Origin of the sequence: Gilliamella sp. B3023 (assembly GCF_026536845.1) — a bacterium.
Lineage (GTDB): Bacteria > Pseudomonadota > Gammaproteobacteria > Enterobacterales > Orbaceae > Gilliamella > Gilliamella apicola_E.
On sequence record NZ_JAFNNH010000001.1, the window covers coordinates 230,686 to 288,356 of the forward strand.

General features: G+C 33.7%; 56 protein-coding genes and 1 pseudogene (2 of these 57 only partly in view). 36 read left to right on the top strand and 21 right to left on the bottom strand.

Annotated features, from left to right (window positions below):
* The 5 genes in view from J3U16_RS01145 to flgJ are tightly spaced (at most 18 nt apart) and all read left to right on the top strand, a layout consistent with a single transcriptional unit that may run on beyond the window.
* Positions 1 to 386, top strand: partial view of a flagellar basal body rod protein FlgF gene (locus tag J3U16_RS01145; protein WP_267342390.1) — the 3' portion only. 364 nt of this gene lie to the left of the window's left edge; the window shows 386 of its 750 coding nt (coding positions 365–750); its start codon lies off the left edge, out of view; it ends in the stop codon at positions 384 to 386.
* An 18-nt stretch (positions 387 to 404) separates the two neighbouring features.
* Entirely contained in the window at positions 405 to 1,187 is a 783-nt protein-coding gene (gene flgG, locus J3U16_RS01150; RefSeq protein WP_065562527.1) for a flagellar basal-body rod protein FlgG, read from the top strand.
* Between the two features lie 4 nt (positions 1,188 to 1,191).
* The gene (locus tag J3U16_RS01155; RefSeq protein WP_267342391.1) at positions 1,192 to 1,875 is read left to right on the top strand and encodes a flagellar basal body L-ring protein FlgH; all 684 of its coding nucleotides are present in this window, start codon (positions 1,192 to 1,194) and stop codon (positions 1,873 to 1,875) included.
* Between the two features lie 11 nt (positions 1,876 to 1,886).
* Entirely contained in the window at positions 1,887 to 2,990 is a 1,104-nt protein-coding gene (locus tag J3U16_RS01160; protein WP_267342392.1) for a flagellar basal body P-ring protein FlgI, read from the top strand.
* Between the two features lie 12 nt (positions 2,991 to 3,002).
* A complete protein-coding gene (gene flgJ / locus J3U16_RS01165; protein ID WP_267342393.1) occupies positions 3,003 to 3,992 on the top strand; it encodes a flagellar assembly peptidoglycan hydrolase FlgJ in 990 nt (329 codons plus the stop codon).
* Between the two features lie 94 nt (positions 3,993 to 4,086).
* Here the strand turns inward: flgJ and flgL are convergent, their stop codons facing one another.
* The 8 genes from flgL to J3U16_RS01205 form a co-directional block, all read right to left on the bottom strand.
* On the bottom strand, positions 4,087 to 5,025 hold the full coding sequence (gene flgL / locus J3U16_RS01170; protein WP_220225467.1) for a flagellar hook-associated protein FlgL: 939 nt from the start codon (positions 5,023 to 5,025) through the stop codon (positions 4,087 to 4,089).
* A gap of 15 nt (positions 5,026 to 5,040) precedes the next feature.
* Positions 5,041 to 6,684, bottom strand: a complete 1,644-nt coding sequence (gene flgK / locus J3U16_RS01175; RefSeq protein WP_267342394.1) for a flagellar hook-associated protein FlgK — start codon at positions 6,682 to 6,684, stop codon at positions 5,041 to 5,043.
* A 148-nt stretch (positions 6,685 to 6,832) separates the two neighbouring features.
* The gene (motB, locus tag J3U16_RS01180; RefSeq protein WP_267330843.1) at positions 6,833 to 7,720 is read right to left on the bottom strand and encodes a flagellar motor protein MotB; all 888 of its coding nucleotides are present in this window, start codon (positions 7,718 to 7,720) and stop codon (positions 6,833 to 6,835) included.
* On the bottom strand, positions 7,720 to 8,607 hold the full coding sequence (motA, locus tag J3U16_RS01185; RefSeq protein WP_065733614.1) for a flagellar motor stator protein MotA: 888 nt from the start codon (positions 8,605 to 8,607) through the stop codon (positions 7,720 to 7,722). Before motA ends, motB begins: the two co-directional genes overlap by 1 nt.
* 55 nt (positions 8,608 to 8,662) lie before the next feature.
* Positions 8,663 to 9,268 carry a flagellar transcriptional regulator FlhC gene (gene flhC, locus J3U16_RS01190; protein WP_081299485.1) on the bottom strand — a complete coding sequence of 202 codons (606 nt, stop codon included), beginning with the start codon at positions 9,266 to 9,268 and terminating at the stop codon, positions 8,663 to 8,665.
* A 13-nt stretch (positions 9,269 to 9,281) separates the two neighbouring features.
* Positions 9,282 to 9,602, bottom strand: a complete 321-nt coding sequence (flhD, locus tag J3U16_RS01195; RefSeq protein WP_141673924.1) for a flagellar transcriptional regulator FlhD — start codon at positions 9,600 to 9,602, stop codon at positions 9,282 to 9,284.
* Between the two features lie 185 nt (positions 9,603 to 9,787).
* Positions 9,788 to 10,504: an RNA polymerase sigma factor FliA gene (locus J3U16_RS01200; RefSeq protein WP_267330844.1), complete on the bottom strand. Its 717-nt coding sequence runs from the start codon at positions 10,502 to 10,504 to the stop codon at positions 9,788 to 9,790.
* Between the two features lie 172 nt (positions 10,505 to 10,676).
* On the bottom strand, positions 10,677 to 11,489 hold the full coding sequence (locus J3U16_RS01205; protein ID WP_065562537.1) for a flagellin: 813 nt from the start codon (positions 11,487 to 11,489) through the stop codon (positions 10,677 to 10,679).
* Between the two features lie 660 nt (positions 11,490 to 12,149).
* Here J3U16_RS01205 and fliD point away from each other — a divergent pair.
* Genes fliD through fliT form a run of 3 tightly spaced genes read left to right on the top strand, consistent with a single transcriptional unit; the run spans position 12,150 to position 14,316 of the window.
* Positions 12,150 to 13,583 carry a flagellar filament capping protein FliD gene (fliD, locus tag J3U16_RS01210; protein WP_065733613.1) on the top strand — a complete coding sequence of 478 codons (1,434 nt, stop codon included), beginning with the start codon at positions 12,150 to 12,152 and terminating at the stop codon, positions 13,581 to 13,583.
* Between the two features lie 11 nt (positions 13,584 to 13,594).
* Entirely contained in the window at positions 13,595 to 13,963 is a 369-nt protein-coding gene (gene fliS / locus J3U16_RS01215) for a flagellar export chaperone FliS (RefSeq protein WP_065561862.1), read from the top strand.
* A gap of 2 nt (positions 13,964 to 13,965) precedes the next feature.
* Positions 13,966 to 14,316, top strand: a complete 351-nt coding sequence (fliT, locus tag J3U16_RS01220) for a flagellar protein FliT (protein WP_267337172.1) — start codon at positions 13,966 to 13,968, stop codon at positions 14,314 to 14,316.
* A 235-nt stretch (positions 14,317 to 14,551) separates the two neighbouring features.
* Here the strand turns inward: fliT and fliE are convergent, their stop codons facing one another.
* Entirely contained in the window at positions 14,552 to 14,863 is a 312-nt protein-coding gene (fliE, locus tag J3U16_RS01225; protein ID WP_065561864.1) for a flagellar hook-basal body complex protein FliE, read from the bottom strand.
* A gap of 153 nt (positions 14,864 to 15,016) precedes the next feature.
* On the opposite strand from fliE, the gene fliF reads away from it, so the two are divergent.
* The 13 genes from fliF to fliR all read left to right on the top strand — a co-directional run bounded on the left by fliF (position 15,017) and on the right by fliR (position 25,625).
* A complete protein-coding gene (fliF, locus tag J3U16_RS01230) occupies positions 15,017 to 16,711 on the top strand; it encodes a flagellar basal-body MS-ring/collar protein FliF (protein ID WP_267342395.1) in 1,695 nt (564 codons plus the stop codon).
* Positions 16,711 to 17,709 (top strand): flagellar motor switch protein FliG, encoded by a 999-nt coding sequence (fliG, locus tag J3U16_RS01235; RefSeq protein ID WP_065561866.1) that lies wholly within the window; start codon positions 16,711 to 16,713, stop codon positions 17,707 to 17,709. Before fliF ends, fliG begins: the two co-directional genes overlap by 1 nt.
* Positions 17,693 to 18,457 carry a FliH/SctL family protein gene (locus J3U16_RS01240; protein WP_267342396.1) on the top strand — a complete coding sequence of 255 codons (765 nt, stop codon included), beginning with the start codon at positions 17,693 to 17,695 and terminating at the stop codon, positions 18,455 to 18,457. The genes fliG and J3U16_RS01240 overlap by 17 nt, the downstream gene beginning before the upstream one ends.
* Positions 18,447 to 19,844 carry a flagellar protein export ATPase FliI gene (gene fliI / locus J3U16_RS01245; RefSeq protein WP_416380736.1) on the top strand — a complete coding sequence of 466 codons (1,398 nt, stop codon included), beginning with the start codon at positions 18,447 to 18,449 and terminating at the stop codon, positions 19,842 to 19,844. The genes J3U16_RS01240 and fliI overlap by 11 nt, the downstream gene beginning before the upstream one ends.
* Positions 19,828 to 20,292, top strand: a complete 465-nt coding sequence (fliJ, locus tag J3U16_RS01250) for a flagellar export protein FliJ (protein WP_065561869.1) — start codon at positions 19,828 to 19,830, stop codon at positions 20,290 to 20,292. Before fliI ends, fliJ begins: the two co-directional genes overlap by 17 nt.
* Complete coding sequence (locus J3U16_RS01255) at positions 20,282 to 21,367, top strand: flagellar hook-length control protein FliK (RefSeq protein ID WP_267342398.1); 1,086 nt, start codon at positions 20,282 to 20,284, stop codon at positions 21,365 to 21,367. Before fliJ ends, J3U16_RS01255 begins: the two co-directional genes overlap by 11 nt.
* A 175-nt stretch (positions 21,368 to 21,542) precedes the next feature.
* Complete coding sequence (locus tag J3U16_RS01260; RefSeq protein ID WP_065561871.1) at positions 21,543 to 22,004, top strand: flagellar basal body-associated FliL family protein; 462 nt, start codon at positions 21,543 to 21,545, stop codon at positions 22,002 to 22,004.
* Between the two features lie 5 nt (positions 22,005 to 22,009).
* A complete protein-coding gene (gene fliM, locus J3U16_RS01265; RefSeq protein ID WP_267342399.1) occupies positions 22,010 to 23,041 on the top strand; it encodes a flagellar motor switch protein FliM in 1,032 nt (343 codons plus the stop codon).
* 46 nt (positions 23,042 to 23,087) lie between these two features.
* Positions 23,088 to 23,402, top strand: coding sequence for a flagellar motor switch protein FliN (fliN, locus tag J3U16_RS01270; RefSeq protein ID WP_370632649.1), 315 nt, complete (start codon positions 23,088 to 23,090; stop codon positions 23,400 to 23,402).
* A gap of 13 nt (positions 23,403 to 23,415) precedes the next feature.
* Positions 23,416 to 23,787, top strand: a complete 372-nt coding sequence (fliO, locus tag J3U16_RS01275; protein ID WP_267342400.1) for a flagellar biosynthetic protein FliO — start codon at positions 23,416 to 23,418, stop codon at positions 23,785 to 23,787.
* Position 23,788: 1 nt separating this feature from the next.
* Positions 23,789 to 24,532, top strand: coding sequence for a flagellar type III secretion system pore protein FliP (fliP, locus tag J3U16_RS01280; protein WP_267332238.1), 744 nt, complete (start codon positions 23,789 to 23,791; stop codon positions 24,530 to 24,532).
* A 14-nt stretch (positions 24,533 to 24,546) separates the two neighbouring features.
* Entirely contained in the window at positions 24,547 to 24,816 is a 270-nt protein-coding gene (gene fliQ, locus J3U16_RS01285; RefSeq protein WP_065561876.1) for a flagellar biosynthesis protein FliQ, read from the top strand.
* A gap of 5 nt (positions 24,817 to 24,821) precedes the next feature.
* Entirely contained in the window at positions 24,822 to 25,625 is an 804-nt protein-coding gene (gene fliR / locus J3U16_RS01290; protein WP_267342401.1) for a flagellar biosynthetic protein FliR, read from the top strand.
* Positions 25,626 to 25,757: 132 nt separating this feature from the next.
* On the opposite strand, the gene J3U16_RS01295 is transcribed toward fliR, so the two are convergent.
* From J3U16_RS01295 to miaB, 5 genes are all read right to left on the bottom strand, one after another.
* On the bottom strand, positions 25,758 to 26,939 hold the full coding sequence (locus J3U16_RS01295; RefSeq protein WP_065733601.1) for a serine hydrolase: 1,182 nt from the start codon (positions 26,937 to 26,939) through the stop codon (positions 25,758 to 25,760).
* Between the two features lie 14 nt (positions 26,940 to 26,953).
* Entirely contained in the window at positions 26,954 to 28,060 is a 1,107-nt protein-coding gene (gene mrdB / locus J3U16_RS01300; RefSeq protein ID WP_267332171.1) for a peptidoglycan glycosyltransferase MrdB, read from the bottom strand.
* 2 nt (positions 28,061 to 28,062) lie between these two features.
* Positions 28,063 to 30,000 (bottom strand): penicillin-binding protein 2, encoded by a 1,938-nt coding sequence (mrdA, locus tag J3U16_RS01305; protein WP_370632650.1) that lies wholly within the window; start codon positions 29,998 to 30,000, stop codon positions 28,063 to 28,065.
* A gap of 29 nt (positions 30,001 to 30,029) precedes the next feature.
* The gene (locus tag J3U16_RS01310) at positions 30,030 to 31,031 is read right to left on the bottom strand and encodes a PhoH family protein (protein ID WP_267330854.1); all 1,002 of its coding nucleotides are present in this window, start codon (positions 31,029 to 31,031) and stop codon (positions 30,030 to 30,032) included.
* Positions 31,032 to 31,121: 90 nt separating this feature from the next.
* Entirely contained in the window at positions 31,122 to 32,549 is a 1,428-nt protein-coding gene (miaB, locus tag J3U16_RS01315) for a tRNA (N6-isopentenyl adenosine(37)-C2)-methylthiotransferase MiaB (protein ID WP_220225482.1), read from the bottom strand.
* Positions 32,550 to 32,815: 266 nt separating this feature from the next.
* On the opposite strand from miaB, the gene J3U16_RS01320 reads away from it, so the two are divergent.
* Positions 32,816 to 34,048 carry an N-acetylmuramoyl-L-alanine amidase gene (locus J3U16_RS01320; protein ID WP_065561883.1) on the top strand — a complete coding sequence of 411 codons (1,233 nt, stop codon included), beginning with the start codon at positions 32,816 to 32,818 and terminating at the stop codon, positions 34,046 to 34,048.
* Positions 34,049 to 34,077: 29 nt separating this feature from the next.
* Here J3U16_RS01320 and rsmG read toward each other — a convergent pair whose 3' ends face one another.
* Together rsmG and mnmG are read right to left on the bottom strand one after the other, a co-directional pair.
* The gene (gene rsmG / locus J3U16_RS01325) at positions 34,078 to 34,677 is read right to left on the bottom strand and encodes a 16S rRNA (guanine(527)-N(7))-methyltransferase RsmG (RefSeq protein WP_267337165.1); all 600 of its coding nucleotides are present in this window, start codon (positions 34,675 to 34,677) and stop codon (positions 34,078 to 34,080) included.
* Positions 34,655 to 36,547: a tRNA uridine-5-carboxymethylaminomethyl(34) synthesis enzyme MnmG gene (gene mnmG / locus J3U16_RS01330; RefSeq protein WP_065561885.1), complete on the bottom strand. Its 1,893-nt coding sequence runs from the start codon at positions 36,545 to 36,547 to the stop codon at positions 34,655 to 34,657. The genes rsmG and mnmG overlap by 23 nt, the downstream gene beginning before the upstream one ends.
* A gap of 1,028 nt (positions 36,548 to 37,575) precedes the next feature.
* Here mnmG and hda point away from each other — a divergent pair.
* Together hda and J3U16_RS01340 are read left to right on the top strand one after the other, a co-directional pair.
* Positions 37,576 to 38,259, top strand: a complete 684-nt coding sequence (gene hda, locus J3U16_RS01335) for a DnaA inactivator Hda (protein ID WP_416380739.1) — start codon at positions 37,576 to 37,578, stop codon at positions 38,257 to 38,259.
* Between the two features lies 1 nt (position 38,260).
* Positions 38,261 to 39,040, top strand: a complete 780-nt coding sequence (locus J3U16_RS01340; RefSeq protein WP_065561887.1) for a Cof-type HAD-IIB family hydrolase — start codon at positions 38,261 to 38,263, stop codon at positions 39,038 to 39,040.
* A gap of 63 nt (positions 39,041 to 39,103) precedes the next feature.
* Here J3U16_RS01340 and J3U16_RS01345 read toward each other — a convergent pair whose 3' ends face one another.
* A complete protein-coding gene (locus tag J3U16_RS01345) occupies positions 39,104 to 40,609 on the bottom strand; it encodes an MFS transporter (RefSeq protein ID WP_065561888.1) in 1,506 nt (501 codons plus the stop codon).
* A gap of 302 nt (positions 40,610 to 40,911) precedes the next feature.
* Between J3U16_RS01345 and J3U16_RS01350 the strand changes: the two genes are divergently transcribed.
* Genes J3U16_RS01350 through J3U16_RS01365 form a run of 4 tightly spaced genes read left to right on the top strand, consistent with a single transcriptional unit; the run spans position 40,912 to position 47,532 of the window.
* Positions 40,912 to 42,474, top strand: coding sequence for an oligogalacturonate-specific porin KdgM family protein (locus tag J3U16_RS01350; protein WP_267342403.1), 1,563 nt, complete (start codon positions 40,912 to 40,914; stop codon positions 42,472 to 42,474).
* Between the two features lie 39 nt (positions 42,475 to 42,513).
* Positions 42,514 to 44,070: an SGNH/GDSL hydrolase family protein gene (locus tag J3U16_RS01355; protein ID WP_267342404.1), complete on the top strand. Its 1,557-nt coding sequence runs from the start codon at positions 42,514 to 42,516 to the stop codon at positions 44,068 to 44,070.
* 17 nt (positions 44,071 to 44,087) lie between these two features.
* Positions 44,088 to 45,254: a pectate lyase family protein gene (locus tag J3U16_RS01360; RefSeq protein WP_065735265.1), complete on the top strand. Its 1,167-nt coding sequence runs from the start codon at positions 44,088 to 44,090 to the stop codon at positions 45,252 to 45,254.
* A 34-nt stretch (positions 45,255 to 45,288) separates the two neighbouring features.
* Positions 45,289 to 47,532 carry a right-handed parallel beta-helix repeat-containing protein gene (locus tag J3U16_RS01365; RefSeq protein WP_267342405.1) on the top strand — a complete coding sequence of 748 codons (2,244 nt, stop codon included), beginning with the start codon at positions 45,289 to 45,291 and terminating at the stop codon, positions 47,530 to 47,532.
* Between the two features lie 224 nt (positions 47,533 to 47,756).
* On the opposite strand, the gene J3U16_RS01370 is transcribed toward J3U16_RS01365, so the two are convergent.
* Complete coding sequence (locus tag J3U16_RS01370; protein ID WP_267330862.1) at positions 47,757 to 48,392, bottom strand: RpiB/LacA/LacB family sugar-phosphate isomerase; 636 nt, start codon at positions 48,390 to 48,392, stop codon at positions 47,757 to 47,759.
* 232 nt (positions 48,393 to 48,624) lie between these two features.
* Between J3U16_RS01370 and J3U16_RS01375 the strand changes: the two genes are divergently transcribed.
* From J3U16_RS01375 to kdgR, 4 genes are all read left to right on the top strand, one after another.
* Positions 48,625 to 49,797, top strand: coding sequence for an oligogalacturonate lyase family protein (locus J3U16_RS01375; RefSeq protein ID WP_065561894.1), 1,173 nt, complete (start codon positions 48,625 to 48,627; stop codon positions 49,795 to 49,797).
* Positions 49,798 to 49,845: 48 nt separating this feature from the next.
* Entirely contained in the window at positions 49,846 to 50,640 is a 795-nt protein-coding gene (locus J3U16_RS01380; protein WP_065735277.1) for a gluconate 5-dehydrogenase, read from the top strand.
* A gap of 95 nt (positions 50,641 to 50,735) precedes the next feature.
* The gene (locus J3U16_RS01385; protein WP_065561895.1) at positions 50,736 to 51,056 is read left to right on the top strand and encodes a cupin domain-containing protein; all 321 of its coding nucleotides are present in this window, start codon (positions 50,736 to 50,738) and stop codon (positions 51,054 to 51,056) included.
* 111 nt (positions 51,057 to 51,167) lie between these two features.
* Positions 51,168 to 51,962: a DNA-binding transcriptional regulator KdgR gene (gene kdgR / locus J3U16_RS01390; protein WP_081299433.1), complete on the top strand. Its 795-nt coding sequence runs from the start codon at positions 51,168 to 51,170 to the stop codon at positions 51,960 to 51,962.
* Between the two features lie 6 nt (positions 51,963 to 51,968).
* On the opposite strand, the gene J3U16_RS01395 is transcribed toward kdgR, so the two are convergent.
* The 3 genes from J3U16_RS01395 to tusB all read right to left on the bottom strand — a co-directional run bounded on the left by J3U16_RS01395 (position 51,969) and on the right by tusB (position 54,047).
* The gene (locus J3U16_RS01395; protein ID WP_267330863.1) at positions 51,969 to 53,075 is read right to left on the bottom strand and encodes an anhydro-N-acetylmuramic acid kinase; all 1,107 of its coding nucleotides are present in this window, start codon (positions 53,073 to 53,075) and stop codon (positions 51,969 to 51,971) included.
* A gap of 4 nt (positions 53,076 to 53,079) precedes the next feature.
* Positions 53,080 to 53,643 carry a Sua5/YciO/YrdC/YwlC family protein gene (locus J3U16_RS01400; RefSeq protein ID WP_267337159.1) on the bottom strand — a complete coding sequence of 188 codons (564 nt, stop codon included), beginning with the start codon at positions 53,641 to 53,643 and terminating at the stop codon, positions 53,080 to 53,082.
* A 122-nt stretch (positions 53,644 to 53,765) separates the two neighbouring features.
* On the bottom strand, positions 53,766 to 54,047 hold the full coding sequence (gene tusB, locus J3U16_RS01405; RefSeq protein WP_065561899.1) for a sulfurtransferase complex subunit TusB: 282 nt from the start codon (positions 54,045 to 54,047) through the stop codon (positions 53,766 to 53,768).
* Between the two features lie 135 nt (positions 54,048 to 54,182).
* On the opposite strand from tusB, the gene tsaE reads away from it, so the two are divergent.
* From tsaE to miaA, 4 genes and pseudogenes are all read left to right on the top strand, one after another.
* Positions 54,183 to 54,650, top strand: a complete 468-nt coding sequence (gene tsaE / locus J3U16_RS01410; RefSeq protein ID WP_267342407.1) for a tRNA (adenosine(37)-N6)-threonylcarbamoyltransferase complex ATPase subunit type 1 TsaE — start codon at positions 54,183 to 54,185, stop codon at positions 54,648 to 54,650.
* 68 nt (positions 54,651 to 54,718) lie between these two features.
* A pseudogene (locus J3U16_RS01415) lies at positions 54,719 to 55,411 on the top strand (N-acetylmuramoyl-L-alanine amidase); the annotation flags it as partial.
* A 20-nt stretch (positions 55,412 to 55,431) separates the two neighbouring features.
* Positions 55,432 to 57,285: a DNA mismatch repair endonuclease MutL gene (gene mutL, locus J3U16_RS01420; RefSeq protein ID WP_267342408.1), complete on the top strand. Its 1,854-nt coding sequence runs from the start codon at positions 55,432 to 55,434 to the stop codon at positions 57,283 to 57,285.
* Positions 57,282 to 57,671, top strand: partial view of a tRNA (adenosine(37)-N6)-dimethylallyltransferase MiaA gene (miaA, locus tag J3U16_RS01425; protein ID WP_220225496.1) — the beginning only. Its footprint extends 522 nt past the window's final position; only the first 390 of its 912 coding nucleotides appear in the window; it begins with the start codon at positions 57,282 to 57,284; its stop codon lies beyond the right edge, outside the window. Before mutL ends, miaA begins: the two co-directional genes overlap by 4 nt.

Here is a 57,671-nt window from a genome sequence, read left to right on the forward strand (position 1 = left end):
GTGATAATGGCGTATTAACAGTTCCTCAGCGTTCACAAGTTAGTATCAGTGCCGACGGAACTTTATCAGCGTTAGGTGCAGGTGATAAACGCACAACCATTGCTCAAGTTGGAAAAATAAAGAAAGTTCACCTTGAACCTAATGAGTTGGTACGTGGCGATGACGGTTTTTTTCATGCAACACCTGTTAACAATCGTGGTGCAATATTACAAGATAATCCTAACGCAAAACTAATGTCTGGAGTATTAGAAGGCAGTAATGTTAATCCTGTTACTGCAATGGTGAATTTGATTAGCCATTCTCGTCAATTTGAAATGCAGATGAAGCAAATTACTACAGCTGATGAAAATGCACAAAGAGCCAATCAAATATTATCGTTAACATAATTAAAATAGGAAAAAGCAATGATTAAATCATTATGGATTGCAAAAACTGGGCTAACTGCACAACAAATGAATATGGATATAATTTCCAATAACTTAGCCAACGTTAGTACTGGTGGCTTTAAACGCCAACGTGCTGTTTTTGAAGATCTGTTATATCAAACTATTCGTCAACCTGGTGCTCAATCATCTGAACAAACAACACTACCCTCTGGATTACAAATTGGTACCGGTGTTAGGCCTGTAGCTACCGAACGAATCCATAGCCAAGGAAATTTAGAATTAACTGATAATAGCAGTGATATCGCTATTAATGGACAAGGTTTTTTCCAAGTTCTGATGCCTGATGGAACGCTAGCTTATACTCGAAGTGGTGCTTTTCAAGTTAACCAAAATGGTCAATTAGTTACCGCTGCTGGTTACGAAATTCAACCAACCATCAACATTCCATCAAATGCGATAAAAATGACCGTGGCACGGGATGGTATTGTTAGTGTGACCTTAGCCAATCAATCAACTCAAGTGCAAGTTGGTCAATTAACATTACATACTTTTATTAATGACACTGGATTAGAAAGTGTCGGTGAAAATCTCTATTTAGAAACCGAAAGCTCTGGTGCTCCAACTGAAAATACACCGGGATTAAATGGTGCTGGATTGCTGTATCAAGGTTATATCGAAACCTCTAACGTAAATGTTGCAGAAGAGTTAGTTAATATGATTCAAGTACAACGTGCTTACGAAATTAACAGTAAAGCAATATCAGCGTCTGACCAAATGTTGCAACGTTTAAATCAGTTATAAATCTATGATAATGAGATATCTTTATATTTTAGTAATGATGTTATTAGTTGGTTGTAGCCAATTACCTAAAAAAGCATTAGTTGAAGGGCAAACCAGTATTGTTCCTCAAATACCAGAAATTGTTAATTCAAGTGGCTCAATATATCAAGCATCACAACCAAGTAGTTTTGGCTATCAACCAATGTTTGAAGATCGTAGACCTCGCAATATTGGTGATGTATTAACTATTGTATTACAAGAAAATGTGAGTGCGAGCAAAAGTTCATCTATTAATGCTGGCCGTAATGGTGGGGTAAATTTAGGTGTAAAAACTGTTCCTCACTTTTTAGATGGGCTAGTTGGTCGAGGCAAAGTAGATACTGATATCTCAGGCAGTAACGATTTTAAAGGTTCTGGTGGCGCTAATGCAAAAAATACATTTAGTGGAACCATCACCGTCACCGTTCAAGATGTCATGATTAATGGCAATTTAAAAGTAATTGGTGAAAAACAAATTGCAATAAATCAGGGAACAGAATTTATTCGATTTTCAGGCGTTGTTAACCCAAGGACAATAAGTGGTAACAATACCGTTATTTCAACTCAAGTTGCCGATGCTCGCATTGAATATGTAGGTAATGGCTACATTGATGAAGCTCAAACTATGGGTTGGTTACAACGCCTGTTTTTTAATCTTTCACCATTTTAATGAATCTGATTATGCTTAATATATTACGAACTTTTATTATTTTAATAATGATAGTGGGCACACCCTATAGTTATGCCGAACGAATAAGGGATTTAGTAACTATTCAAGGCGTGCGTGAAAACGCCTTAGTAGGCTATGGAATTGTTGTTGGGCTAGATGGTACTGGAGACCAAACTTCACAAACACCATTTACCATTCAAAGTATAACCAACATGCTTTCACAATTAGGTATTACCGTACCATCAGGTAGTAACATGCAATTAAAAAATGTTGCTGCGGTAATGGTTACGGCTAAATTACCATCTTATGCACGAGTTGGGCAACAAATTGATGTGGTTGTCTCTTCATTAGGTAATGCCAAAAGCCTTCGCGGTGGCACATTGATTATGACGCCATTGAAAGGTGCCGACAATCAAGTTTATGCCATTGCTCAAGGTAATCTTTTTGTTGGTGGTATGGGCGCAAGCAGCAAAGGCAGTAGTGTAACAGTTAATCAAATGGCTGGTGCAACTATTCCGAGTGGAGCGACAATTGAGAGGGAATTAACAACCCGCTTAGATGAAAAAAGTACCATTCATTTACACCTTAACCATTTTGACTTTACCATGGCATCAAAAATCGCTGAAGCAATTAACAAGGTACAAAAAAATATCGCAGTTGCTTTAGATGGTATGACGGTTAAATTGAACATGCCACAAGATAGCCAGGCAAGAGTTAAATTATTATCAAAGATTCAAAACCTACAAATTAGTGCTTCACCAATTTCAGCAAAAGTAGTCATTAATACGCGCACTGGCGTGGTGGTGATGAATCAAAAAGTTCAATTAGACAATTGTGCCGTTGCTCATGGTAATTTGTCTGTGGTGGTCAATAACAAATTAAAAGTTAGTCAGCCTAATACTCCGTTAGCCGGAGGACAAACCGTAGTTGTTCCTGATGATGAAGTCAGCATCGAACAAGATGGCGGAGCATTACATAATTTAGCTTCTGGCGCTGATTTAAACCGAGTAATTAGCTCACTTAATTTATTAGGCGCAAATCCAACAGAATTAATGTCGATACTTGAGGCATTAAAAACCGCAGGTTGTTTGCACGCTGCATTAGAAACGATTTAAAGCATAATTATTATGAAAAACCTAGTTAATCAGTCTATTAATCGCTTTGCTTATGATTTTTCGAGCATTGGCCAATTAAGGCGTAACGCTGTTAGTGGATCAAGCGAAAGTGTCAAGCAAGTTGCCGATCAGTTTGAAACACTATTCGTCAATATGATGATGCAATCTATGCGAAAAGCCGTTCCTAATGGTGGATTATTTAATCAATCTGCAATGCAGTTATTTACTTCAATGTTTGATCAGCAAATTGCTCAACAGGCTGCCGGTAAAGGATTAGGTCTTGCCAATATTATTGCCAAACAATTAAATAATCAGCCAAATAGATCTATTACCCCACAATCTCAGGCTAATAATATAGAATTAGCACAATCTTTATTTAGTGATTCAAATTCATCGCCTGCGGCATTAGGTCAAATGCTTTACCAGCAAACGAATAAATTAACGAATACTAACGTCAAACCATTACCGCCAGCAGTTAATGATTTTGATAAAGACCATATCACGCAATTTATAGTCGAGTGGTTTGAACCCGCTAAAAAGGCATCCAAAATGTCAGGTATTCCTTATGAGGTTATCATTGCACAAGCGGCCTTAGAAACAGGTTGGGGTAAAAAGCAGATAAAAACAGCCGACAATCAACCAAGTCACAACTATTTTGGCATAAAAGCGACATCATCATGGAAAGGCAATTCAACTCGGTTAACAACACGAGAATTTTTAAATAACAATATGGTTAAGATTCAAGATGAATTTAGAGTTTATAAAAGTAAACAACATGCATTAACAGATTATCTTGATTTACTTACCAAAAGCCCGCGTTATCGTGCCGTTGTTAACGCACCTGATGCAAGAACCGCAGCCAAAGCACTGCAAGATGCACACTATGCAACCGATCCTAACTATAGCGAAAAGTTAATTCAAATTATTAGTCGAATTGAAGAAATTGCTAGAAATACACCGCAAAAATCAATATCAGGTTTTAGACAAATTGCCTTTAAATAATAACTAAATAAATTAACTAAATTTTAATGAAGTTAATAAATAGGAGGCATAAGCCTCCTGTTTATTAACGATTTAAATAAGTGATGACAGAAAGTTATTTCATTTGAAATAAGGACATATTTTGCATATTCATAAAAGTATATTGAGCTGCTTGTAAATTCGCCTGTAACATCACATAATCTGCAATGGCTTCATACCAATCAACATCTTCAATTTGGCTAATTTGTGTTTGAAAATCAATGTCCAAGGTTTTACCTAGTGCTGTTAATCGTTCAACTTCCGCTAACACATTACCCCCTGCAGCCCTAACTGTTGAGATATTTTCAAACGAATTATCAACGCCTTGACTAGCTTTCGATAAACCTTCTCTGAATTGCGTAATCGCATCAGGGTCATTATCATCTAAACCGATTTGCAGTACTTCTAATGCATAGTCAATGCTAGCAAAAACATCACTTTCCACAGAACTATTGGCGCCTGACATAAAAATCTGATCACCAGTAAAACTTAATGACACTTCACGCGTATCATCAATAAAAATATTAATCGTTGTAGAACCACCGACATAATTAACTTTACCTGATTCATCCACAACAAAAGGAGGTGTATCATTTTTATTTCCAGCAAAGATATAATTGCCATTAGTGTCTTTAGCATTAGCTAACGAAATTAATTGATCTTTTAGTCCTTGTAATTTATTGGCTAAGTCACGTCTATTTTCATCGTTTAATGTCTCATTACCCGCATAAACTAGTGTCTCTTGAATTGATTGGATAACAGTATTAGCTTCTTTTAGTACTGTATCTTGGCGACTTAACGAGTTATTAACACTTTCACGAGCTGATTGATACTGAGTATTTCTTGATTGAGCCTGTTTTAAAATTAATGCTTGCGATGACCCCATAGGATCATCAGAAGGTGATAAGATTTTTTTACCGGTTGCTAAATGCAATCCTGATTTTTGCCATTTACTATTGGTATTTAAAATACTCGTTAAATTTTTTTGATACATTGCATTAGTACTAACACGCATATTTAAACCCTTCTATTATTTAGCTAAACCTAAAATGGTATCGAATATTGTGGTTGCCGCATCAATAATCTTTGCATTAGCTTGGTAATACTGCATATAAACCTGCATAGAGATATATTCTTCTTCAATATTAACGCCTGATATTGATTGATTTTGCTCATAAATTTCTTGAGTAATATTATGACTAGATTGCGCTGAAATTTTAGCTGTTTGCGTTTCACTTCCCACATAACTAACTAAGGCGTTATAAGCACTATTTAACGTTTTAGTGCCATTAATTAATTTTTCATTTTGTATATCAAGCAATTTAGCTACATTACGATTATCGCCATTACCATTTTCATCATCATTAATACCTGTTGCTAGTTTATTAACATCCTTAACTAGTAGCTGGAGTGATGATGCTACATCTGCAACAGGTTTAAGTAAGATACTATCACCCGCTACTGGATCACCATTTATTTCAATAGATAATCCATCAAACAATAATTTACCATCTTCAACTTGTGGGGTAATTTGCTTGTTATCAGATAATCTGGTTACGACCCAATCGTTACCATTAAACTCAATTTTATAATCAGATGCTTTGACGTCTGTCACTGAGTTATAGTTAATTTTAGCAGTGGCATTACCTTGATTTTGGGCGTTAGCAATACTAGTTGGGCTATGATAATCAAATAATTTCTGACCTGGATCGCCATTAATATCAACCCCTGACATATGTACTTCATTAAATCGTTCCGCTAGATTTAACGCAATCAAACCTAATTGATTGCGAGCTTCTAGGAGTGGTCCATCACGAAAAGCTAATAATCCATTTAATCGGCCTGATGCGATATTTTGACTTGATAGTTCTTGAGTCGCACCAGAATTATGGGTGTAAATAATTGTATTTAAAGCAGGATCATCTTTAGAAGGCTGTACAGATAACTGAGTTGCCGATGACCCTTGCACTAAACTTAAACCATTAGGTAGTGAAATATTGTATTGTCCATTTTGCTCAGTAACAGTGATGCCTATCATCTCGCTTAATTCATTAACCAGTTGATCGCGCTCATCAAGCAATGCATTCGGCTCATGCCCACCACTTACTGCCTGTAATCTTGCTATTTTTTGGTTAAGATCAGCAATTTGTTGGGTATAAGAGTTAATAGTATCAACATTATTAACAATTTCAGTATTGATATTGGCAATCTGATTTTTTAAATTCAATTCCGTTTTATTAAACTGGCTGACTAACGAGCTAAGATCATTTATGACTGTTTGCTTGGAAGCAGCATCACCCGCATTTGAAGAAAGTTTATTTAAACTTGCAAACAGATTATTTAGTTGCGAGGAAATACTATTATCATTCTCTGCTAATAAATTATCGACTTTTGACAATTCATTATAATAAGCCTTTATAGAGCCATTTTGTGATTGAGATTGACGTAATTGGCCAACCACAAAACTATTATATGCCCGATTAACTGATGATACAGATACACCGTTACCAACAAAACCATAATTATATTTAGTGCCATTTGCTTGTTGCAAAATTTGTTGTTGACGATTGTAACCAACGGTATGCGCATTACTGATATTATTGCTTATAACATTAAGCATATTTTGCGCAGCATTTAATCCACTAATACCGGTATTCATCAATGAATTTGACATAAAAGCTCCTAAATATATTTAGTCAATAATCAAATTATTAACTTAAAGGGTTATTCTTATATCGGATAAAAAAGATAAAACTTTAGTTATTTTTAGAAAATAATTGAAATTTAGTTTTTTAACAGGCTTAACCTGTGTAATTCCAATGCTATTGTTCAGATTTAGTTGCTTGTTTTAAAAAATCTATTCCAGTCATTGTATTTTCATCTTCAATATATTTTTGAGCTGACTTATTCAAAATTAAAATACTAATACGACGATTAGCATCTTTACTATAATTAGGATTGTTTAAACCAACCGTATCAGCTAAACCAATAATTCGAATAATTTTGCTTGAATCTAATCCAGCAGCGATAAGTTCTCGTCTTGATGAATTTGCTCTATCAGCAGATAATTCCCAGTTACTATAACCTCTATCACCTGTTATATACTGGCGCTCATCAGTATGCCCAGATAAGGTCATCTTATTGGGTAAATCGTTTATTATTGGTGCTAGAGCGTGAAGAATTTCTTGCATATTAGGATGAATAACTGCACTACCAACATCAAACATTGGTTTATCATCAGTTGCTAAAATCTGAATTCTTAACCCCATTTCAGTTAGTTCAACAATAAGATTAGCCGCTAATTTTTGCAGTCGAGGATCAAGTTCAAACGCCTCATAAATTTTACGAGCAGTTTCGATCAATTGATTTCTTTCAACTACATTGGGATCTATTGGTTGTTCATTTATTATGCTCTGTTGCTCTTCGCCCAAACTTTTACTGACATCATCGCCACCACCAGGAATAGGGCTTTCGCTATCGCTAATATTTTTACCACCATTTTGACCTAGTATTAATGGCGTTCTGAAATATTCGGCAATTCCTTGTAATTCTTGTGGGCTGGATTTGGCTATCAACCACATGACTAAAAAAAGTGCCATCATAGCAGTCATGAAATCTGCATAAGCAATCTTCCACGAACCACCATGATGGCCACCGCCATGCCCTGACTTTTTTTTAGAAATAATTATTCTTACTGGCTTATCTTTCATTATTCATTATTTTCTGTTGGGTTAGCATTTTTATCTTTCACTTCTTGAATATATTTTTCTAATTCAAAGAAAGATGGTCGCTCATGCGAAAAAATAGTTTTTCGACCAAATTCAATACAAATCTGTGGAGCATAATCATGCATACTGGCAATAAGAATAACTTTAGTACATTCTAAAATTTTTACTGTATCAGCATTCTTCTGTCTTAATAAAGCAGCTAGTGGCGAAACAAACCCATAAGCCAGTAAAATTCCTAAAAAGGTTCCAACCATAGCATGTGCAATAAGTTCACCCAACTCGCTAGCAGGCCTATCTGCTTGTGCTAATGTGTTAATCACTCCCATAACCGCAGCCACAATCCCAAAAGCAGGTAACCCATCGCCCACACTAGAAATCGCATCTGCAGGTTTTTCTAACTCATGGGTATACGTCTCAATTTCTTCATTCATTAATGCTTCAATTTCATAAACTTCCATATTTCCGCTAATCATTAAACGTAAATAATCAGTGATAAAATCGCATATTTGTGGATTGGCAAGAATAAGTGGATACTTTTTAAATAACTCACTCTCTTTTGGATTATCAATATCTTCTTCAATAGATAACCCCCCATTTTGACGTATCTTAGTTAAAATGGTGTACATTAAATTAATTAATGTTAAATATAGAGTTTTATTATATTTTGATGTTTTAAATAAACTACCTAACGATTTAAGTGTAGCAATTATTGCTTTCTTTTCATTACTTACAATGAAAGCACCAATAGCTGTACCACCAATTATCAGAAACTCTAATGGTTGAAAAAGTACTGCCAAATACCCTCCACTTAGCACATAACCAACTAAAGCAGAAGCGATAACAACAATATATCCTATAATTATTAGCATTGGCTTTCCTTTATCTCTATAAAATGTAACTAAACTTTTTTAATTAATTGCTTATCTAAACCGTTACCTGATTTGCGGTGACTAAGTTGAATGCACTAGGTATTGATAAAACTTGTAAGCATTTTGCTTGGCTTTCTTTATGCGTTTTATTATTTTTTTCGGCCCTTGATGGCGGTTGGCATAAACTGCAAACAAAACTATTATGTGGCTGGTAAGCGTGTGTAATAAATCGCCCTTTACACTCTTTGCAACACGATTGCTGCATAACATTACTTTCAACAAATTTAACTAAAATCCATGCACGAGTTAAGCCTAAAACCGGCTCTTCATCGTGATGAAGGGAACATTGCTCTAAATAAAGTTGATAAGCTTTAACAATTGCATGAACTCCAGATTTAGTACCATGCTTGACTAAAAATCGGTAAGCATTATAAAACATGCTTGAATGAATATTAGGCTCCCAAGTCATAAACCACGTGGTAGAAAAAGGAAGTAAACCTTTAGGTGGTGGGCATCCTTGGATTTCTTTATATAATTTAATCAGCTTTCCACGGCTTAAATTGGTTTCACTTTCCAACATTTGAATTCTAGCGCCGAGTGTAATTAATCGAATAGCTAATTGGACTTCTTTATATTTTTGGATAATGCTTTTGCTACTCATTTTTATCATTTACCTACTTATTAATAGAATCTAAAAGTAAGCTTGATAGAAGGATCCCTGTATGCATCTGCTTTATATCACTAACGCGAGACTCTTCAGTTAATTTTTCCATCATTGCTGAATTTTTAAATCGAAATTGAAACGTTAATTGATTGGTTTCAGATAAAACCAACATTTGAGAAGCACTTAAATTACTCAAAATATCAGCGGTTTTTTCATCAATTCCTAATCGATACATTGCCATCACTTTATCTTTCTCTATCATCCTTTGGCTTAATAAAAGCGTTGAAAGATTTAAATGATGTATACATTTCAAAATATCGTCTTCTTGTATATTTCCCAATTTACTCACCAAAATTTATATTTTTCTCGCATAAAAAAATGCGAAATCAGTAAAAAATATCTTAATTCGTTTTTTTTCACTTAAAGTTACATTTTTAAAAGCAAAAGGTCAATAAAAAAATCATTTCGATTTATTTTCAATTTATTTTTTCATGTTTTACTGTTTTATTCTGTTTTTTATATATTAATTTTACTTTGTATTCGTTTTATTGCTTGGCTATGTAATTGACTTACGCGAGATTCGCTAATATCTAACACTTTTCCAATCTCTTTTAAATTCAACTCTTCTTGATAATAGAGCGCTAAAACCATTTTTTCTTTTTCAGGTAAGTTATCAATTTGTTGAACAATAATATTGCGAATTTCATCATTAATAATAAAAGCAAAAGGATTGTTATCGGAATCAAGCTCAATCAGTGCATCCAAATTATCGCCGAGTTTTTTTTGTATCTCATCGTAAGAACAGATTTGGCTATAATTTGAATCTAATAACACCTTGCGATATTCAGTAAGAGACAATTGCAGATGTGCAGCTATCTGGTGATCATTAGGTGGGACACCTAAAATTTGTTCCAATTCATTAATGGCGTTAGTGACATCTTTAATTTTTTTTCGTGTTTGCCTTGGTAGCCAGTCACGACTACGCAACTCATCTAACATTGCTCCCTTTATTCTAGGAATAGCAAATGTAGTAAAAGTATAACCTTGTGCAGCATCATAACGTTTTATGCATTCTAATAAACCGATATAACCAACTTGTAACAAGTCATCAAGCTCAATCGTCGTTGGTAAACGAACAGCTAATTTCAACGCTTCATTACGAACTAAATAGATATATTGTTGCCAATCGATTTGATTCACTACACCCTGAGAGTTATACAGGTTATCACTCATTTCCTAAACCATTGTAAAAAATGCTAAGGAATATTATGACGATAATTGACTGAGTTAATGGCAAGAATAAAGTATTAAAAAATAGGTAATTAACATTATTAGCAATAATGGTATTAAAAAATACCATTATTACTATAGTATAAAAATTAAAGTAAAATTTTAGAGGTATGCTTTATTGTAATAAAGACAGTACAGATTGAGGTACTTGGTTAGCTTGTGCTAATACTGAAGTACCTGCTTGTTGTAAAATTTGACCACGAGTCATATTAGAGACTTCTTCAGCATAATCTGCATCTTCAATACGGCTACGCGCAGAGCTTAAGTTATTTACTGTATTGTTGATGTTAGTTACAGTTGACTCAAAACGATTTTGTACCGCACCAAGCTCACCACGTAATTCATCAATTTTTGATAATGCTGCATCAAGTGTTTTTAAAGGATCTGCTGTTGGGCTTGAAGAAACATTAAATGAAGCTAAACCGAGTTCAGTACTGTCAATTTTTTTCAAATTGATTTCAATAGTTTCGCCATCATTTGCACCCACTTGTATTTTAAGTGTTTTATCAGCAGATAATACTTTAGTGCCATTGAAATCAGTTTGTTTAGATACACGGTCTATCTCTTCTAAACGTTGATCAATTTCGTTTTGAATTGATTCTAAATCGCTTTGAGAGTTTGTACCATTTGCCGCTTGAACAGTCAATTCACGAATACGTTGAACGTTGTTATTAATTTCGTTTAATGCACCTTCAGTTGTTTGAGCTAAAGAGATACCGTCATTTGCATTACGTGCAGCTTGAGTTAAACCACGAATATTTGAAGAAAAACGATTAGCGATTGCTTGACCTGCTGCATCATCTTTAGCGCTGTTGATACGCATACCTGATGATAGACGCTCAATTGCAGTTCCAAGAACACTTTGAGAATTATTCAGATTGTTTCTTGCCATTAAAGACATAGTATTGGTATTAATTACCTGTGCCATTTTTATCTCCTTTAATATGATTAGTTAGATCAACGAGATATTGAAAATATTATTCAATACTTTTGCTGATGATTTAGTTATCGGTATTAAAAAAAGAAACTTTAATATTTTTTTAATTTTTATTTTATGTCGTCGAATAAAACCGAATAACTAATTAAGTTTGATAAAACGATCAGAGGTCCTAATACATTTTTATATGTAAATTAATCGGTAAAAAACAGTTGATAGCCTTATTTAATAAAGGCCACGGCAAAAGCGCCTAAACTCCTATCTATTTAAATAATTGCAATATATTTACTAATAATAGAAATTATATTAGAAAGATCACTACTTAATTTTATTTTTAAATTACGCCCACCATCCTTAAAACCATTTAGAAAAACATTTAGCTTTTAACACTCTGGAATATCAAAGCTCATTGATTAAAAGGATAATTTATAACTCCAGCAGCGATAAGTCACCTACATCTTTTTACAGAGCAAAATTGATATGGATATAACATTGATAACTGAATAAATAACTGGTTTTTGAATAGATAAAATCGCCTAGCAATATATGCATTGCCAAAACCTAATTATTTATTAGTAAAAATATCTAAACTTTTTATTACATCAGTCGATAAAACAAGAGATGAAAGAATTTATAATAGGATAATAAAACATGGCAATGAGTATATTGGGGATTGGTTCTGGTATTGATTTAAATGAAGTATTAGATCAATTAGAAGCGGTAGAAAAAAACCGTCTTACGCCAATAAAAGCACAGCAAAAAACAATTAATAATAAAATAAGCGGTTTTGGCAAATTAAAAAGTGCATTATCAACATTTAATAGCGCAACAGCAAAACTACAAAAAAAAGAGCTGTTCCAAGCTAGAACGGTATCGGGCAATGACAACTACTTTACTACTAACGTAAGTAGCAATGCTCAATTAGGTAATTATGCAGTGAGTGTGCAACAACTTGCAAGCGCACACAGCGTTGCTACTAATACAATAAACGATAAACAAACAGCGTTAGGTAACAATAATGAAACGCGAACAATCACCATCGAACAAGCTAATGGTCAAAAATTAAATGTCACTTTAGGTAAAGATGAAACATCCTTAGAATCAATCGCAAATGCAATTAACCAAGCTAAAGTGGTTAATGAAGATGGTTCAATCAGTGAATCTCCCGTTAATGCCACAATTGTTCGTTCAGGAACCGATAGCTATCAACTGGTTATCACATCTAAAGAAACAGGTGAACAACAAACTATAACTTCAATATCATCCGATGATGAAAAACTCAATTCATTAGTTGGTTTTGATATTAATCAAGCTGATTCATCAGCAATGAGCGAAATCGCTAAAGCGCAAGATGCTAAATTTAGTTTTAATGGTATTACCGTCAATAGTGCATCAAATACCGTTAAAGATGTCATCCCTGGCGTTGATATCACTTTAAAAGCAGTAACCACCACATCGCAAAATTTAACTATTACCGCGGATAACGAAAAAACCCAAGAGGCACTTAAAGAGTGGGTGGAGGCATTTAATCAATTACAATCAACGATATCAGCCTTAACTCAATTTACTGCTAGTGATGCCAATTCAGATGAATTAAATAGTAATAATGGACCACTGGTTGGTGATTCAACACTACGTAATATAGATCAAAGTATCCGATCTATCTTTTCGAAAGGTCAAGCTGGTGAAATCTCTGTATTGGCTCAAATCGGTATCAATATGGATAGTAATGGCAAGCTAATTATTAAAGAAAACGAATTAGAAAAAGCCCTCAAAGAAAACAGTGAAGCAGTCGCCATGCTATTTATTGGTGATGGTGAAACGACAGGCATAGCTAACGAAGTATGTGCCAAAGTGAGTAGCTTCATTGATAGTGATGGTATGATTGATACCGCAACTAACGGCTTAAACTCAACCTTAAAATCATTAGATAAACGCTATGATCAAGTTAACAACTCTATTGACCAAACTATTGAACGTTATCGCGTGCAGTTTACTAAATTAGATATCTTGATCAATGAATTAAATGGTATGAGCAATTACTTAACCACGCAATTCGAAATGATGGCGAACATGAAAAAATAAGGAATATAAAAATGGGAGTTCAAGCTTATAAGCAAGTTAATTTAGAAACGAGTGTTAATCAGGCTTCGCCACATCAGCTTATTGTTTTATTATTCGAGGGCGCACTTAATGCTATTCGTTTAGCTGAGTTATATATAGAAAAAGGGAATATTGCAGGCAAAGGGCAAGCCATTTCGAAAGCAATTAATATTATAGATAATGGACTTAAGAGTTCACTTGATCTAGAGCAAGGTGGTGAAATTGCCGAAAATTTAGATCAATTATATCAATACATCAGTCAGCAGTTGGTTTTAGCCAATTTACATAATGATAAAGACAAACTGCAAGTCTGTTTTAATTTGCTTGATAACATTGCTCAAGCTTGGCGGGAGATAGCATAGTTATGGGAATATCAGTTTTAAATAATAATTTATTATTAGAACAATATGAAAAGCTTAATTATGTTGTTGAGCAAATGCTAATTAATGCACAAAAAGAAAACTGGGAATCATTAATCAGCTGGCAAGCTCAATACCACCAATTATCTAAAGATATCCAACTAAATGTTACAGATACTATAGCATTACCTCAGCAAGATATTATTCGAATGTATATCAATAATATTTTGGGTTATCAAGAGCAATTAGAACAATTAATACATCTACGGCATGGTGAACTTACCAAACTCATTGGCGAGCAGGTTAATTATCAAACTAAAATAGATAGTTACCAAAAAATTGCCAACCTAACATAATTCACTAAGTAATCAAAAAAATAGACTAAAAATAATTGAGGAGCGGGGTTTTTAGCGATTTTAAAGTGCCAAAAACCCCACTCCTCAAACTTTTTTTATTATTAAATTAAACTTGTTAAGGTTATAAAAGGTGAATAGTATGCTGACTTTTTAACAATATAGATGAAAACCAATTTTTGATAAAAATTGGCAGCTAATGAATGACGATTTTTAAACAAATAGAATCATTAATAAATTAAACATTCATATTCATGATTTCTTGATACGCGGCTACTAACTTATTTCTAACTTGCACGCCAAATTGCAATGAAACCGAAGACTTTTGCATATTAACCATTACTTCATTTAATGAAACATTAGGTTCACCCATTTCAAAAGCTTTAGCTTGCTTACTTGCCTCAATTTGAGTTTGGCTAATTTTATCTAATGCCATTTTTAATTCAGCAACAAAATTTTGCTCTTTACTTACCTGTTGATTCGAAGAAAAATCCAATTTAGTTGCCGGATTAAAAGCCTCGATACTGTTCATCATATTAATTATATTCATCTTAATAAAATTACCGCTTAAATTATCACAAAGATAACAATCTAAAAGCGATAACTAAAGGGTAAAGCATGTGCTTTTTTAGCTATTGATTTTTATAAATACACAGATAATAGACCCTAGAATTAATCTAACCTGTTTAGAATTAGGATACATATGGATAGCCAGTCAGTAGGTAACAAAGGCGAATCAATATTGAATAAGTTACCATTTATCAATCAATTAAAACAAAATCGAAAAATGCTGCTCCTTATTGTAGGAGTGATCGTAATAGCTATAAGTAGTATCACCTATTTATGGCTTAAGAGTGATGATTACGGTGTGCTATTTAGTAATTTGAATGATAAAGATGGCGGTGAAATCATTAGCCAACTTGATAAGATGAATATTCCTTATAAGTTTTCATCATCCGGTACAACGATCTTAATTCCCGAAAATAAAATTTATGATACTCGCCTACGAATTGCTCAACAAGGTTTACCTAAAGGCGGTGCTATCGGTTTTGAACTGCTTGATAAAGAAAGTTTTGGAATGAGCCAGTTCAATGAACAAATCAATTATCAACGAGCATTAGAAGGCGAATTATCCAGAACGATTTCAATCATTAGTAGTGTTGATGATGCCAGAGTGCATTTAGCTATGCCAAAACCCTCTTTATTTGTTAGAGAAAGAAAATTCCCTTCTGCATCAGTCGCATTAACTTTATTACCTGGTCGCTCGCTATCTCAAGGTCAAATTGACGCTATTATCCACTTAATTTCAAGTAGTGTGCCGGAATTACAAGCGGATAAAGTCACTATCATCGATCAAAACGGTAATTTATTGACTGGAGAAAAATACCGCGATACTAACGTTAATGTTGCCCAATTAGAATATAGTGAACGAATCGAAAATTTGGTGCGTGAACGCGTAGAAAAAATCATTATACCGATTTTAGGTAAACAAAATGTTAAAGTTCAAGTTAATGCTGACATTGACTTTAGCCGTCAGGAATCAACATCCGAAATCTATGATCCTAATAGCGATGTTAACAATCAAACCATTCGCAGTAAGCAGCAAGTTGAAAACCGTCAATTAGCATCAAGCAATGCTATTGGTGGTGTACCAGGCGCTTTATCTAACCAACCAGTACCCACACCAAGTGCACCAATTGATGGAGAGAATGAAGTAAAAGATAAAGACGACAAGCAAAAAATGTATCATTTACAATCCAATAATACGTTGAACTTTGAAGTTAATCGTCAAATTATTCATAGCAAAATTCCTGAAGGCCGTATCAAGCGCTTATCTGTCGCGGTTCTAGTTAATTATAAATTTGCGACAATCAATGAAGTTGCATCGTCAAATGAAGAAAATCAAAAAAATGAAGCGATCGAAAAATGGGTAAAACTCGATAAAGAAGAGCTTACTCATATTGAAGCACTAGCACGTCAAGCTATGGGATTTTCTGACTTGCGTGGTGATTCATTAACGGTGGCAAATTTGAAATTTACAGATCAAATAGATGATGAAAATGACGCCATCACCTTTTTACAAAAACATGAAGTTTACGACATGCTGAAAACGGCAATTAAATATCTAATTTATATCTTAATAATATGGTATGCATGGCGAAAAGTACTGCGTTCGGTATGGATTAAGATTCAAAGACAATACCTCAATACGGATAAATCTGACGGCACGATGGGCGCTGAAGATAAGCTTGATTATAAAGCACACAGTAAACTGCAACAGAAAATTTTTGAAGATAATATGCAACAACAGCAATACATCCGAAAAATTGTCGAAAAAGATCCTCGTGTAATGGCTCTCATTATTCGTGGTTGGATGAACAAGAAGGACACCGAGTAATGAATTTAAGTGAATCTCAAAAAGCAGCGACAATTTTAATGATTTTAGGTGAAGAATTAGCTGCAAAAGTAATGCAATTTTTAGACCATAAAGAGGTACAACAAATTAGTAGTGCCATGATGGGATTACCACAATTAACACAAGAACAACTCAAAAATATTCTTAATGAGTGTCAAACCACACTTGATGATTGTGCCGTATTAAATACCGATACTAATGGCTATCTACGAAAAGTTCTCGAAAAATCAATTGGTAGTGATAAAGCCAGCCGTCTACTTGATGAACTTCTAGATACCGATATTGAAGATACTACCGATGGCTTAAAAATGCTTAACTTTGTTGATGCGGCCAGAGCTGTTGATTTAGTTAAGAAAGAGCATCCACAAATTATCGCCACAATTTTAGTTCACTTAAATCGTGACTTAGCTGCTGAAATATTAAATCTATTTGATGATGATCTGCGTAATGATGTAATGCTACGTATTGCAACCTTCGGCGGAGTAGAGCCTTCAGCGTTAGAGGTATTATCAACATCGTTATCAACTTTACTACATGGACAAAATATTAAACTTAATAATATGGGTGGTATCCGCACCGCAGCAGAAATCATCAACCTGATGAAATCACAACAAGAAGAATTGGTTATCAATGCATTACGTGATTATGACAATGAGTTAGCTCAAAAAATCATTGATGAAATGTTCTTATTCGAAAATCTGGTTGATGTGGATGATAGAAGTATCCAACGTCTACTCAAAGATGTGGATAATGAAACCTTAATTATTGCCCTGAAAGGTGCGACAGAACCATTACGGGAAAAATTATTATCGAATATGTCGCAACGTGCTGCATCTATATTACGTGAAGATTTAGAAAACAGACCACCAGTGCGCTTGTCACAAGTTGAAACCGAACAGAAGAAAATTTTGGTTATTGCTCGTCGTTTAGCTGAAACCGGTGAAATGATCTTAAGTAGCGGTGATGATGAATATGTATAATCAAGCTAATACCTTAACTTGGAAACCATTACACTTTCAAGATTTAGCAGAATCATCACCACTCATTCCTGAAACCGATGAGCTAGAAGAGTGTGAACCAGAACTTGAAATAGTCGATGAGGCCGATACCAATTTTATTGATATTAATAGCCCTGAAATAACGCTAGAACTTGAAAATATCAAACAACAAGCACGAGAAGAAGCCTATCAAGAAGGTTTTAATCTAGGTAAAGAAGAAGGTTTCAATATTGGTAAACAAACAGGGTATGAGGAAGGGTTAACAATAGGCCAACAAGAAGGCCTGGAGAAAATAGAACAACAGATAAACGAAGAAAAATTAAATACTGTTGAATCCATCAAAAATCTAGCAATTCATTTTCAGCAGTCAATTAATCAAATTGATGAAAAAATTGTACCAAAGCTATTTGATCTCGCTTTACTTGCCGCTGAAAAAACTGTTGGTTCGTTATCCAAATTAAAACAAAAACAATTAATGCATTCGATCAAGTCATTAATTGAACAAAATGCAATTGCCAACCCACCGATAGTGGTTCGAATCAATCCGAATGATTTTTTATGGCTAGAACCACTACTAGATGATCAACTAAAAAACGAATGGCAATTTATTACCGATGCAAATATAGAATTAGGTGGCTGCAAAATATTTACTCAAACAAATGAGATCGACGCAAGTATAAACAATCACTGGCAAATTATTTCAGACACAGTGCATGGAGATGAGCGTTAAGGTGAGCTTTTGTACACAATGGGCAACTAAAATTGATAGTGCTAAACAGAAATTAGAGTCTGCATCTTTAATTCGTCAATATGGTCGATTGGTTAAAGCGTCTGGTCTTGTTCTAGAAGCTATTGGTTTAAAACTACCATTAGGATCCAACTGTTTTGTTGAACGACAATTAGATGGCAAAATCCAAGCGGTTGAGTGTGAAGTAATTGGTTTTAAAGGAAAAACACTATACCTCATGCCGTTTGAATCAACAGATGGCATATTACTCGATGCAAGAGTTTATACATCACAATACGATTTAACACATTTTAGCCACAAAGTTTTACCAATTGGTATGGGGTTATTAGGCCGAGTTGTCGATGCAATGGGAAAACCTCTCGATGGCAAACCATTACCTGAAGATATCGAATATGAAGGATTAATTAATAAAACACTAAATCCGCTAACCCGAACACCAATTCATCAAGTTCTCGATGTTGGCATTCGTGCAATCAATGCATTATTAACCGTTGGTCAAGGTCAGCGAATGGGGCTTTTTGCAGGTTCAGGCGTTGGTAAAAGTGTTTTACTTGGCATGATGGCAAGATACACCAAAGCCGATATTATTGTGGTTGGTTTAATCGGTGAGCGAGGTCGAGAAGTAAAAGATTTTATTGAAAATATTTTAGGTGAAGAGGGCTTAGCTCGATCTGTTGTTGTTGCCGCGCCTGCTGATGTATCGCCATTATTACGTCTACAAGGTGCAGCCTACGCGACTAAAATTGCTGAAAAATTTCGTGACCAAGGATTTAATGTATTACTCATTATGGATTCATTAACACGATACGCCATGGCACAACGTGAAATAGCCTTAGCGATCGGTGAACCACCAGCGACTAAAGGATATCCACCTTCAGTATTTGCAAAATTACCAGCATTAGTTGAAAGAGCCGGTAATGACGCAGAAGGCAAAGGCGCTATTACCGCTTTTTATACCGTGCTAACCGAAGGTGATGACCAGCAAGATCCTATCGCTGACTCAGCTAGAGCAATTCTCGACGGACATATTGTTTTATCCCGTTCTCTTGCCGAATCAGGTCATTATCCAGCTATTGATATTGAAGCATCAATAAGTCGCGTGATGACAGAACTAACCAAAGACGAAAAAAAATCACGGTTATTTAAGCAATTATTTTCAAGTTTCCAACGAAATCGTGACTTAATTAATGTTGGTGCTTATGTAGCAGGAACCGATCCTTTATTAGATAAGGCAATAACGCTTTTTCCTGCTATGCAACAATTTTTACAACAAGGAATTTATGAACATTGTAGTTATCAAGACGCTTATCAACAGTTAACAAGAATTGTTGATTCAAACTTAGGAAAGAACAATGGCCAATCAATATAATGGTAAATTTGCCTTTTTAACATTAAAAAAGTTAGCTGAAAAATCAGTCGACGACAAATTGATTAAATTAAAAAATGCGCATGATAATAAGCGTAATGCTCAATCACAACTAAATGTATTGAATGATTACTATAATGAGTACCAACAGCGCTTAAATAAAGCGTTATCAGTTGGCATTACAGGATCAGAACTGAACAATTTTAATGCTTTTATTACTGCTATTGAGCAAGGGATCACACAACAAAAAAAGTTATTGTTAACTTTAGAAATTAAACAAAAACAGATCACCAATGAGCTAAATCAATCACAAAAAAGTCTCAATACTTACACCACATTATTGGATAAACAAGATAAAAAACTACTGCTACAGCAAAGCCGTTTACAACAAAAATTAACCGATGAATTTGCACAGCAGCAGTTAGCAAGGAGAATGTTGAATGAATATTAATCAATTTAGTGATATCCCATTAATATCACCTATAGAATTGAATGAAGTATCAATTATTGAAGACGATTTTTTTCAGCTTTTATTACAGTTTAATGAAAAACAAGGCGAAAATAATAGCCTAGCCAAAGCTAATATTCTCGAGAACAAACTCGATCATCAATTAGATGATCAAGAAGAGGAAGATAGTGATGAATTATTCACACTATTTCCACTAACTTTGCAAGTCGATGAACAGCCTATAATTAATAATGAGCATAATCATACTGAACAGCCAGCAATACGTGAATTAAAAATTAATACTACAGCTAATGATATACTTTTAAAGGCACCAGTTTCTGATGATATCAATGTAGATGAAAAAGCAGCAGAAATTCTAACTATTATTAATAGTAGTGAACAAGTAATCATTAAGCCAAATAAACAAACGAGTTTGCTAACGAATGATGAACATAATATATCAACCAATATAAATTCAGTTAAAACCTCAAATCAACCATTACCAACTCTTACTAATACTCAAAATAACAATATCGATTTACCTATCACCAATTTTGATATTAGCCACTTTGAACAAGAACCTACATTACTAGTCCATAGCCCAAATCAATTAACCACATCAACACCATTAATTGAAAGTCAAAAAACGTTAAATATAAATTTACCTATGCCAATGGATATTACTGAATGGCAAAAAACATTAAACGAAAAAATTAGTCTCGTTTGTCGTCAAGGTATCCAAAATGCGGAAATCAAATTACATCCTGAAGAATTGGGTTCGCTGCATATTAAATTGGCAATAGTTGATGACAAAATGAACCTTCACATGGCTGTTGCACATAATATGGTTAAAAGCGTGTTAGAATCAGCTTTACCGCAATTAAGAACTTCATTGGAAGAACAAGGTATTATGTTAGAGCAGACCGATATTAGTGATTTTTCAATGATGAATGACTCCTCATCACCTTACAAACAAGAGTTTGAAATAGAGCAATTAATGGACGATAAAAATCAAACACTTCATGAACTTGATCATCCATCAAACATTGTTCAATCAGGATTAAGTATTTTTGCCTAAATAATAGTATTTGAAACAGTACTATGTTTTGATAGCTAGAGATTAAAAAGGTTGAATAGGTCATATTTTTACTGCCTATTCTTCCAATTAATTCTCAAAGCATGATTTATTATTTTGGTAATTTTTGGCTATTTAAATAGACATTTCATTAATTTTCATTGAGACAATAATAAATATGCAAACTACCAAGAAAAAAATAAGTATTTTAAATCTAGTACTTATTTTAATTACCCTTTTAGCAACAGGTTTTGCTGCTTATTTATGGTTACAAGACTCTCCTAAAACGACGCCCCATGTAGAACCAGAAGTGTTATCACCGGTTTTTTTAACATTAAAACCTTTCACAATTTCACTTCCACCATCTAAAGAAAATTTAGAAATCAATAAAATTCTATACGTTGGTATGGTGTTACGCGTCGCTGATGAAGAACAAAAAACCGTTTTATTAGATTATCTTCCTGAAGTAAGAAGTGACGTACTTTTGTTAACTTCAAAACAGTACGTTAATAATTTAAAGAAAGAGTCAGGCAAACTTGAATTACAAGAGCAGATAAAAATGGCATTATCTCGCCAATATGATGCAAAACATTCAGTAAAAATTGATGAAGTTCTATTTACTGATTTCATTGTAAGGTAATTATCATGTCTGATAAGCTTCAACCTAATACCGATAAAAGTGAATCTTTGCATTCACAAAATAATTCAGCCAGCATAAAAAATGATGCTGAGCAAAATTATCATTTACAACAAAGTAAACGGACTGAAGTTAAGCCTTATGATATATCAGTTAAACATAGCTTTATCCCAGAAAGACTAACCGCGTTAGAGATTATTAATGAACGCTTTGCACGTCAATTTAGAATTGGATTATTTAATTTATTACGCCGAAATACTGATGTTATAACCTCACCCATTGAACCCCAAACGTTTAAAGAGTTTTCACATGTTTCAGCAACCAATCATTTAAATTTAGTTCATCTTAACCCTTTGCGGGGAAGTTGCTTATTTTCATTTTCACCTGAATTAGTATTTATTGTTGTTGATACTCTTTTTGGTGGGGATGGCCATACTACTAATGTTGATACTGAAGGACGAGAGTTTACTCATACTGAGCAAGAGATTATTCGACGAGTATTAGGTCTAGCATTAACTACTTATCAAAGTTCCTGGATTGACGTATACAACATTGAAACCGAATACATCCGCTCTGAAGTAGAAAGCAAATTTACCAACATTACCAGCTCGCCTGACGATGTTGTGTTAACTTCATCATTTTTAGTCGAAATTGGTAATTTTAAAGGAACATTTTGCATATGTATTCCTTATGCAATGGTTGAACCAATTAAAGAGCTATTAATTAAACCACCGATAGAAAACCAAACTCACCAAGATGATAACGTGTGGATGAGCTCACTGACGAGTGGTATTAAACAATCAACCGTTGAGTTAGTCGCAAACTTTACAAACATTCAAACAACTGTTGCCAAATTATTAGCATTAAAAGTCAGTGATATTTTGGATATCGAAAAACCAACAAGCCTTGATGTCACCATTGGCGGTGTACCAGTATTAAAAGGTCATTATGGTAGCGTCAATAAACAATATGCAATCCAAGTAGATCAGATAAGCAATCCAGTTTTAGAACAATTGAATGAAGGAGTGTTCAATGAGTGATATACCAAGTGATGATAGCCAACTAAATATTAGTGATGAATCAGTAATGAAAGAAGCTATTTTCGAAACCCTTTCACCACAACCAACAGACGTAAAAAAGCAAGATATTAACCTTATCCTAGATATTCCAGTTAATCTAAGCGTAGAACTTGGTCGAACCAAAATGGCCATTAAAGATCTTTTAAATTTAACTCAGGGTTCAGTTATAGCCTTAGACGGCTTAGCTGGTGAACCTTTAGACATCCTTATTAATGGCTATTTAATTGCGCAAGGTGAAATCGTTGTAGTTGGAGATAATTATGGAGTACGAATTACCGATATTATTACTCCATCAGAACGTGTTCGTAGATTAAGCCGTTAAAAATGAGATAACCATGAACCAAAATTTATCCGCCATTCCCGTAGAATCAAGCCTATATAGCCAGATCGGCATGGCATTTTTTTGTGTAATTGCTATTATCTTATTTTTAGCATGGATAATAAAACGAATTGGTTGGAAAAAGTCTACGAAACAATTCATTGATATTAAAGCAACTTATAATATAAGTGCTAAAGAGCGAATTCTTCTGGTTTATGTTGATCATCAATTACTGGTAGTTGGTGTTACTGCACAACAAATGACATTACTGCATACCATAAATGAACAACGCACTGAAATGTTATTAGCTGAGCCCGCTGAGGTTGAGCAATTGTCAAAAAGTAACCTGTTTAATCAGATATTACAATCTGTGTTAGACAAGAGGTAACATAGTGCGGTTAATACATATTATTTTGCTAAACGTACTGTTTTTTAGTCAATGTAGTTTTGCTCAATTATCACCATTAACAATTGTTTCTCAAACACCCTATCAAGAAGGACAAAGTTGGTCTTTACCTGTTGAAACCTTAGTCTTTTTAACTTTACTCACTTTTATCCCTATTATTCTACTACTAATGACGAGTTTTACTCGGATCATTATTGTATTAGGATTATTGCGAAGTGCACTTGGCACACAATCTGCACCGCCTAATCAAGTGATAATAGGCATTGCGTTATTTATGACATTTTTTATTATGTCACCAACACTCGATAAAATATATCAAGAGGCGTATGTGCCTTATTCGAAACAACAAATCACCATGCAAGAAGGGTTAAATGAAGCAACAAAACCGCTTCGTGAATTTATGCTCTCTCAGACTCGTGAAAGCGATTTAGGGTTATTTGTAAATATGTCTCATACGAATGAAATTCAAACTCGTGAAGATATCCCACTACGAATTTTGGTGCCGGCTTTTATCGTTAGTGAACTCAAAACCGCTTTTCAAATTGGCTTTACACTGTTTATTCCTTTCTTAGTAATTGATTTAGTTGTCGCCAGTACCTTAATGGCGTTAGGGATGATGATGGTCCCACCCGCAACGGTATCTCTACCATTTAAAATTATGTTGTTTGTATTAGCTGATGGCTGGCACTTACTATTAGGTTCGTTAGCACAAAGTTTTTTTAGTTAAAGTAAAGGAATATAATGCCATCTGAATATATTAGCCATTTCGCCATACAAGCCATCAAGGTTGCAGCATCGCTTGCTGGTCCTTTATTAATAGCGGCACTGGTCACAGGATTAATCATCAGTTTACTACAAGCAGCAACCCAAATTAATGAGATGACGTTATCTTTCATCCCAAAAATTTTGGCTGTTATTCTAGTATTAATTATTTTAGGTCCATCAATGCTAACCACAATGATCGACTATATTCGCCTTGTCATCACTAGCATTCCCAACCTAACAAGTTAACCTTAATGGATTTAGCTATTGTCGATCTATTGAATATTGATTTTTTTGCTTGGGTTCAATCAAGTTTTCTCCCTTTTGTTCGTATTTTAGCTTTAATTATGGTCGCACCAATCACTGGCGAAAAAGAAGTACCAAACCGTGTAAAAATAGGTTTAGCAATACTTATTGTCATTGTGTTACCTTTACCAAAGTTAGACGACAACCTTACCCTTTATTCATTAATGGGCATCTGGATTATTGCTCAGCAAATCATGATTGGCATCCTAATTGGTTTTACAATACAACTTACCTTTATGACGGTTAGATTTTCGGGGGAGTTAATTAGTATGCAAATGGGATTAGGAATGGCCACTTTTTATGATCCTATCAGCGGTCCATCAACCTCGGTATTATCACGTTTAATTAATATTATTGCTATGTTGATATTTCTAAGTTTAGATGGTCATCTATGGTTACTTTACGGATTAGCTAACAGTTTTGATATCATTCCTATTACGGCCTATCCTTTAAAACAAAACGGCTATTTAGCCTTAATCGAAATAACGGGTCTATTATTTAATAACGGTATTATGTTGGCATTACCATTAATGACATTATTACTTATTATTAATCTGTCATTGGGCTTATTAAATAGATTTACACCACAACTATCAATTTTTGTGGTCGGCTACCCGCTTACATTATTATGTGGGCTAACGATGTTATCGTATCTATTTTCTGCTTTACCATTGTTTGTCGAATCAATTTTAGAACAGATCTTTTCAACAATTTCTCGAATCTTAATCTATCTTGCTGATGTATCTACTTAGACAAAAAAAGTTGAGGAACGGGGTTTTTGAACGCCTAAATTAGAGATAATTAATGCTTGATAAAATCAAATTTTGCTTAAAATAAAAAACCGCTGCGTAAACAAAAGTCACACAGCGGTTATTAAGAAAAAATTAATTAAATAATTTATGGAATTGTAAACATATCCAATCCCAAATGCCGCCGAAGAATCCAGTTTCCTCAATATTTTCAAGCGCAACTAAAGATTGTTCATTGATAACTTTATCATCCAATAAAAATTGAATTTTACCAACCGCGGTTCCTTTGGTTATTGGTGCATAAATATAATCATCAATGGTATATTGCACTTTAACATCTGCTGAACGACCTTTCGGCACTGTGATATAAGCGCCATTGATCGCACCTAATTTAACTTTATTTTCATCACCATACCAAATTGACTCAATCGCGAGTGGATCATTGGGTTTTACTGGATTTGCCGTTTCAAAGAATCTGAATCCCCACGTAAGTAATTTTTTACTTTCTTCTTCACGACCTTTAAATGTTCGACCACCCAATACCGCTGAAATTAAACGTGTATTACCATCAACAGCAGAAGCAACAAGGTTATAACCGGCTGCGTTAGTATGTCCAGTTTTAATGCCATCTACATTTAATGTAGTATCCCAAAGTAATCCATTACGATTCATTTGAGGTTTAGAAAGATTGTAGGTAAATTCTTTTTCTTTATAAATTGCATATTCTTTTGGTAAGTCACGGATTAAAGCCTGACCTAACAACGCCATATCTTTAGCTGTGGTATATTGACCCGGTGCATCAAGTCCGTGCACAGTTTCAAAATGAGTGTGTTGTAATCCAATTTTTTTCGCATATTCATTCATCAAATTAACGAAAGCACCTTGGCTACCTGCAACATGTTCAGCCATAGCAATACATGCGTCGTTACCCGATTGAATAATGATACCTTTATTTAAATCAGAGACCGAAACAGTCTTACCGACTTCTAAAAACATTAATGATGAGCCTTTTAATACTGGGTTACCTGTTGCCCAAGCATCTTTACTCACTAATACCATATCATCATTTTTAATTCGGCCTGATTCTAAGGCTTGACCAACAACATAACTTGTCATCATTTTAGTTAAACTTGCTGGATCACGTTGTTGTTCCGCATTATATTGCGCTAAAATTTCGCCAGATTTGGCATCCATTAAGATATACGCTTCAGCATCTAGTTGTGGAATAGCCGGTATAGGAAAAGCCATTTCCGCAGAAGCAGAAGAACATATTGCGAGCACTAATAATCCAAAAGATAATTTAAATTTCTTTTTCATTTATAAAAATTCCGTTAAATGTTTTTAGATAACATATATCGATGAGTGTGAATAGACATCATAATGCCAAAACTTGCCATTAAAACGACTAATGATGAGCCACCATAACTTATTAGTGGTAATGGTACACCAACTACTGGCAATATTCCACTGACCATACCGATATTAATAAATACATAGACAAAAAAGACCAAAATTAAACCACCAGAAAGGATTCGGCCAAAAGTCGTTTGTGCTTGAGAAGCAATAATCAAACCTCTAATTATTAAGCATAAGAATAAGACTAGCAAAATAATCGAGCCAATAAAGCCAAACTCTTCTGCGATGACTGAAAAGATGAAATCAGTATGGCGTTCAGGTAAAAATTCTAACTGTGACTGGGTACCTTCTAGCCAGCCTTTGCCCCATATTCCACCTGATCCAATTGCTGTTTTAGATTGAAGAATATGATAGCCAGTACCATTAGGGTCACGTTCAGGATTAATTAGCGTTAATACTCGTTCACGTTGATAATCATGCATTAAGTAGAACCACATAATCGGTACAAAGATAGCCAACAATATCAAAGCAACAAGAATAAATCGCCAATTAATACCAGCCAAAAAGATAATAAAAATACCAGACATGACAATTAAAATAGCAGTTCCCAAATCGGGTTGCATTGCCACTAATAGTGTTGGCACACCGATAATAGCTAATGTTTGTAAGGTCGTTTTTAGTGGTGGAGGGCAACCATCACGATGAATAAATTTAGCTACCATTAAAGGAACAGCAATTTTAGCAATTTCTGAGGGTTGAAAACGAATAACTCCTAAGTCTAACCAGCGTTGAGCGCCTTTACTGGTGTAGCCAAAAATATCAACCAATAGTAATATAAAAATACAGGCAATATAAAGATAAGGTGCCCACTGTTCATAACTTCTTGGTGAAAACTGTGCAAAGACAATCATCACAAAAAAACCAAGTAATATTTGAATCACTCTTTTTTGCATCATATCTATATCTTGGCCGCTAGCACTCCATAGAATATAAAGGCTATAACCAAGTAGTAAAGAGATAAATAAGCAAAAAAGCGGATCGATATGTATCTTTTGCCAAAAAGATTTCTTAATATTATTCATCATTAATCTTCATGTCCTGTATTAGGTGATTCATCGTTTAATTCCGTTGAGTTATCACCTTCAAGATAATAATCTAGTATCTTACGTGCGACTGCACCACCGTTGGAGCTTCCTCCTCCCCCATTTTCTAGAACAATCGCTAAGGCTATTTTCGGTTTATCGTAAGGTGCGTAAGCAATAAATAAAGCATGATCGCGTAAATGTTCAGGTATTCTATGTGCGTTATAGGTTTCGTTTTCTTTTAAACCATAAACTTGAGCAGTACCTGATTTACCCGCGGCTTGATATTTAGCGCCTGCATAAACTTTACGCGCGGTGCCTCGAGCACCAAACATTACTCGGTGCATACCTTCTTTTGCTAATGCCCAATAGGTTGGATTAACATCAACAAGACTGTTTTTTTCAATATATTTTGATGGATCAATCAGTGGTTGATTTTGATTGGTATTGATAATGTCGCTCTTTTTATATAATAAAAAGTGTGGTGTATAGGTTTTACCATTATTAATTAGTGTAGTTAATGCTTTAGCCATTTGCATTGGCGTTGCTGTCCAATAACCTTGACCTATACCGACAGGAATAGTGTCTCCTTGTAACCAAGATTTTTTATGGCGTTTTAATTTCCATTCACGACTTGGCATGACAGCTCGTGTCTCTTCACTAGGCGAAATATCAATGCCTGTTCGCTGGCCATAACCAAACTTAGTCATCCATAAATTTAAGCGATCTATCCCCATATCATATGCAACTTGGTAAAAATAGGTATCTACTGATTCTTCTATCGCTCGTAATACATCGACATGACCATGTCCCCATTTTAACCAGTCTCGATAACGTCTTTCAGTACCCGGTAATTGCCACCAACCCGGATCGTTAACCACACTTTTTGGTGAAACAACGCCTTCACTTAATGCTGCTATCGAAATAAATGGTTTAACAGTTGAAGCTGGGGGATAAGCACCGAGCAATGCACGGTTAAATAGTGGTTTACTTGGATCATTAAGTAACTCACTATATTTCTTACTTGAAATACCACCTACAAAGTCGTTTGAATCATAACTTGGGCTTGATACCATTGCTAATATTTCACCATTATTTGGATTAATAGCAACAACCGATGCTTTACGGCCAGCAAGCAGTGATTCAATATAGAGTTGTAATTTGAGATTAATGGATAAATAGATATCTTCACCCGCTTGTGGTGGATGTTGTTCAAGTAAGCGAACAATACGACCTCGGCTATTGACTTCAACCTTTTCGTTACCCGCCGTGCCATGTAAAACATCTTCGTAATATCGTTCAATCCCCATTTTTCCAATATTAAAGGTAGCCACGTAATTGCTAGCTTTATTTTCTTCTTCTAGACGTTGCTTATCTTGACTGTTTATTTTAGATATATAACCAAGAATATGGGTAAGTGAAGCACCGTATGGATAATATCGATGTTGAATTTTTACAATCGATACAAAAGGAAATCGATGCTGATCAACAATAAACCGAGCAATTTGTTTTTCGGTTAAGTTTTCTTTAAGTGGTACAGGACGATGAGATCGATAATTTCGTCGCTCCTTTTGGAAGTTTTCAATATCTTCATCAGTTAAATCAACAATCTTTTTTAATTGTTCAAATTGCTCATTAAGGTTTTTAGTTTTGTCAGGAACAATATTAAGTTGATAGGTAATATTATTTATCGCTAATGGCGTGCCATTACGATCATAAATCATACCGCGACTTGGAGGAATAGGAATAATTTCAATACGATTATTGTTCGATTTGGTGCTGTAATAACTAAAATTCGATATTTGCAAATCAGCTAAATTGGCTAATAATACAAAAATTAGTAGTATAATTACGACAAATGCAAACAGTGCTCTACGCAAAAATAAGTTTGTTTCTGCGGAGTGATCGCGAATATAGCCTTTTTTTGTTTTACCTGAAATAGAGATAATCTAACTCCTCTAAATTCTGTTTATAGATGTTCTTTTTGTTCCCATTTTTCATAAGCATTAACAATTCTAGCTACCACAGGATGGCGAACTACATCTTCACTCTTGAAAAAATTAAAACTAATATCTTCAACTTCATTTAATACTTCTATTGCGTGACGTAACCCAGATTTTTGATGACGAGGTAAATCTATTTGGGTTATATCACCCGTTATTACCGCTTTAGAATTAAAACCAATGCGCGTTAAAAACATTTTCATTTGTTCTATCGTTGTGTTTTGGCTTTCATCAAGAATAATAAATGCATCATTGAGTGTACGCCCACGCATATAAGCTAACGGTGCAACTTCAATCACACTTTTTTCAATTAGTTTTTCTACTTTTTCAAAACCAAGCATTTCAAATAAAGCATCGTAAAGCGGACGCAAATAAGGATCGACTTTTTGGCTTAAATCACCTGGTAAAAAACCCAATTTTTCACCGGCTTCAACTGCAGGGCGTGTTAATACAATTCGTCTAACTTGTTGTTTTTCAAGTGCATCAACTGCGGCAGCTACAGCTAAATAGGTTTTACCTGTACCAGCAGGACCGATACCAAAAGAGATATCATAATCTAATACATGAGCAATATATTGTGCTTGATTAGGCGTGCGGGGTTTTATTACTCCTCGCTTGGTCTTTATCATCACTTGTTTGCTACCATGCAGATCAACATAACTAGGTGCGTGTTCATTAGCTTTTTCTAACGCACCTGATTCTTTAATAGCTAAATGTATCTGCTCTGGTTCTATATCGACAATACTGTCTTTTACTTTAGTTTGTTTATACAGCGATTGTAAAATCTCAGTTGCCGCTTTTGCACAAATTGTATCGCCAGTAATAGCAAATTGATTACCCCGATGGTTTATTTCTAATCCTAATCGTCGTTCAAGTTGTTTGATATTGTCATCATAAGGACCACAAAGACTATTAAGCCGCTGATTATCTGCTGGTTCAAGCATTGTTTCATATGTCGTAATATTCAAAGATATGTCCCCAAATCGTTTATTTTAAACACGTTCTTTTGAGCCAAAATTTATCAACATGTTTATATTATTATTTCAATCATTATTTAATTATGGTTGATAGATAGCCACACCTAAATCGTTTTCTTTACGGGTACGAGAGATGACCGATATTGGTGATTCGCTCACACGTAAATTCATCTGATCCTCTGTTCTTACTACTTTACCACGCAATGAGTTAGGATAAACATCGGTAATTTCAACATCAACAAATTTACCAATCATATCCGGACTACCTTCAAAATTAACAATACGATTATTTTCTGTTCGTCCAGTTAATTCCATAAGATCCTTTTTAGAAGGGCCTTCAACTAAAATACGTTGCACAGTATTTAACATGCGACGACTAAATTGCATTGCTTGTTGATTGATTCGTTCTTGGAGAATATAGAGCCTTTGTTTTTTCTCTTCTTCAGAAACGTTATCTTCCATTTCAGCAGCAGGTGTACCTGGTCGTGCTGAATAGACAAAGCTATAACTTAAATCAAAATTAACATCAGCAATGAGTTTCATGGTTTGTTCAAAATCTTCTTGGGTTTCACCAGGGAATCCAACAATAAAGTCTGAACTAATTTGAATGTCAGGACGAACTTTGCGTAATTTACGAATGATTGATTTATATTCAATTGCTGTATGAGTGCGTTTCATTAAATTTAACACTCGGTCAGAACCACTTTGTACCGGCAAATGTAAAAAGTTAACCAGTTCTGGCGTATCACGATATACATCGATGATATCATCAGTAAATTCAATTGGATGGCTAGTTGTAAAGCGAATGCGATCAATACCATCAATAGCAGCAACTAAGCGTAGTAGTTCAGCGAAAGAACAAATATCACCATCGAAAGTTGGCCCTCGATAAGCATTTACATTTTGACCCAGTAAATTAACTTCGCGTACACCTTGTTCAGCAAGTTGAGCTATTTCATAAATTACATCATCACAAGGTCGGCTCACCTCTTCACCACGGGTGTAAGGTACCACACAATAAGTACAGTATTTATTACATCCTTCCATAATTGAAACAAAAGCTGTTGGACCTTCACTGCGAGGTTCAGGTAAACGGTCAAATTTTTCAATTTCAGGAAAACTAACATCAACCACATGATGACCATTACCACTACGAATTTGTTCAATCATCTCGGGTAAACGATGAAAAGTTTGTGGTCCAAAAATAATATCAACAAAAGGAGCACGCTTACGGATATGTGCACCTTCTTGTGATGCTACGCAACCACCTACACCAATGATGATATCAGGGTTATGTTGTTTTAAATTTTTCCAACGGCCTAGTTGATGAAAGACTTTTTCTTGGGCTTTTTCTCGAATAGAGCAAGTATTTAATAGTAAAATATCTGCTTCTTCGGCATTTTCTGTTAAAGTTAAACCATGGGTGGATTCAAGGAGATCTGCCATTTTTGTTGAATCATATTCATTCATTTGGCAACCCCAAGTTTTGATATGTAATTTTTTGCTCATCAATAACTCAGCTATATTTAATTGTTAAAATGAAAACGGGTTTAAATCCGTGATTTTAGCGTGCCATATTGTAATCCTTTGTGATTGTAGGGTCTATAATTAATATAAAAAACTATATTTATATGCTTTATTTAGAAAATAATGTCTAATTAGTAATTAATCTATCGAAAAAACAACTGATTATGATAATCATTCTTTTTAATATCGTTTTATTTTATGCTATTATTCTTGGCCTATTAATATTACTAATATAAAAGTGTCTAGGTATGTCGAAAACTTTTAGTCCAACAAAGCGCTTTTTGATCAAAGGCATTATTGCTACTTGCCTATTATCTGTTACACGAGTTGGCTTTGCTGCGGCAATGGCTCAAGTTGTTGCTGTGCGCGTTTGGCCTTCATCAACCTATACACGAATAACGTTAGAATCAAACGTTAAGCTTAATTATAAAAGCGCACAATTATATAACCCTGATCGTATGGTGATTGATATTGATAATCTCAATTTAAATCCAATATTAAAAACCGTTTCGACAAAAGTTTTAAGCCGTGATCCTTTTATTAAATCTATACGTGCATTACAGTTAGATCCTAAAACTGTACGTATTATGATCGAATTAAAACAGGGTATTGATCCTAATACATTTACATTACCACCGATTGCTGAATTTAAACATCGATTAGTCGTTGATCTTTATCCGTCTAAACCGACTACAGCTAATGATGATCCTTTACTTGCTCTTTTAGAAGAGTATCAAAAAGGGGATCTAAATAAAAAACAAGCGCAAATAAAATCGCCAACGAATAAAAATAAAAACTCGCCTGTTATTGTTATGCTCGATCCTGGTCATGGTGGTGAGGATCCTGGTGCGATTGGCTACAAAAGAACACGAGAAAAAGACATTGTTTTGCAAATTGCCAGACGAACATATAGTTTGCTAAAAAAAGAACCAAATATAAAAGTTTATATGACTCGTAATGAAGATGTTTTTATTCCATTAAAAGTTCGAGTAGCGAAAGCGAGATCTTTACATGCGGATCTATTTGTCTCTATCCATGCTGATGCTTTTGCGAGTCGATCTGTTAGAGGGTCATCTGTATTTGCTTTATCAACACGTGGAGCTAGTAGTTCTGCTGCAAGTTATTTAGCCCAAACTCAAAATGATGCAGACCAAATAGGTGGTGTTAGTCGAAGTGGTGATAAATATTTAGATAACACTATTTTAGATTTAGTGCAAAAAACAACCCTTTCTAATGGTGTATTATTAGGAAGTGCTATTTTAAATCGAATGAAAAATGTGAATAAATTACATAAACCATCGATAGAAAAAGCAGGTTTTGCAGTGTTAAAAGCACCAGATATTCCATCAGTTTTAGTTGAAACAGCCTTTATTAGTAATATAGCTGAAGAGCAAAAACTTAAAACAGCAGCCTTCCAAAATCAAGTTTCTAAAGCCATAGTTGATGGTATTAAGGATTATTTGAAAAGACGTAAGAATTGATCTAAAAAGTGATTAGATCAATTTGTTTTTTATTCAATGATCATTAATCGTCTTTCAGCATTCAATTCAGGTATGGTAAGTTTTATATCTTGTTTAAGCGTAAATCCTTCAGGGATCGGATCAAGATCACTGCCTTTTAACGCATAAAATAATCCTTGTTCATTAGGAAGATGTTTACACCAGGTTAACATATCTTGTAAAGAAGCAAATGCTCGACTTATTACCCCATCGAATTTTTTTTGATTATATTCTTCAATACGGCTTTGAATTGGTTGAATATTTGCTAGCTTTAATTCAAATTGAACTTGTTTTAAAAAACGGATCCTTTTACCTAAACTGTCAACGAGATCAAATTGTTTGTCTGGATTGATGATTGCTAAAGGAATCCCTGGTAATCCAGGGCCTGTACCTACATCAATAAACGTGCTACCAACTAAATAAGGTGAAACAACTAAGCTATCCATAATATGTTTTATTAACATTTCATTAGGATCACGTACCGCTGTTAGGTTGTAAGCTTTATTCCATTTATTAAGCATTTCAACGTAATTGATCAGTTGATCAATTTGCTGACAATTGATTGAAAGATCCGTTTGATCAATAAGATTAATGAGTTTCTTTTTTAACATAGTTCTTCTTTTTTAAATAAACTAATAACATTGAAATTGCAGCTGGTGTAATACCTGAAATACGTGAAGCTTGACCAATTGAAACCGGCTTATGTTGTTTTAATTTAGCAACAACTTCGTTAGATAACCCTGATATTTCAGCATAATCTATATGCTCAGGTATAAGAGTTTCCTCATTTCGTTTTTGTCTTTCTATTTCTTCAATTTGTAGTTTTATATAGCCGTCATACTTAACTTGAATTTCAACTTGTTCTGCTGCTTGATCATCACTTAGCCCTGGTGCAAATAAAGACAGGGATTGTAGAGTTTTGTAGCTCATTTCAGGGCGTTTAAGCAGCTCTTCTCCATTGGCTTCTTTGGTAAGGTTAGCGCTTAATACCGCATTAACTTCATCAATTGTTTCAATGTGAGGATGAACCCAAATGTCACGAAGACGTGCTCTTTCTTGTTCAATAGCTTCAAATTTTTCGTTAAAACGTTGCCAACGGTAATCATCAACCATTCCAAGTTGTCGTCCAATTTCTGTTAAACGAATATCTGCATTATCTTCACGTAACATTAAGCGATATTCAGCTCGTGAAGTAAACATACGATAAGGTTCATTAGTACCTAAAGTACAAAGATCATCAACCAAAACCCCTAAATAAGCTTGATCACGCGTTGGATACCATTGATCTTGATCATAAACAAAACGAGCTGCATTTAATCCTGCCAGCATACCTTGAGCAGCGGCTTCTTCATAACCTGTAGTACCATTGATCTGTCCTGCTAAAAACAAGCCTTTGATCACTTTACTTTCAAGAGTTGGTTTGAGATCACGAGGATCAAAGTAATCATATTCAATCGCATAACCTGGTCTGACTATATTGGCATTTTCTAGTCCTTTCATACTGCGAACAAAAGCTAATTGTGTGTCAAAAGGTAAACTTGTTGATATTCCATTTGGATAAATTTCATTACTGTCTAAACCTTCCGGTTCTAAATAGATCTGGTGCGAGTTACGATCAGCAAAACGCATTATTTTATCTTCGATTGATGGACAATATCGTGGACCTACACCTTCAATAACACCTGTATACATAGGGCTACGATCTAAGCTGTTTCGAATAATATCATGTGTGGTTTCATTAGTACTTGTTATATAACAAGGAATCTGTCTAGGATGCTGTTTAGCATCACCTAAAAATGAAAATACAGGCACAGGATCATCACCGTATTGTGTACCTAATTTAGAAAAATCTATGGTTCTAGCATCGATACGAGGTGGCGTTCCTGTTTTTAAACGACCCATTCTAAATGGGTATTGATGCAACGATTTGGAAAGACCTATCGAAGCAGGATCACCCGTTCTACCACCACTATAATTATCAAGTCCTATATGGATCTTGCCATCTAAGAAAGTGCCAGTAGTTAATACAACAGATCTTGCTTTAAATGAAACACCCATTTGTGTAACCACACCCGTGATCTGATCGTTTTCAATGATCACGTCTTCAACTGATTGTTGAAATAACATTAAGTTTTCTTGGTTTTCAAGGGTTGTTCGTATTACTTTACGATATAAAGATCGATCCGCTTGAGCTCGTGTTGCTCTTACAGCAGGACCTTTGCTGCTGTTTAAGATCCTAAATTGGATCCCAGAAAGATCAATAGCATGTGCCATTAATCCACCCATTGCATCAATTTCTTTTACTAAATGTCCCTTACCAATACCACCAATAGCAGGGTTACATGACATTTGTCCTAACGTATTGATATTATGGGTTAAAAGTAATGTTTTTCGGCCCATTCTTGCTGATGCCATTGCTGCTTCTGTTCCGGCATGGCCACCACCAACGACGATGACATCAAAAAGATCTGGATAAAACATATAAAGCCTCGTTTTTTATTTTACAGATAGATGATCATTATTTTGATCAGGTGATTTGGTTTTATTTAGCGTAAGGAATTTTACTCATCTTTTTTATTACGTCAAATGATCTATTTTGATCATCATTTAAATTAAATAAGATCTTTTTGTGATCTTTTTTATTTTTACTATTATTAGTTTGGATCATTTTTGTTGATAACTCTTTTTTATGATTATTTTATAGGATCTTAATGATCGTCTAATGCTGTTAATTGATCGGATCTTTTTTTAGTTAATCCTGTTTATAACTCTTATTTTTATCCACAACCTTTTTTCCTTTTAAGGTTATTAATATGATTATAACAGCTTATATAGTGGGTTTATCACAGAGTTATCCACAAAAAATAAATTTGTTTGCTTAAATTTTATCTTTTATTGTCTATAATTTAATCTTAATTATTTAGATCATTTTGGTTAAAAAAGTTATACATCTTAAATATTATGATCAATAAAAATGTAATTATGAGTTTTAATGATCATTATAAAGTTCGAAATATGATCTTTGATCATACTTAGCGACATTAATTTTATTAATTTAAATTTTAAAAATACCTAAGAATAGGGTAATTAATTATCATTTTATTAATTTTTTAAAATACCTGAAAAAGAGATTTTTCTAAAAGATATTGGTGTTTTTAGTAGAAAGCTAATGTAACTAATGTTTAAAAGTAGGATTATAGGTATTTATTTCTTTTAATTCGGAAGTGCTGTGAGGTGGCAGTACCATCATCACTTAAAATAATAGTACTTATTAAAAGCTATTTAGGAAAAGGTTAAAATATTTTTTTAAGTATTAGATAATAATAAAATGGATTAATTTCTATATCTAAATGAATTTTTAATTAGGTTATTATTTAGTTTTTTAGGATTGATATATTAATTTTTGATAGTTACTTTCGTTAACTTATTTGTTTGCTGTAAAAGTGATTGATTTTTGTAAAAGCAAATTTATACTTAGTAAGATTATATTTTTATTGTGAGGTTATTTTATTACTCTTTCACAGTTGCCTTTACCTTTTATATTACCTAATAACGAAACATTTGATAGTTTTTATGTAGGTAATAATCAATTATTGTTTGAATCTTTGCAAACCTTACTTGATAAGGAAGGCTTCAACGTCTTTTATATATGGTCAGCAAGTGCCGCTGGTCGTACTCATCTATTACATGCTTCATGTCAAAATAAGTTAGCAAGCTATATTCCTTTAAAACAACATGTTCTACTTGTACCTGAGATTTTAGAAGGTTTAGATAATTATGATTTGGTTTGTTTAGATGATATTGATGCGATAGCAGGTCATCGTGATTGGGAAGAAGCAATATTTGATCTTTTTAATCGTTTAACCGAAAAAAACGTTAGTAAATTATTGATAACTGCCAGTGCTCCTCCAAAACAAGTTCCTTTTATACTACCTGATTTGGTATCAAGGTTAACGTGGGGGCAAGTTTATCAGTTAAAAGAGTTAAGTGATGAGGATAAACTAAAAGCTTTACAACTTAGGGCTAAGCTAAGTGGATTTGAGCTATCAACGGAAGTTGGATTATTTTTGTTAAAACGTGTTAATCGCGATATGCGAACTTTATTTTCTCTAATGGAAGAGTTTGAAGTAGCTACGTTAGCTCAACAACGCAAATTAACCATTCCTTTTATTAAACATATTTTGGATTTATGAAATGAAAAAGAAACCTGAAGCTATTGTTTTTTTCGATTTAGATGGAACCTTATTTAATAAAGATATAGATGTGTTACCTAGTTCTTATGATGCAATTAGAAAACTAAAACAAAATAATATTGTACCAATAATTGCAACTGGTAGAACACCACCTGAAGCGGTTGATTTGATGAGGGATACTGGTATAGATTCAATTATTGGTATGAATGGCCAAGTAGTTATTTATGAAAAAGAGGTCGTTTTCACAAACAATATTGATAAAAATCTCATTACTCGATTATATGAATATTCAAGAGAAAAGATGAATATTCCATTATCTTTCTATAGCTATAAGACTATGCGAGTGAGTGAAAACAGTCTTCCAGCTCAAAAATTCTATACTTCTTTAAAACAACAAGTACCTCCTGTTGATGATCAAATTTACTTAAAAGAACCGATTCAAATGTTATTACTGCTTTGTGAACAAGGCGAATCACCTTATAGAGAAGTTTTTCCTGAATTGACGTTTATCCGTAATACACATTATTGTGTTGATGTTTTTAATCATGGCGGTTCTAAAGGTAATGGCATTAAAGAATTATTAAAAACTAAAGGTTTTAATGACGTACCTACTTATGCCTTTGGTGATGGTATGAATGATTTTGAAATGTTCCTAACCGTTGACCATCCTGTAGCAATGAGCAATGCGGTTGATCAGCTAAAAGAAAAAGCTGAATATGTCACTGATACCAATAATAATGATGGCATAGCGAAGGCATTGAAAAAGTTTGGATTAATTTAAGATAAAAAAAATCATCTAATTGTTTAGATTAGATGATTTTAAGTTTAATTATATTACTTTTGTTTAGTGGTGTTGTTTAAAGCCTACATTATTGTTACCAAAACAGTTGTCATATTCAAAGCCTGTTAACTCTTTAACTAAACTTCTTATTTCTGGTGTTGCATCTTGTTTTTTGCCACCATTTTTTAATCTATCAAGTTCTTGAATAATAAGTGCATGAGTCGATTTATCTAATTTCATACGATATGTGAAGAAGATACCTAATAGTGCCATTCCACACACACCGAAGATTAATACTAAGTTAATTGCAGTAACGGCACTCTCTGGTTGAACAGCATCTACGCCAGACACAAAACCAGAATATTTCAATACAATACCTAAGACAAAGACGATAGTTGCACGCATTAATTTACCGGCCATGGTCATAGCACCAGCATAAATACCTTCGCGACGTCTTCCTGTTAGTACTTCATCGATATCTGCTAAAAATGTGTATACACTCCAAGGAATATAATAAACACCACCCGTTCCTAATCCAAACCAAATAGTAATACCAATTACAATCCATGTAACATGAGGCATATTAAAGTAGTAGACACCGATATAGCCGATTACCGAAGATATTACTATCAATATTGCAATAACAAATGGTCTTTTGAATCCACGTTTTACACACCAAGCCATGAAAAAGGCGGTTGAGATTAATTGGCAGATACTACTTAAACTGTTCATTTGCGAGACAAAGGTTTTTGGTTGGCCTAAGTTAAATACTACGAAATAAGTAAATGTTGCCGCAAATAACCATTCAGCACCAAAGCCAAATAGATACATACCTAAATGGTTTCTAAAAGTTTTTAAACGGAAAGTTGAAAAAACATCTGAAAATAATTTAACAATACTTTCCCAAAGGCCAGAAGTTGTTTCATCTTCAATTTCATCAACTGATTTTTCCCAGCTATTAAAATAAAGTAAAATTAGTGCTATCGCCATAATAGATGCATAAGTAATACCTGTTAATAAGAATGGTAGTGGAGAGTCTTTACCATCAAATAGATAGAAAAATACACCAGGAATAGCTGCAGCTAAGAAGTTTGCTACTTTACCAAACATCGCTTTGGAACCTGCTAGGTAAGTTCTTTGATCGAAGTTTTTAGTCATCTCTACCGGTAAAGTATTATATGGAATCATAATCATGGTATAGATGAATTCAAATAAAATATAAGTAGTTAAGTAGTACCAGAAATTCATCCCATCTACCCAAAGTAATGGGTAAATAATCATACATGGAATAGCAAATAGGATGAAGAATCGACGGCGACCAAATCGACGTCCAAGTTTTGTATGGTTAAAGTTATCAGTAATAAAACCCATTAGTGGATTTAAAATTACATCTAAATAGGTAGCTATAGAAAAAATTAACGTTGCTTGAAATGCCGAAAGTCCACAAAATGTTGTATAAAAGTATAGTAACCAAGCGGCACTAATTGCTAGAGCACCACTTCCTATCAAATTACCACTACCATACGAAAATCGAGTGAGTGTGGTTATTTTTTTCTGATTATCAGCCATAAATCTATTTCCTTTAATAATTATGAAATACTGTTTTAAAATTATTATTGAAATAATACTAAATTTATACAAATTAATTTTAATTTTTTTTTAGAAATGTGACGTTGGTAACAAATTATTTTGATTTTTAAGGTATATATATTAATATTATTTTAAATAAAAGCTAAATATATCATGTAGTTATTGTTTTTTTTTGAATTGTTTTCTGAAACTGTGATCTTATTAACAGAAAAAATTAATAAAATAATAAAAAATATAAAACAGTATTTCAAAAATAAATTTAAAAATTTAGGAAAACAATAATGAGTCAATTTAAATTAAAAAAAATACCGCTTTTAATGTTTCTGTCTACCTTTCCTATTTATTCTTTTGCTGGTCAAACAACTTTTCAATATGAACATAACTGGAAATCTATGGATAGGATTCATGGGGATACAATTAAGTTAATCCATAAAACCGACGATAATTGGCAATATGAATTTAAATTTGGTGTTACTGAAGGTGGCGGGAACAAACGTGATGTTTTATATGATGATATGCAAGGTGGATCAGGTGGTGTTGTTATTCAAAAAACATTTACGCTTGATGATGGCTGGGGATCGATTATTCCATCATTAGAATTAGGTTTCAGCAAAGATTCAACTCTTTATCAACCAGGATTGAAATATAGTTATAAAATTAATAGTGATTGGTCAACAAGTTTTCGATATCGCTATGAATGGAAAAAAATATCTCACGCTGAACGTTATAAAAGAGCAAAAATAGCTGGCAAACAAGTTAAATATGTTGCTAGTAGTAATACAGGAAGGAATCGTTTAGATTGGGCATTAATGTATTCTGGTATAAAAGCATTTAACTTTGCCTATACCTTTAACTATTATATTGGTGATTATACTAACAATTCTTATAAAGCCTTGAAAAAAGGTTTTTCTAAAAATGAATATAAAGCTTATAACAATAAAAAAACTGATTATGAGCAAGAATTTAAAATTACCTATAATTATTCAAAATTGTTCCGTCCTTATTTTTCCATTTCTGATGTATCAAAAAATAAAACCACAAATACTCGACAAGCTAAGTTTAAAGTTGGTTTCAATTACGCATTCGGTCAATCAAATAGCAAAGATTCTAATTTCGCTTATAAAACCTATTTCAAATATGCGCATCATTATGGTTTAACTTCACATTACCATGGTGATAGTTTTGGTCTTTATACAGATTTTGATAAGAAAGGCTATGTTGGTCTAAGTGTAAATACCTATAACCAATTAAAAAATAGATTATTCTTTGATGATATTGTTTCTAGTCATTATCAAATTTATGGAGGTTACAATTTTTATTTAGCTGATAATTGGGTACTAACACCAAATATGGAAGTTAGATTCTATTCAGGTGGTGGTTATAAAGCTAAAAGTAAAGAAAACTTACCCCATTATCAGTTAGGTGATGTAAGTGATTCACAACGTCCAGGTGTTCGTTATTCTCCCGCTTTAAAATTGACTTGGTTACAAAGTGATGATCTATCTTTTTATGGCCAATATCGATTTGAATATCGCAAAGTTTCAAGAAGTAAACGCGAAGATAGTGTTCAAGGTTATGTCGATAATCGAGCGCGCAATCGTTTTGATATAGGTACTGATATTAATCTAACTCCTGATTGGAACATTGGCTATCGCTTCTCATACTTAAAAGGGAACTATGTATTACACAATGATAAAAAGCATGATTATCAACAAGAACTGGATATAAATTGGCAAGCAACCAAAGTTTGGCAAGTTAACTTTGCTGCTGAAGATGTGGCAAAAAGTGTTCATTCTGACGCAAGGGAAGCTAAGTTAGCACTTGGATTATCTTATTTATTTTAATTAATAGAAAAAGTGTTAAAAACAGTTAGTGGTGAAAAAATGATAAAGAAAATTTTTTTCGGATTTTTATTGGTTGTCACTTCAATCAATCAAGTATTGGCAAGTACTGTAATACAAGGTTATGTTTATGTTAATAAACCAGTTGTTTCATCGGTGATAGTCCGTGATGTGAATAATAAAATTTTAAAAACAGCGACTAATAGCGATGGGTTTTATCAACAAGATGTTTCTGAACTGACTCCACCACTAATTGTTTTTAGTAATGAAAACTCACTTGCCCGAAAAGCGGATGAAGGGCAAATGTGTAACGGTAATTGTTTGGTTTCATACGTTCATACCTTACAAAAAGATGAAAAAAATACTGTTAATATTAATCCATTAACTGATTTTTTAACTAGTGAACTAGCTAAACAAATCAATCTTCTAGGCCCAGAACAATTTACTGATAATCAATTATCTTTTTCAATAGATGATGCTGCATTAAGCCATGCTTATAAAAATTATCATTTGCTGTTTGATAAAGCATTACGCCAAGTAGGTATTATTGCTAATTCTTTTGATCCACTTACCACCGAAAATCCAGATATTAACAAGCTACTTAATGTAATGTACTTTAATCGTGGATACGATTCTTCTACTGGTAAAGTAAGTGGTACTGTATTGTTTGATATGCGTTTAAGACCCATTAGCCAAGATTCACCTTTTGATTATGATCAGGCAGTTAAGCAAAAAGAAAGAAATATAAATGCTAAGCAACGTATTTTTATTTTAGGTGATTCGACTGCGTCCAACTATGATAAAAAAGTTTATCCAAGAATGGGATGGGGCCAAGTTTTTGATCAGTTTATTGATGATAAGGCTGATACGGTTGTCATCAATGGCGCACAGTCAGGCCGTTCAAGCCGTAGTTTCAAAACTGAAGGATGGTTCGATTTACTGATCCCTTTAATGAAAAAAGGCGATTATATGATCATCGCTTTTGGACATAATGATGAAAAATGTAACGGTAACAATCCGAAACGAGGTAAAGTGGATGTTGCTAATTTATGCACTTATCCTAATGATGATAATAACCAAAAACAGTATCCATCAACGCAAGAAAATATGTCATTCCAATCCTCTTTAGAAGGTTATCTCTCTGTGGCAAAAGCGTTGGATATGACGCCAATTTTAATGACACCAGTCACCCGTTATAAAGATAAGAATAATAACATTGCTTATCAAAATACTAATCCTGTTAGTCATATGCATTATACCGCCAATAAACCAGGTTTTGCTTATTGGGGAGATTATTCGAATACGATTAAACATACGGCAAAAGTCAATCAAGTTGCTTTAATTGATTTGGAGTCATTTAGTATTGATTTTGCGAACCAACACAAAGATGACTGGCAGTCTTACTGGTTAGCTGTAGATCCTAATGATCCTCAATATCCTTATTATAAAAATCAAACTTCTGGCGTGATTAACAATCCTGATGCTACGCATTTTCAAGAAAAAGGCGCATTAGCTATCGCCAAAATTATTGCTAATGCCATAAACAACGATCCTTGGTTACAGCAAGGAATCACTTTCGATCAAACTCAGATTAACTAATAAAAGGTATTTGTTAAATGAAAAAATTAATCATTGCGCTATTAGTTCCTTTGGCAATTAATTCATCTATTGCTGCATGTCATGCATTATCTCCGTCTCCTATCAAAATTAGAGAAGCTCGTGATGTTGCACCTAGAGACGGTTTTGGTGGTTATGATTTAGCGACAAATACGGGCACGATCGGTGGCGCTAAAGCAAATGAAAAAATGATCTTTATGGTGAATAACAAAAAAGATCTTTTAGATGCGATTGCGATCAATAAAAATCAGCCTCGTATTATTCAAGTCTCTGGGATTATAGATATTAGTGAAGGCAAACCTTACAAAGACTTTGATGATCAAAAATCTCGTTCGTTGATCAAAATTCCTAGTGATACCACATTAATTGGTGTTGGTAATAATGCTGGTTTTATCAATGGTTCACTTATGTTGTCTAAAGTAAATAATGTCATTATTCGAAATTTAAAAATTGAAGCACCAATTGATGTTGCGCCAAAATTTGAAGAGGGAGATGGATGGAATGCTGAATGGGATGGGATAAATATTATTACCTCAACTTATGTTTGGATTGATCATGTCACTCTAACTGATGGTAAATTTACCGATGATATGTATCAGGAAAAAGATGGCTGGAAATATGTACAACATGATGGTTTATTGGATATTAAGCGTGGTAGTGATTTCATTACTATCTCTTATTGTCTATTTGAAAACCATGATAAAACTATGTTAATTGGCCATAGTGATAAAAATGCTGATCAGGATGAGAATAAGTTAAATATCACGCTTCATCATAATGTTTTTTTAGACATCACTCAACGCGCACCAAGAGTAAGGTTCGGCAAAATCCACATGTATAACAACCTGTTTAAAGGATCGGTTAATAAATCTAAAACTGTATACCCATATCAATACTCTATTGGCTTAGGCTATAAAGGTAGTGTGCTTTCGGAAAATAATCAATTTATGATTGATGGTTTAAAAGATAACTGCAAAGTAGCTAAACAGTTTAAAGGCGATAACCTTCGGGATAATAATTCTCTATTTAATCAATCTAAGTTGAAATTATCATCATGTGGTTTTGTTGATAATTTGAATTGGTCTGTGCCTTATCAATATAGCGTGGATGATATTAAGCAATTTAGTAAAAACTATGGACGATTAGTCGGTAGTGGAAAGCTTTAGAATTATTGAAATAAACAAAATGTTAGGACCCATAATGAAAAAAATATTAACTTCAATACTTTGTCTGTCTTCGCTTTATGTTAGCGCAGCTTCTGCACAAGAGTGGAAAGCGATAGCATTTGGCCAATCGACTGACTTAAATTTTGCCTCACTTATCAAGCCTGAAAAAGTGGGAACCAATAATGCATGGATTGCTGGTCAAAAAGATTATTTAGTTCCAAATCAACCTTATCAATTACCGTCAGATTTCTATTTAGAAAGTCGAGGCGGTAAAATTGCTAACTCGCATGATGGAATGGTGGTTTTTTATACTCAATTACCCGTTAATCAAACTTTTATTTTAGAAAGTGATGTTACCTTAGAGCAAATAGGACCTGAAGTGGATGGAAAAACGCCTGCCGCTCAAGAAGCGGTGGGTTTATTTGCTCGTGATACTATTGGCGTAGCTAGAAGTGATCCTCAGCCGGCTGGTTATGAGGAGTTTCCAAATGCTTCAAATGTAATTATGAATGCATTAATTACTCAAAATCAAAAAAATGATAATTTAGTAAAAGTAACCGGCTTAGTACGTGATGGTGTAAAAAAAGCATGGGGTAATGAAGGCATATCAATTGAGAAAGTTGGTTATGTTGAAAATGTTAATTATGTTGATGTTAAAAGTATGCATTTAACAATGACCAGAACGGCAGATCAATTTATCTTATCGATGAAAAATAATGCGACTGGTGAAGAGAAACAGTGGGCAACCAATGATTATTCAGGATTCTTAAATCAACAAGATAACAAAAATATTTATGTCGGCTTTTTTGCTTCTAGAAACGCAAAAGTTGAGTTCAAAAATTCTAAATTAACCCTCAGTGATATAACGGTTGATTATGATAAATTACCCGCTAAACCTGAGGTAATTGTTGATGTTAAACCAACGTTAATTTTATCATCACCAAATGATGTATATAGTAAAAATTATACATTACAATTTTTTCCAAATACTTCAGGTACCGTATTTGTTAAAGAAATTAATAAAACGTTGAATGCGGAAGTTGGTAAGTTATTACAGTTTCCAGCTCAGCTAAAAGATGGAACTAATACCTTTACTGTTGAGTTTACTGATAATGCTAAAAATAATACTCAAATTTTTACAATTAATCTAAATAAATCATCGATTGAAAATTTATCTAATATTATTGTTTCGCCAGAAGGTAAAAAGGATAATAAAGGTACCAAACAATCACCGGTTGATTTCGAAACGGCTGTTAATAGCGTTGAACCGGGCGGTGTTATTCATTTGATGGATGGTTATTATGACGGCATAACTCTTCCGGCTCAATTAAGTGGATTACCCGGTAAATTAAAAACCATACAAGCCATTAATAAGCATAAAGCGATTTTTATTAACACTACGTTTAATTTAGATAGCAACTATTGGTCTATTAAGCAGGTTATCTTTGATGGAAATATTGATGATAAAGATAATAAACCAGCTTATTTAAGAATTTCGGGCAGTCATAATGTGATTGATCAAGTTATTACACGTAATAATAGTGATACAGGTTTGGCAATCTCAGCTAAAAAGAAAAATCAAAATCGAATTTATTGGCCATCTTATAACCTAATTCTTAACTCTGATTCTTATAATAATATGGATAAATCAGGTAAAAATGCTGATGGTTTTGCCGCTAAATTGGGTGTTGGTAAAGGGAATGTATTTAGAGGGTGTATTGCTCATAATAATACTGATGATGGTTTCGATCTTTATAACAAGATTGAAGATGGCCCAAATGATCCGGTATTAATTGATAGTTCTGTTACATATTCAAACGGTTTTCCTTTTTCAAAACCCAATATTGCTAAAGGGAGTATAGGTAATGGCTTTAAATTAGGAGCAGAAGGTCAACCGGTAAATCATAAAATTATCAATTCAATTTCCTTAAATAATAATATGGATGGCTTTACTGATAATTTTAATACTGGTTCTTATATCATGAATAATAATATTTCGATCAATAGTGCGAGGTATAATTATATTTTACGTGCTAATCCTTATGAATTTTTAAAACCAGTGGTCATTTTTGAACACAATTATTCTATTCGTGATAGCTGGCAATCAGCGATAAAAGATTCATTTGGACCACAGATTAAAAGTAAAGATTTTAAATCTGTAACCAGCAATCAATTATGGAAAGGAAATAGTGACTTTAAAATCACTCGAGATAAAAACGGTAATATAGTGTTACCAAAAGAGCTAAAAACGCTAATCGAAAAAAATAAAGCTAAATAATTAAAATAATAGAGTGCTAGATCTAGTAAGATTTAGCACTTTTAATCTTTTCAATCAGCAATCTCATTCCTCTATTTTTAAATTAAATCGGTTTAATCATTTGTTAATGAAAAATACATTAGAATTTATTCTATTAAGTTAGAAACGATTAAAAATAGTGAATTGAGCCATTTCACCAGTTAAGTTGAAATGGCACAAAATTGAAGGATGTAGTAAACTCTAAATTAAGCTAGTAAGCTTTTGATATAATTGGTTATTTCAGGATCTTGACTATTTTCAAATAAACATTTTTGGAAACGCTCACCTCTGATCGCATCTTTAAGTAATGATTGATCAATTGATTTCAATGCATCAATTAAACTTTTTCCTGCTGCATTTTTCATATCATTTAAAATTACAGCATTAGCATTTTGAGATTCACGACGCTCAGGTGGATAACCCAATCCTTTTTCGCCATCAAATGCTTTTTCAAAAATATAACGAGCATTGAGTTCTGCACCCCAACCAAAGCCTTTAGCAAAAGCAAGTGATAACGCATTACCATTATTTACTTGTGCAAATAAATAAGCATCAGTAGGTTCAATACAATAACCACAGTTAACACCAGGGAATGCATTTAACGCCATTAATGCGCCTTGTCCTGTTCCACAACCTGTGATAACAAAATCAACGGCTTTACTGTTTAATAAAATAGCGCTAATAATACCTAAATGAACATAAGTTAATTTTTTATCATTGTCGCCATCCATGCCAACGTTAAAAACAGTATGTCCATATTTCTCAGTTGCGTTTTTTAATTCATTTAAAATAATTGGATTTTTAGCAGCTTGGCTAAATTCGTTCATTAGTGCTATTTTCATGATTTTCCTCTATTTTGATAGAAATAATAACTAATTGCATATTAGTACATTTCGTTTTCATTATAATCCTACCCAAAAATATATCAATTTTTTTAACTAAAATAAAACGATGTTTTAATAAATTTATTGCAATGTGATGAAAGTCACAAAAACGTCTTAATTTTTATATTACTATATTTAATAAATGAAAATCTTTTAAACATTTAATTATATTTATATTCAGGGAGTTCATATGGCTAAGGGGAATATCGTAAGGCTATCATATTCATCATTTACAGATGAAGATTCAAAAAATGAAATTATTCGGTTAACGCCAGAAGGTATTTTATGCCACCGTAATTATTTTTATCAAAAATGTTTTACCAATGATGGTCAAAAATTACTTTTTGCTGGTGAATTTGATACTCATCGTAACTATTATTTACTCGATATTGAAAAACAAACAGCAAAACAACTTACTGAAGGACCTGGCGATAATACTTTCGGTGGTTTTTTATCACCAGATGATAAATTTTTGTACTATGTTAAAAATGAACGCAACTTACAACAAGTTAATCTTGAAACGTTAGAAGAAAAAAATGTTTATACTGTTCCTGATGAATGGGTTGGTTACGGCACATGGGTTGCTAATAGTGATTGTAATGAAATTGTTGGAATTGAAATTGATAAAAAAGATTGGACACCACTTACCGATTGGACAATATTTAAAGCATTTTATGATAAGAATCCACATTGCCGTTTAATCAAGATTGACATTGAAACAGGTGTAGCTAAAACAGTTATTGATCAGAATGTATGGCTAGGTCACCCAATTTTTAGACCTTTTGATGATAAAACTATCGCATTTTGCCATGAAGGTCCTCATGATTTAGTTGATGCAAGAATTTGGTTGGTTGATCGTGATGGTAAAAATGAACGAAAAGCGCATGATAATTTACCTGGTGAAAGTTGCACTCATGAATTTTGGGTTCCAGATGGTTCTGGATTAGCTTATGTATCTTATATGAAAGGGCAACAAGAACGATATATTCGTCTTTATAATCCGGTAACTGATGAAGATAAAGAAATTATGGAGATGCCAGCTTGTTCGCACTTAATGAGTAATTTTGATGGCACTCTTTATATTGGTGATGGAACAGGCAGTCCTGTTGATGTAATTGATACAAGTGGCTATAAAATTGAAAATGATCCATGGCTTTATATTTTAGCACCTAAAACAAAAACAGCTCATAAGTTGGTTAAGCATAATAGTACATGGCGAGTTTTAGATGGTGATCGTCAAGTTACTCACCCTCATCCATCATTTTCACCTGATAATAAATACGTTTTATATTCATGTGATGCACAAGATGAACCTGCACTTTATTTAACTAAAGTGCCAGCTAACATATTAGAAGAAATGTGATAGACCTTTTTGTCTATCATAACTATAACGGAGAATATAATTATGTCGATTTTAAATAAATTTTCACTCAACAATAAAATAGCGCTGGTAACGGGCGCTTCTTATGGCATCGGTTTTGAGATAGCAAAATCATTAGCCGGTGCCGGAGCGAAAATCGTATTTAATGATGTCGTGCCTGAAAATTTACAAAAAGGACTTGATGCTTATAAAGCAGCTGGTATTGATGCCCATGGCTATCTATTTGATATTACGGATGAAGCTGCTGTTGAAAAATCGATTGCTCAAATTGAAAAAGAACATGGTGTGATTGATATTTTAGTCAACAATGCTGGTATTATTCAACGCAAATCAATGCTTGAAACAAGTGCGGCTGATTATCGTAAAATTATTGATATCGACTTAACAGGTCAATTTATTATGGCAAAAGCAGTCCTTCCTTCAATGATCAAAAAAGGAAGTGGCAAAATTATCAACATCTGTTCAATGATGAGTGAACTTGGCCGTGAAACGGTTGTTGGTTATGCATCGGCTAAAGGTGGTTTAAAAATGTTAACCAAAAATATCTGTTCTGAATTTGGTCATGCCAATATTCAATGTAACGGTATTGGTCCAGGTTATATTGCCACTCCTCAAACTGCGCCATTACGTGAAAAACAAGCAGATGGTTCTCGTCACCCATTTGATCAGTTCATTATTGCTAAAACACCGGCAGGCCGATGGGGGACTCCTGATGATTTAGCTGGTGCAGCCGTATTTTTAGCATCGGAAGCATCAAATTTTGTTAACGGCCATATTCTTTATGTTGATGGTGGTATTTTAGCTTATATCGGTAAACAACCTTAATAAAATAAGGTTAAAAATTAGATAATTTAAGAGATAATAAAATAAAAGGATATTATTTATTATCTCTGTTTTTTTATAAATTTAGGAGTAATGTCATGTTTTGTTTTAATTCAGATATTGAATTAATTGATTTAGGAAATGGGGTTAAACGTAAAATTTTAGCTCATGATGGTAATATGATGGCGGTTGAAGTTCATTTTGAAACTGGCGCAATTGGTGCGATGCATCATCATCCACATGAACAACTAACCTATGTTTTGTCTGGTGAATTTGAATTTACTATCGGTGATGAGACTAAGATTGTTCGTGCTGGTGATACATTATATAAAAAACCCAATATTGAACATGGTTGTGTTTGCAAACAAGCTGGCGTTTTGCTTGATATGTTTACTCCTCAAAGATTAGATTTTTTATAAAATAGCTAGTTCATTATTAATTATGATATACTTTCGATAATTTTGATTTGTTCTAGTTGATCATTTAATAATAGAATAATGACTAATTTTTAGTAAGGAGATGTGCTAATAATGAATGATAGCTCACCAGAATCGGTTGCTTCGGTTTTAAAAGTTTTCGGAATTTTAGAAGCTTTATCCGAATCTAAAGACATTGCTATATCAGAATTATCGCAAAAAGTAATGATGCCCAAAAGCACAGCCTATCGTTTTTTACAAACCATGAAATCATTAGGTTATGTTAATCAAGAAGAAGATTCAGATAAATATTCTCTTAATTTAAAATTACTTGATTTAGGCAACCGTGTACTTTATCACCAAAACTTTTTAGCTATTGCTGATTTAGAAATGAGAAAGCTAAGGGATAAAACTAAAGAAACGATCCATTTAGCCGTTCGTGAAGGTGACCAAATTATTTATATTAATAAAGTGGCATCTGAACAGTATAGTCTTTGTTTAACCTCTAAAATTGGTAATCAAGCAACTGTACATGCCAGTGGATTAGGTAAGGTTTTATTGGCTTGGTTAGATGATGAAAGCAAAAAAAGTTTAGTAAACGGCATTAATTTTGTTCAATACACACCTAAAACAATCACTAATAAAGAGGCATTTTTTGCTGAACTTGATGAAGTTAAACGTTTAGGTTATGGCAAAGATGATGAAGAATCAGAGCTTGGTTTACGTTGTTTTGCTGTGCCAATTTATAATCGTTTAGGTAATATTATTGCAGCCTTAAGTTTATCAACCTCTATCTTTAGATGTAATACAGCAGAAGATGAAGCTAAACTTGTCGGTGAAATTAGCCAAGCTGCCGCTAAAATATCTGAACTAATTGGTTATAATAAGCAATCAAAATTATCAGATTAAAGGTTATTATTGATAAATAACTCCTAAGCTTACCGCTTGGTTTGCTCCAGTTACTTCTGGAATATTAGATGGAATATTATTCATCCTACAATATGCAAGCCAAGCGAAAGCAATCGCTTCCATATCGTCACTGCTTACCCCTTTCACATCTGTGGTCAAAACTTCCCATTTTGGTAATAATGCTGACAATCGTTTCATAATCAGAGGATTTTTTGCCCCTCCGCCACAAACTAGCAATTGACAAGGTAAATGAGCATTTATTGATAATTTATTAATCTCATGAGCAACAGTGGTAGCAGTAAATTCAACGAGTGTTGCTTGAATATCTTGAGCGTTTAGATTGAAGTTACTGAGTTTTTGGTTAAGCCAAGTTAAATTAAATAATTCTCTACCAGTACTTTTGGGGGCTGGTAGTTGAAAATAATTTTCATCACATAACGCATTTAATAAACGTTGATCTACCTTTCCTAATTTGGCCCATAAACCGTCTTTATCGTAGTTTTTTCCTAGATTTTTATTTATCCAACTATCAAGTAAAACATTGCCTGGCCCAGTGTCATAACCAATTACAGGTTGGCCTGGTATTAGAACGGAAATATTGCTAATACCACCAATATTTAAAACAACACAGTTAATTGACGGATTTAAGAATATCGCTTTGTGAAAAGCCGGAACTAATGGTGCTCCTTGGCCACCATAAGCCATATCTTTACGACGAAAATCAGCAATTGTTGTAATGCCTGTTTTAGCAGCAATGATATTGGCATCACCAATTTGCATAGTAAAGGGATGTTGGCTATTAGGAGAATGATAAATAGTTTGTCCATGGCAACCAATGGCTTTAACTTGTTTTTTATCAATATGATTTTGCTTTATAAACTGATCAATGCTTTTTGCGTAAAGCATACCAAGTTGGTGATCAAGCTCACCGAGCGCTTGTAATGTAGTTTGCTTACTATTACAAAGCGTTAATAATTGGCTTTTAATTTCAGTTGGCATTGGGTAGCAATCACTAGCAATCGAAGTAATATTCCCATCAGTAATATCAACTAATGCAATATCAACACCATCCATACTGGTACCTGACATTACGCCAATGTATAAATTTTGCATAATATTATCCTTGTCGAATGATAGTGCCAGTTTGGACATCCCGGATGATTGATGGTTGTGAACGCTCACCGGTTTTACCATCTAAAATTGGAAAAAATTGACCAAATTGGTTTGCAACTTCTATTGCTGTTTTACAAGATTGATGACCAGAAAGGTTGGCACTGGTCGAAACTAATGGCTTACCAAATAAATCACAAAGTTTACATACTAATGGATGATCAGTAACGCGAACGGCGATAGAATGATATTTTCCGCTCAAAAAATTTGGTGTATTAACATTTTTCGGAAAAACCCAAGTATTAGGACCGGGCCAACTATCAATAGCCATCTGTTTTTGAACTTGAGTCAAAGCCGATTGATCAATATAAGGGATCAGTTGTTCATAGTGACTCGCAATTAAAATTAAACCTTTTTCAACTGAACGTTGTTTTAATTTTAACAATTTAAAAACTGCTGATTCACAATCGGGATCACAACCTAAACCAAAAACAGCTTCAGTTGGATAAGCAACCACTTCACCTTTTTTTAATAATGAATTGATTTCTAAAAGACTTAATAAGTTTGCCATTAAATTTTGTATGTTTACCAACTATTGTTAAAAATTATATTAAACTGAGGTAAGCCTATTTGCAAATTGAAGATGGTAGCAGTGATATTAAGATAAATACTGGTTTAAGATAATTAGTCAAATTACTCCCAATTCATTTGTGGGAAATAGTTAACAGTTAAATCAACAACCTGCTGCATACTGATTATTTTTACTCTTGGATCTATTAGTGAAGCTAAACTACGAGCATTAATATCATTATCAAGCACAAAACAATTTTGGGTATTTTGTAAAATAGCCTTCAATATGGGATTATTTTGACAAGCTATAATTACGCCATTTTGCCAGAAAAGTACTGCATCTTGCGCTGAAATTAGCGTTGGATCAATTGTTGATTGGTTATTTGTTGTGATGGTATGTAGCATTTGTTCCTTTTACCTTTAAATTACCCTTCAAAAACCCCGTTCCTCAACTTTTTTTGATATAAATTAGAGTTAATTTTACTTGGTACATCTTTATTAGTATATAATAAGGACTATTTATTGAGCAAAGAATTCGTCATGAAACCCATTATTTTAGCCAATGAACAAGAAACAATTTTGTTTGGTCAACAATTGGCTGAGCAGTGTTTAAAATATTTGTCTAATCATGATAGTGCAATTGTTATCTATCTGATAGGCGATCTTGGTGCTGGTAAAACAACATTTTGCCGTGGCTTTTTGCAGCAGCTCGGACATGTCGGAAATGTTAAAAGTCCGACTTATACTCTTGTTGAACCTTATCAATTTGATATGTTTTCAGTATATCACTTTGACTTATATCGATTAGCTGATCCAGAAGAGTTAGAGTTTATGGGGATTCGTGAATATTTTTCATCGAAATCAATTTGTTTAATTGAGTGGCCTATGCAGGCTGAAGGTATTTTACCTCCTGCTGATATTGAAATTCATTTGGCTTATTTGGCGCTTGAACGCACAGTTTGTTTACAAGCAAACAGTGAAAAAGGGCAAGCTATTATTAACCAATAAAATTAGCGAAAAAAATGAAAAAAATACTCACTTTTTTTATATTATTACTGCTTTGTGGCTCAGTTTATGCTTCACAAGTTATCATTGCTGTTGATGCTGGTCATGGTGGTAAGGATTCTGGTGCCGTTGGTAAAAATAAGTTATACGAAAAAAATGTCACCATTTCGATAGCAAAAAAATTAACTAATTTATTGAATAAAGATCCTAATTTTAAAGGAGTATTAACGCGTAGCACAGACAATTTTATTTCTGTTCCTCAACGTTCTGATATTGCCCGTAGAAGTAAAGCAAACTTATTAATTTCTATCCATGCAGATGCCGCACCTAATCGTAGCGCGTCTGGTGCATCAGTTTGGGTATTATCTACTAAGCGAGCGGATACAGAATTGGGGCGCTGGCTTGAACAAGATGAAAAACAATCGCAATTATTAGGTGGTGCAGGTGACGCATTAAGTGATGATCATGACCAAAATTTAAGCCAAGCAGTATTAGATTTACAGTTTTCATATTCACAGCAGGTTGGCTATGAATTAGCAACTCAGGTTTTAAAAGAGATGAAAGGTGTTATTAAATTGCATAAGAATAGGCCTGAACATGCAAGTTTAGGTGTATTGCGTTCACCTGATATCCCTTCAATATTAATTGAAGTTGGATTTATTACTAACGAAACTGAAGAAAGTTTGTTAGCAAGTAATGCCCACCAAGATAAAATTGCTAAATTGATTTATCAAGGTATAAAAAATTATGTCAAACAGAACCCTAAATTTGGAAAACAGCATTAATGGCTATTCATATATTATCTCCTCAATTAGCTAACCAAATCGCTGCTGGTGAAGTGGTTGAACGACCAGTATCGGTGATCAAAGAGTTAGTTGAAAACAGCATTGATGCTGGTAGTACTCAAATTGATATTGATGTTGAACAAGGTGGCAGTAAATTAATTCGTATTCGTGATAATGGTAATGGTATTGCTAAAGATGAATTGGCATTAGCTTTAGCTCGCCATGCAACCAGCAAAATTAATACGTTGGATGATTTAGATACCATAATGAGTTTGGGGTTTCGTGGTGAAGCGCTGGCAAGTATCAGTTCTGTTGCTCGGTTAACCTTAACTTCACGCACAGCCGATCAGTCTGAGGCATGGCAAGTTTATGCTGAAGGTCGTGAAATGAAACCAACAATTAAACCGGCTGCACATCCTGTTGGAACAACGGTTGAAGTTCTTGATCTGTTTTACAATACGCCTGCTAGACGTCGCTTTCTTAAAACTGATAAAACAGAATTTATGCATATTGAGGAGTTTGTTCGTCGAATTGCACTTGCTAGACCTGATATTACTTTTAATTTGCAGCACAATGGGAAACTCGTCAAACAGTATCGAGAATCACTTCTTGAAAAACGTGTTGAATTAGTTTGTGGACGTACATTTGTTCAAAAAGCGATAAAATTAGATTGGCAACATAATGATTTATTCATCCAAGGATGGGTAAGTAGCAGTGAAGTGAGTGAGTTGCAATATTTTTATGTTAATGGGCGGGTAATAAAAGATAAATTAATTAATCATGCTTTGCGTCAAGCTTATAGTAGCCGGACTAATGAACAACAGAGTTATGTCATTTTTTTACAGATCGACCCTAAACAAATTGATGTGAATGTTCACCCAGCTAAGCATGAAGTGCGTTTTCATGAAGCAAGATTGGTGCATGACTTTGTTTATCAAGCTATTGTCATGGCGCTTGAGTCAAACCAACAACTTGCCAATGACGAAAATGTGCTAATGATGCCGAATCGACAAGCAGCTGGTGAGAATATTTTTAATAATAAAACTGAGAATAAAACTTATTCACCAACTAGCGCATTACCTAAAAAAGCTATTAATCATGTTAAAGAAAATAGACTATATGGGCAATTGGTTGATACTAAGTTAAAAGGAGCAATAGAAAAAACGCTCTTAAAATCTTTTGAATTATCGGATGATGATAGTTCTATAACTGCACCACAACAAGCGGTTATTGAGGGATTGTTTCCTAAACGAAATGTACCTTTGCAATCACTACATCAGCAAATTGATAGATCTTCACTAGTACAATTTGGTAAAGTATTAACGGTTATTCAACCAGATATAGCCTTAATTGAAAAATCAGAAGATAATCAACAAAAGTTCATGTTAATGAAGTTGTCGGTTGCTCAACAGAAAGTAAATTCAGTTAAATTATTATCTAACGAGTCAGAAAGATTACTCATTCCATTGACAATTTTAATTAATAAGAAAGAACAAAAAGTATTAAATGATTATCAAGAACAATTGAAGTTTTTAGGCTTTGATTTTTATATTGATAAAGCAAAATTGCATTTGCATAATGTGCCAAAAATGTTAAGAACTACAAATTGGCAAAAATTATTACCAACTTTAATTTCGTTTCTTTTATCATCCGGTAAGGATGTGCTTGATCCAACGCAAATTATAGCTTGGTTAGTTGAAAATTGTGGAGATGATTCTGTTGAAAATTGGAATGTAACTAAAGCTATCGAGTTATTAGTACAATTAGAACAGATAGATATTAATTTATTACAACAAGATAGCTTTTTATATCCGATTGATCTTCAATCTTTTTCACAATCAATTTTATCATGAATAAACCAAAAATTATTTCGTTAATGGGGCCAACCGCATCGGGTAAAACTGCTTATGCCATGGCGCTTTACGACAAGTATCCTATAGATATTATTAGTGTTGATTCCGCACTTATTTATCGAGGTATGGATATTGGCAGTGCAAAACCAACTAAAGAAGAACAACTTAAATATCCACATAAACTTATTGATATTTGTGACCCTGCAGAAAGTTATTCTGCTGCTAACTTTAGGCATGATGCGATTGTAGAAATTGAAAAATCATTAAGTAATGGCCGAACGCCATTATTAGTTGGTGGAACAATGTTGTATTTTAAGGCGTTAATCGAAGGACTTTCTCCTCTTCCAGCGGCAAATAGTGATATTCGCGATCAAATTGAGGAAAAA

Excerpts from the sequence above, each read along its gene's own strand:
- flgG (WP_065562527.1), top strand. The coding sequence starts at position 405 with ATGATTAAATCATTATGGATTGCAAAAACTGGGCTAACTGCACAACAA.
- J3U16_RS01155 (WP_267342391.1), top strand. The coding sequence starts at position 1,192 with ATGATAATGAGATATCTTTATATTTTAGTAATGATGTTATTAGTTGGT.
- J3U16_RS01160 (WP_267342392.1), top strand. The coding sequence starts at position 1,887 with ATGCTTAATATATTACGAACTTTTATTATTTTAATAATGATAGTGGGC.
- flgJ (WP_267342393.1), top strand. The coding sequence starts at position 3,003 with ATGAAAAACCTAGTTAATCAGTCTATTAATCGCTTTGCTTATGATTTT.
- flgL (WP_220225467.1), bottom strand. The coding sequence starts at position 5,025 with ATGCGTGTTAGTACTAATGCAATGTATCAAAAAAATTTAACGAGTATT.
- flgK (WP_267342394.1), bottom strand. The coding sequence starts at position 6,684 with ATGTCAAATTCATTGATGAATACCGGTATTAGTGGATTAAATGCTGCG.
- motB (WP_267330843.1), bottom strand. The coding sequence starts at position 7,720 with ATGAAAGATAAGCCAGTAAGAATAATTATTTCTAAAAAAAAGTCAGGG.
- motA (WP_065733614.1), bottom strand. The coding sequence starts at position 8,607 with ATGCTAATAATTATAGGATATATTGTTGTTATCGCTTCTGCTTTAGTT.
- flhC (WP_081299485.1), bottom strand. The coding sequence starts at position 9,268 with ATGAGTAGCAAAAGCATTATCCAAAAATATAAAGAAGTCCAATTAGCT.
- J3U16_RS01200 (WP_267330844.1), bottom strand. The coding sequence starts at position 10,504 with ATGAGTGATAACCTGTATAACTCTCAGGGTGTAGTGAATCAAATCGAT.
- J3U16_RS01205 (WP_065562537.1), bottom strand. The coding sequence starts at position 11,489 with ATGGCACAGGTAATTAATACCAATACTATGTCTTTAATGGCAAGAAAC.
- fliD (WP_065733613.1), top strand. The coding sequence starts at position 12,150 with ATGGCAATGAGTATATTGGGGATTGGTTCTGGTATTGATTTAAATGAA.
- fliS (WP_065561862.1), top strand. The coding sequence starts at position 13,595 with ATGGGAGTTCAAGCTTATAAGCAAGTTAATTTAGAAACGAGTGTTAAT.
- fliT (WP_267337172.1), top strand. The coding sequence starts at position 13,966 with ATGGGAATATCAGTTTTAAATAATAATTTATTATTAGAACAATATGAA.
- fliE (WP_065561864.1), bottom strand. The coding sequence starts at position 14,863 with ATGAATATAATTAATATGATGAACAGTATCGAGGCTTTTAATCCGGCA.
- fliF (WP_267342395.1), top strand. The coding sequence starts at position 15,017 with ATGGATAGCCAGTCAGTAGGTAACAAAGGCGAATCAATATTGAATAAG.
- fliG (WP_065561866.1), top strand. The coding sequence starts at position 16,711 with ATGAATTTAAGTGAATCTCAAAAAGCAGCGACAATTTTAATGATTTTA.
- J3U16_RS01240 (WP_267342396.1), top strand. The coding sequence starts at position 17,693 with ATGATGAATATGTATAATCAAGCTAATACCTTAACTTGGAAACCATTA.
- fliI (WP_416380736.1), top strand. The coding sequence starts at position 18,447 with ATGAGCGTTAAGGTGAGCTTTTGTACACAATGGGCAACTAAAATTGAT.
- fliJ (WP_065561869.1), top strand. The coding sequence starts at position 19,828 with ATGGCCAATCAATATAATGGTAAATTTGCCTTTTTAACATTAAAAAAG.
- J3U16_RS01255 (WP_267342398.1), top strand. The coding sequence starts at position 20,282 with ATGAATATTAATCAATTTAGTGATATCCCATTAATATCACCTATAGAA.
- J3U16_RS01260 (WP_065561871.1), top strand. The coding sequence starts at position 21,543 with ATGCAAACTACCAAGAAAAAAATAAGTATTTTAAATCTAGTACTTATT.
- fliM (WP_267342399.1), top strand. The coding sequence starts at position 22,010 with ATGTCTGATAAGCTTCAACCTAATACCGATAAAAGTGAATCTTTGCAT.
- fliN (WP_370632649.1), top strand. The coding sequence starts at position 23,088 with ATGAAAGAAGCTATTTTCGAAACCCTTTCACCACAACCAACAGACGTA.
- fliO (WP_267342400.1), top strand. The coding sequence starts at position 23,416 with ATGAACCAAAATTTATCCGCCATTCCCGTAGAATCAAGCCTATATAGC.
- fliQ (WP_065561876.1), top strand. The coding sequence starts at position 24,547 with ATGCCATCTGAATATATTAGCCATTTCGCCATACAAGCCATCAAGGTT.
- fliR (WP_267342401.1), top strand. The coding sequence starts at position 24,822 with ATGGATTTAGCTATTGTCGATCTATTGAATATTGATTTTTTTGCTTGG.
- J3U16_RS01295 (WP_065733601.1), bottom strand. The coding sequence starts at position 26,939 with ATGAAAAAGAAATTTAAATTATCTTTTGGATTATTAGTGCTCGCAATA.
- mrdB (WP_267332171.1), bottom strand. The coding sequence starts at position 28,060 with ATGAATAATATTAAGAAATCTTTTTGGCAAAAGATACATATCGATCCG.
- miaB (WP_220225482.1), bottom strand. The coding sequence starts at position 32,549 with ATGAGCAAAAAATTACATATCAAAACTTGGGGTTGCCAAATGAATGAA.
- J3U16_RS01320 (WP_065561883.1), top strand. The coding sequence starts at position 32,816 with ATGTCGAAAACTTTTAGTCCAACAAAGCGCTTTTTGATCAAAGGCATT.
- rsmG (WP_267337165.1), bottom strand. The coding sequence starts at position 34,677 with ATGTTAAAAAAGAAACTCATTAATCTTATTGATCAAACGGATCTTTCA.
- mnmG (WP_065561885.1), bottom strand. The coding sequence starts at position 36,547 with ATGTTTTATCCAGATCTTTTTGATGTCATCGTCGTTGGTGGTGGCCAT.
- J3U16_RS01340 (WP_065561887.1), top strand. The coding sequence starts at position 38,261 with ATGAAAAAGAAACCTGAAGCTATTGTTTTTTTCGATTTAGATGGAACC.
- J3U16_RS01345 (WP_065561888.1), bottom strand. The coding sequence starts at position 40,609 with ATGGCTGATAATCAGAAAAAAATAACCACACTCACTCGATTTTCGTAT.
- J3U16_RS01350 (WP_267342403.1), top strand. The coding sequence starts at position 40,912 with ATGAGTCAATTTAAATTAAAAAAAATACCGCTTTTAATGTTTCTGTCT.
- J3U16_RS01355 (WP_267342404.1), top strand. The coding sequence starts at position 42,514 with ATGATAAAGAAAATTTTTTTCGGATTTTTATTGGTTGTCACTTCAATC.
- J3U16_RS01360 (WP_065735265.1), top strand. The coding sequence starts at position 44,088 with ATGAAAAAATTAATCATTGCGCTATTAGTTCCTTTGGCAATTAATTCA.
- J3U16_RS01365 (WP_267342405.1), top strand. The coding sequence starts at position 45,289 with ATGAAAAAAATATTAACTTCAATACTTTGTCTGTCTTCGCTTTATGTT.
- J3U16_RS01370 (WP_267330862.1), bottom strand. The coding sequence starts at position 48,392 with ATGAAAATAGCACTAATGAACGAATTTAGCCAAGCTGCTAAAAATCCA.
- J3U16_RS01375 (WP_065561894.1), top strand. The coding sequence starts at position 48,625 with ATGGCTAAGGGGAATATCGTAAGGCTATCATATTCATCATTTACAGAT.
- J3U16_RS01385 (WP_065561895.1), top strand. The coding sequence starts at position 50,736 with ATGTTTTGTTTTAATTCAGATATTGAATTAATTGATTTAGGAAATGGG.
- kdgR (WP_081299433.1), top strand. The coding sequence starts at position 51,168 with ATGAATGATAGCTCACCAGAATCGGTTGCTTCGGTTTTAAAAGTTTTC.
- J3U16_RS01395 (WP_267330863.1), bottom strand. The coding sequence starts at position 53,075 with ATGCAAAATTTATACATTGGCGTAATGTCAGGTACCAGTATGGATGGT.
- J3U16_RS01400 (WP_267337159.1), bottom strand. The coding sequence starts at position 53,643 with ATGGCAAACTTATTAAGTCTTTTAGAAATCAATTCATTATTAAAAAAA.
- tusB (WP_065561899.1), bottom strand. The coding sequence starts at position 54,047 with ATGCTACATACCATCACAACAAATAACCAATCAACAATTGATCCAACG.
- tsaE (WP_267342407.1), top strand. The coding sequence starts at position 54,183 with ATGAAACCCATTATTTTAGCCAATGAACAAGAAACAATTTTGTTTGGT.
- mutL (WP_267342408.1), top strand. The coding sequence starts at position 55,432 with ATGGCTATTCATATATTATCTCCTCAATTAGCTAACCAAATCGCTGCT.